The organism is Ottowia sp., from assembly GCF_047975795.1.
GTDB lineage: Bacteria > Pseudomonadota > Gammaproteobacteria > Burkholderiales > Burkholderiaceae_C > Ottowia.
Map to the genome: position 1 here is coordinate 1 of NZ_JBKEEE010000017.1, position 56,703 is coordinate 56,703.

The window sequence follows — 56,703 nt, forward strand, 5'->3', positions numbered from 1 at the left end:
GGCTGACATCGCGGCGCAGCTCTTCGTTGCTGGTGGCCACGGTGCGCAGGGTTTCAGCCGGGGTGTCGTTGTCCGCGCCTGCCGTCTTGGGCAGCTCGGCAGGCGCGGGCACGGCCGCGAGGTCTTCACCGGCCTTGACCGGCCCCGAGCCGGAAAACTGCTTGTAGATCACCGTGCCCACGATCATCAGGCCGACAATGGCTATGAGTGGAATCAGTTTGTTGCTGCTGCTGGCCATGGGCGTGTCCTCTTTCCTGTCCTTGATCAGTAGGCCGAAGCCATGCAGGCATCGAAGGCGCGGTCACAGACCAGATAGACCGCCGTGGTATCGGTGTCCGTTCCCGCCGGGCCGATACGCCCGTGCTGGGCCGTGGCCGACAGCCAGCGGCCCCGGATGTCCTCCAGTGGCAGCTCCAGCGGGAAACGTGAGCGGTTGGTCACGCGCACCGCCGTGACGTACAGATTGGCCGCGCGCCACTGGCCGAGCGGCACCGTCTCCACCGCAATGCCGCGCATCAAACCCGGCACCGCCTGGGTGCTGACTTCCATTTGCTGCACCCCCGGCGTGGCCCAGGCCAGACGCCGGGGCGCGTAGAGCTGGCGCGCGGCGTGCCGCGTCAGCTCCACCATGTCCACCGCTGGCTGCCCAGCGGTGGATGGCTGCGCTGTGCTCGCGCTGCTTGCCGCTGGAGCTGCCGCATTGCCCGCAGCCGGCAGCGCATCGACCGAGAACACCTCCAGCTCGGCGCGCGCCGAGCTGGTGCCCGGCCCGGCCACCAGATCCATGGGAATTTGCTGGCCGGTATCGATCAGCTCGGCGACGATGCGGATGGTGGTAAAGGGCACCAGCGCCGTGGCGTAGATGGTGCGGTCGATGACCTCCAGGCGCGCCACCTGCGCCATGTCGGCCGGCACATGCAAGGCGGCAGGCGCGGGCAGGGTGATCAGGCGCTCGGTGCCCACCGGCAGGGGGACGCTGATGGGCGAGCGCTCGAACACCGCGCGTTCGACCCCGGCACGCACCGCCGCTGCGCCTGGCGGTGGACGGCGGGTGCGCCGGGCCGACTGCGCGGCCTGCGCGGCCTGCGTGGCCACGCCAGCGGCTGCCGCAGGCTCGCCCACTGATGCAGCAGCGCCCGCAGCCGCTGGCGCAGCAAACTCCTGCCCCAGATCGACCGGCGGCGCGGTGCCCGCCGCATTGGGCGCACTCACCGGGTCGGCCTGGATCAGATCCGGCGGCACATGGCGCAGCGTGGCTGGGCTGACGGCGCTGACTTGCTGCGCTGGCGCAGCCGATGCATGCAGCAGCATGCCCAGCGCAGCAGCGCAGCTCCAGAACCTGGCCGGCGGGTGAAAGATGTTCAGCTTGTTCATGAGATGTGGCTGCTATGGGGTAGGTAATGGAAGGCTGCGGATCAGGGCTGGGAGGCCGGGTCTGCTGCGGCAGGCACGCGCTGGAGCGGCACGGCCTCGGGGGCGGCATTCGGATCGACGGCATCACCCGTGGTGCGCGGCAGCGCTGACGGCGTCACCGCGCCAGGCAGCTCGGCCTCGGCCTTGCCTTCGGTCACCGCCTGCACGTCACGCACGTCCAGACGGGCCGGGCGGTGCGCGCCGTAGCAGTCGATGGCCAGACGCCAGGGGTTGCGCTCGCGGTCCACGTCGTAGCGCACGACCCGGATCGGGTAGCGGATGAAAGCGTCTTTGACCGGCTGCCCCCGGAAAGACTCCATCAGTTGCATATCAATGAGCACCGTCCAGGCCGACGGGCCATCGGCTACCACGCGGTTGCTGGCAAAGCCAAAGCCCGGGATCTCGGTCATCTGCCGGGTGCGCATGCGCAGCTCACCGGCGTCGGAGCGGGCCTGCAAATCGCTTTGCAACTGGGCGCGGCAGGTCGGCGTCAGATAAGCCTGGAGGCGATAGATCTGCTGGCCGTAGTCCTTGGAGCCATCGGCCTGCCAGCGGTTGATCTGCTGCCAGATGTAGTAGGCAAAGCTGTAGACATTGGTGTCCGGCACCGGCGACTGACCATCGGTGACGCTGAGCTGGCTGCCTGCCTTGATGTCTGGTGCTAGGTGCAGCTCCAGGTGCTTCGGCAGGCTGTGCGCGTAGAACATGCCCATGGCGCTCAATACGCTGATCACGCCAATGACCTTCAGCAAGTTGGCGTTTTGGGCGCGGGCTGCCGCCAGGGCATCCAGATTCTGCTTGCTGCTCATGGCGTCGAGGAAGGGGAAGATGAAGATGAAGGGAAAGCCTGCGCGGGCCGCTCAGCCCTGGGGTGCAGGGCGCTGACCAGCGACAGATCCAGCGTGCGCCCCAGACCCCAGAACCCGTGGTAAGTCATAAACCGGCTTTTGGCCAGGCCGCGCCCAGCCAGCCACAGGTGGATGGCATGGCTGTAGTAGCCATCGGGCCTGCCGCGCTTGATGCGCGCCAGATACAGCGAGGCGAACCACAGCACGGCACCGGTGCCAAAGATGGCCAGAATCAGCATGAACTGCCAGTAGCCGGTGGCGGCATACACCACCGCGCCGGCCAGCAGGCAAAGCGCCAGCGCCACAGCGCCGATGACCTGCGCTTCGGTCACGGTCATGCCGTGAAGAATGGCCGGCTCGACGTTGACCCGGTCTGTGACCGGCGCGCGCTGCAGCGCGGCCTGAGCCTCGGCGTCGGCCTTGCGGCGCTGGTTGGGCGTCATGGCGGCTTATTCCAGCGTCTTGATGGCAATCGTGGCCATGAGCACCAAAAAGGCGGTCAGCACGGCGGCCATGATCATGTATTCCTTCAGATCGGCCATCTCGGCGCGGCCCATGGAATAGGCGCGCCACTTGCCCAAGGCGCCCATGATCACGTACACGAAACCCATGGCCACCAGCACCAGGGCGACGATGCCGACACCGGCCTTGAACCAGGCCCCCATGCTGCCCAGCCAGTCGCCATCGGTGACCGCCGCGCCGCCGATGCCGGTGCCCGGCGGGGTGACGGTGGGCAAAGCGGCCAGCACCGGGTTGCTGGCCAGCATCACGAAGGGCAGCAAGGCTGCGCGGGCCAGTGCCTCGCGGCCGCGCGCTGCGCCAGCCTTGAGTTGAGCGAGGGTGTTTTTCATGGATGAGAACTCCTGTGTAGAGGTATGGAACAGGTGGCTTGGGAAACAGGGAAGTACGGCATGTTTGTGCTGCATCGGTGCTACATGACTACGAACAGCGTTAGGCCCACGATGATCAAAAGCTGGACCACGGCGTTGATGATTTCTGAGTTGCTGATCTCATCCTTGCTGCGGGCCTCGGCCAGTTGCACCAGAACCCACACTGCGCAGACCAGCACCACAGCGATGGCCATGAGCATGAGGGTCCACTTCATGGTCACAGGATCGATGCCGGATCCGGCCCGGAAGGCTTGGCGCATGGCTTCGTTCATGGTGGGCCTCGGCGGCTTGGGTTCCTTGGGTTCACTGGCGGTAGTCGCCGCGCAGCGGGGGCACGGGACGCGGCTGGCGCGGCGCATCGGCGTGGCGGTCGATGCCCTCGCGCAGCAGCTGCAAATCGCTTTCCAGCCAGTCGTAGCGGAACTTCACGCGCTGGCCCGTGGGTGCCTGAGCGGCGGCATCGGCCACCATCTTTTGCACCCTGGCCAATTCGTTGGACAGGCGCGCCAGGTGCTCGCGCTCCATCTCATCGTCCGTGGCCTGCGCTTGTGCGGCCGTGGCACCTGCGGCCAGCAGCAAGGCCAGCAGCCAGGCCCGGCGTACCCGCCCACCTGCGCAAGATTGAGTGGGGATGGCGAGAGAGGCTTGAGACATGGGAATTGCTCCTTCAGAATCTGTAGGAATAGGGGTCGGAATCAGGGTCGGCAGGTGTGTCACAGGTACTTCTTGAAGCTGGCTACCGTGGTGGACAAGGTGGCGGCCACCAGCACGGTGAACACCAGCACCATGTAGGCCGGGTTGAAGCCCCCGAAGGGCCAGGCCAGGTACAGACCAAACCCGCCGGTCAAGGCCCAGGACGTGTAGCGCTTGGCGTGGTGGTAGACGAACGAGGATTCGCGCCCGCCCTGCCAGCGGCGCAGATCGCGCCGCACCAGGCCATCGACGCAGCCCATGACCAGCGCCAGCAAAAAGGCAGGCAGGGCAAAAAACGCCACCGAAAGGCGCAGCAGCACGTCCTGGCCAACGTACATGCTCATCACGGCCCAGCGGGTGAACAGCTCGCCAGCCGTGCGCGTGGCCTGGCGCAGCCCGCGCTGCATCTGGTTGCTGGATTTGGCAGGTGGGGTGTCTGCTGGCTCAGCGTTGTGGGTGGTGGCATCGCCATCTGGCCCATGAAACCGTTCATAGGCCCGTAAGACACCCAACCGCTCGTAAGGCCAGCGCACCCAGGTCACGATCTGGCGTGCGAATGCGCCCGTGTCGTCGACCAGCAATGAGCGTGGCGCGGCCGCAATGTAAGTCAGATCCTGCGCCACCAGGCGACGGCTGTGGTTTTCGCCTTCGTCTTTCCAGAGGGTGTAGCTGCCCGTGATTTCGATCATCACGCCGATGAACCAGCTGAATGCGGCGACAAAAAACAGACCCAGCGCGACCTCGAAGATCAACTCCACTGGCCCGCGCGTGCGCGCCCGCGACGGTGGTTTTGCTGCCGGCGCATTCATGAGGCGTGTCCCATGACCTGACCGAGCACGGCGCTGTTTTGCAGCGCGTCAACGGGTGCGGCTTCAGAGGCCGCTTGCGCCTCTTCGGTCTGGCTTTGTTCGGCCAGGCCGGTGTCGATCAAACCAGCGCTGGCATCGCCCAGCGGCTGACCACTGAGCCAGCCGCCCACCGGCCCCAGCCAGTCGGTTTCCCTGGCCCACTGCTCGCTGGTGCGGTAACGCTGGCGCATGTCCGAGGCCACCTTCTTGAGGGAATCGGGCACGAAGGCATCGCCGCGCGAGTCGGCCAGTGGAATCCGGATCTTGAAGCGCCGGTTGCCTTCGAGCAGCGCAAAGGCCTGGCCCTGTGGCAGCTCCAGAATGTCCGCGGCCTCGATCATCGGCACCTTGGTCTTGGTCACGATGTCGTCGTTGCGGCTGGTGAAATCCACGCCCGTGCCCTGCGCGGCGGTGTCGGTGACACCGCTCATGGGCGTCAGATGCACCACGTCGACCTGCGGCACCTGCTCGGCCAGCAGGTTGGCGGTGGTGACGCTGCGCACGCGCAGCATCACCAGGTGGTTGAAGTTGTCCAGGATCTGGCCGGCCTTGGCCTTGTCGCCGACCTTGGCCTCGATGTCGAACATGGACTGGGTGTAGGCCGTGATGCGGAAACCAGAGCCACCGAGCTTGTTGACCATGGGCACGAATTCCGGCCCGGCGATCTCGTTGACCTCATCGAAGTGGCAACAGACCTCGGGCAACTGAAGCTTGCCTTGCGGGTCGTGCGGATCCAGGCCGGTCTTGTAGAGCTTGCCGCCGACACTCACCAGGTCGGCCAGCATGGAGTTGCCCACGGCAGACGACACCACCGCGTCGGACAGCGCGTCCAGGCCGACGTAAACGATGCCGCCCTGGCGCATCACCGTCATCCAGTCGAAGATGGGCCGCGTATCGGTGGGATCGAAATAATCCGGGCTGATGAGCTTGCCCACGGCACCGGTGGTGAGCTTTTCCAGGAATGGCCCGAGGCTGGCAATGATCTTCTCGTAGAAGCTGCGCTCATAGCTGAAGGCAGCTGCCAGGCCGGTGAGCACCTTGTCTTCGAGCTTGGTCTCGCGGATCCACAGGAACATGGCCACCAGCTCGGGGTTGCGGTCTTGCAGGCTGCGCGGCACGGGAATACCGCCCTTGACGCCGATCTGCGACTGCAAGCTGGCCACTTTGTCTCTCCAGTCGACAAAGCGGCCCTGCGCGGCCAGACCCTCGAACGTCATGGTGGCGTAGTCCATAAAGAGACCGTCGATGCCGGTCACGTCTTTCAGCAGCGATTCGTAGGTCGGCACGCGGCCCAGCGCCACCTGCGCCTGCGCCACGATGTTCGAAAAGCGCCAGGAGAATTCCTTGAACGCCGCCGAGTTGCCGGAAGACGGCAGCGCATTGGTGGCCCGCGTGGCCACTTCCGTGATGCGGGCGAAGTTGCCGATGCCGTTGTAGCGCGCCGAGATCTCCGGGTAGCCGAGGTGGAACAGGTAGAACTGCTCCAGCCGGCCGACGCGCTTGGCTTCGGCGTACAGGCGCAGCATCAGATCGGCATCGCCCTTGGGGTCGATGACGATAGTGACTTTGCCCGCATGGATGTCCTGCGTAGCCAGCAATTCCAGCAGGCGCGTCTTGCCCACACGCGTGGTGCCCATCACGATCATGTGGCCGTTGCGCGCGCTCTGGCGCAGGCCGATCGGCACTTCGTTCAAGACCCCCACACCGTGCAGCATGGGCGAGCCGCCCAGATCCGGGAACGGATGCAGCGGGTTCCACCAGCCTTCGCGCCGACTCAGCCCGGCCAGCGCACGGGTGAGGGCACCTGGCGCGGGCAGGGCCGCACGCTCTTGCAAGGACAGGCCCAGGCGGCGCATCTGCAGCTCCAGGCCGCCTGGCGTCACGAACGGCTTGGCGTCGACCTGGATGGCATCGCGCTTGCGCTGGGTGTGCTGCTGCGTCCACTCGAAGCCATCGCCCAGGTACAGCCTGTCGGGTGTCACGGGCAGCTTGGATGGCGCGACACGCGTCACGCTGTAATACTTCATGCCGTGCTGGTAGCGCATGATCATGAGCGCCTGGCGCATCCGCAGCCAGCCAAACCAGCCGGCGATGGCAGCGGCCACCCAGCCCAGCAGCGGCGGCATCATCAAGGCCCAGGGGGCCACGATGGCCACCAGGGCCACACCCCAGGCCACCGCCGTGCTGTACAGCTCGATGGGCGGGCGCAGCAGACCTTCGAGGACGGCATGGTTTTTCATGGTATGGCCTTCGCAGGGCTGGGCGCGGACGACGGGACGTCCTGCGTGGCCATGCCGTCCAGGCCGATGAACAGCGGCAGCACGCGCACCCCCTTGGCCAGCAGCTGGGACTCCAGCCAGGCGTCAGGCTCGGGCGCGATGGGCAGTCCATCGGCGGCGCGTTGCATGTGCTTGAAGTCCGCTGGCGAATCCGCGTCCAGTACCAGTGCCGCGACGCCGCGCGCGCAGGGCGGGCAGGTGGATTTCAAGCCAGTTTTGCGACATGGGATCCGCGCCCAGCAGGGCCATGGGCTGGGTCAGCCATTTCGGATCCAGTACACGAACGGGGTGCGCCAAGCGTCCCACGACCAGGCGTGAACGCAGCGGAAAGCGCATGCTCTCGATCACACCCGCCTGATCCGCCCCCGCCACCAGGTGAGCGGTGTAGACGGACATGGGCACAGCAGGGCCTGCATCAATGGTGTCCAGTGAAGGCGGCACCTGCGTGTCTGTTTGCGCGAAAGCCTGCGGCAGCGGCCACCAGAGTGCCGCTGTCAGGGCCATCAGCATGGGCATGGTCTTACGCACGCCGCGCCCCCCCTGTCAGCAAGCCGGGCACGTCCACGCCCAGCCTCGCCAGCCGCTTGAGGGTGGACTCGGCATAGCGCCTGCCCCGGCGGCGTTGCTCGGCTGTGCCGTTGCTGCCGGTGTGGTACAGCGCAATGGCCTGGTGCCAGTCGCGCCGGGCATCAAAGTGCCCGCGCAGAATCTGCGCGCCCACGGCCAGATTGGGATATGGATCGAGCGCCCGCTCGAAACTGAGCAGCTTGTCGTGGTGCCAGTGCCAGTTGACCTGCATGGCTCCGCAGTCGACGTTGGTGATGTGGGCATTAACGTGGCGCTTCAAAGCGGCCAGCGTGTCCTTATAGGAGGCAAAGCGCTGCCCTTGCCCGCGCACGCACAGCGTCCAGGGATAGGGCAGGGCGCGGTTGCCAAACTTGAGCTGTGACTCCTGCAAGGCCACACCGTAGAGCAGCCAGGGCGGAATGCCAAAGCGCTCGCCCGTGCGCACGTAGGCGCGAGGCGGGTTCTCGCGCAGTGGTGGCAGCCTGGCCTGGCCTGCCGTGCCCGATGTGCCGGATGCGCCGGATGCACCCGCCGGGCCGGGCAGATGGCGCAGGCGTGCGCGGGTCTGGACTTCCGGCTCGAAATCCTGCGTGATGCGGGGGGCGATGCGCACCTGCCGCACCTGCGCTGAAGGCAGTGACTGCCCGGCCTGCCTTGGTGCAGTCAGCCTTGGCTCAATGCGCCCGATCTGATCGGCGGGATAGGGCATCCAGGCGCTGAGGGCTGAAACCTGTGCGGCCCGCACGCCCGGCGCGCCCAGGCCCAGCCAGGCGGCGGTAACCGCCAGCAGGCGCCGACGCACCTGATGCTGATCCATGCGCTGATTCATGGCGGTCACGGCCTGCGCCCTCCGGCAGGCTGTGGCGTTGCGCGCGGCAGCGCGCTGGCCGCTGGGTCAGTCACCAGTCCACGCGGCACGCCCAGCGCATCGGCTGCGCCGATGCTGGCATTGACTTTGGGCAAGCCCGTGTAGTTGACCACCGGCTCGCCTGGGTACATGCGGGCCATGGCCTCGATGAATGCGCTGTTCCAGGCCAGCGAGCGCTCGACGTCGGCGTGCAGGGCGCGGGCGAACATCTCAGCGTATTTGCGCCGTTCGGCGTCATTGCGCGCGTGGATGCCCAGCGCCTCGATGGGCGAGAGGTTCTCCACAGAAAACGACTTGCGCGGGCCTTCCATCAACACCTTGGCGCGCACCATTTCCTCGGCGTTCAACCCCCAGATGCTGGCCAGCAGCTGCTCGCGCTGATCCAGCACCGAGTAAGACTGAATGGCGCTGCCTTCCTGAATGCGCGCCTGCTGGGTTTTTGCAACGGCTTGCTGGGCCTGGGCTGCGCTGCCCAGCGCTGCCAGGGCAAGGGCTGCGATGAAGAGCCGCACCGTCATGGACGCCCCCCTTGTTTTTTCATGTCCAGCGTCACCGTGCCGGTGCCGGTGGCGAAAGTCGCCCGTTGCGCAGCCACGTCGACCGATTGCAAGGTGATGCCATTGAAGGTGTCGCCCACGGCCAGCACCCGGCTTCGCTTGTCGCCCGGCGCGTTGGTGCCAACGACGATGGACGGCTGGCCGTCCCAGAGATCGACGGCCAGCAGCTCGGCCTGCAGCTCTGGCTTTGGTGCCGGTGAGGATTTCTTCCGTGGTGGTTTTTTCTGTTGCTGATGGCCGTCGGTGGCCTGGCCCGTCGCGCGGGTGCGTGCGGCAGTTTGAACGGGCGCGGATGCCGTGCCCGCCTGCTGTGAAGCCGGGCTTTCGGCCCGCGCGGCAATTTCGCGCTCCAGCGCCAGTTGCAAGTTGGTGATGCGGCTCTCGGCCAGACTCAGGCGTTGCAGCAGCTCGGCAGTCTCGATGGCCCTGGCGGCCTGGATCTGGGTGGCCGCTGCATCGGCGCGGTCTGTGCTGACAGCAGCGCTGTCATGGTCGGCTGGATCGGCCAGTCTGGATGCCATCGCTGGCTCTGAAGCCGATGAGGCGGGCTGTGGGATCAGCGCGGGGGGCGCAGACGATGCAGACTGATCGGACTGATCGAGCTGATCGGACTGTGCTGCCTTAGTCTCATTCACAGGCGTGGGTGCGGGCAGGGAAGGCGCAGATTCCGCAGGACTGCCTGCCCCTTGCGGGTTCGACAGACCTTCATCCGGCGTGGCCAGCGGCAAATCCTTGCTGATTTCAGGTGCCGATGCAGTGGCCACTGTGACGGGCTTCTTGACCGCAAACAGCGCCCGGTAACCCAGGTAGCCACCGACGGCCATCAGCAACAGAAAAAACCCCAGCACCAGGGCAGAGGCCCCGCCTGATGATGCGGTGCCCTTGAAGTCCGGCCCGTTGCCAGCGTCGTTATCGTCATCGTCATCGGCGTCGTCATCGCTACGTCGTGACAGACCCAGACGGGCCAGAAGTGACCAGCCTTTGCGGCGATGGCCCAGGCCAAACTCGGCTTCAAGTTCCTGGCCTTCAGGTTCACGGGGTGCGCCTGAGCTGGCCTCCAGCCGGGCGCGTTCTTCGTCTTCGATCAGCTCCTGCTCACGATCGCGCACCTGCTGGACGCGCAACTCAGCCTGGCGCAATGTTTCCCGCTCGCGCGCTTGCTGCTCCTGGACGCGGCGCTGCTCATCGGCTGCGGCCTGCTGATCGTTGGTGTCCATCATTGCGGCACTCCATCGCCCGCTTCTGGCATGGCTGAGGGCGGTGGCGCGTCTGTCGTCGCAGCCGGTGGTTCAGCGCCCACCTGCCCGGCCATGCCGGGTGGGCTTGCGGACGTACTCGACGGAGCGCCCGCGCCCTTGCCGCTTTCAGTCAGCGCGGCCATGGAAGGTGCCATGGTGAACCAGAGCAGTCTGCGCACTGGATCTTGTTGCCACACCCAAGTCTCGCCGAGCAAGACCTGTAACACCTCACGCACGCGGTATGGCCCGAGGGAACGCTGGGATTCCGGCAGGGGCAAGTCCAGAAAACGCGCTGCGTCAGCCGACAGGCTGGAGCGCTGCACCAGCCGCCATCCGGTACGCACCAAAGTGTGATCCACCGCATCACCCACGGTGCGCACGGTCTGGCGCGGGTAGGAAATCTGCACGAACACCTCCAGCGGCCTGGAAACCGTCCGCGCAGGCTTGGCCAGCGCTGTGGTGTAGCGGCCCACCTGCATTTGCTGCCCATCGACCACGCGGCCCGCAAAGGAAGAAGTCGGCTCGGCAGCCTGGGCCATGCCGGTGCCAGCAGCCACAAAGGCAGCAGCGCAGATCAGACGAAACAGCAGGTGCATGGTGTCGCTCAATAAAGAAAGCCCGGCCAGCTTGCGCTGGGGCACCATTTCCGGCTGAGAAAGGGAGGATGGAGTACAAGGCAAAGCACAGCCGTCAACGAACACCGTATCCGGGCAAAAACACTTGAAGGTTCAAGCGTCGCCAAAGAATGAGGACAAGTTTTACGAATCGGCCAAACGAGCGCCAGTGATCAGCGTCGTTACGTAACAGACGCTAATCGCTTGACGGAGGCTGAAAATTGTGCTTGGTAAATTTTGCGCTTGATCTTTGCACGCAACATGAAAAGCATCCCATGGGGCAGCTGGTGTGTGTTTTGGAAAGGCTGGGCCAGCCAGGGGCGGCTGACCGACAGGGAAACGGCGTCCTACGGGTTAATGGCCCAATCCAAAGGGCCGCGCGTTCTCCTTACAGTCGTCGCCCGCGCGGGAAACGGCCTACGGGGACGGGCAGAGGGCTTTTTACGGGTGAGTGGCCCAGCAAAGCGGGCGGGGCCGCTTTGCTGGGCGTGGGGTGACGCAACCAGTCCTTAACACCAGCACACCCTGATGCATCTTCAGGCTCATCAGGAAGCTGACGCAGTTTCACTAGCACAAGTAGAGAACTGTTTCAAGCGATTAGCCTCCGTCACGTGACGCACGCCAATCGGCTGACATCAGCCAGGTCGCTGGGCAGTATCGAAAGGGCTGCTGGCTGAAGCGCCGTTTCTTTGAAGCTGGTAGCACTTCTGCACACCAACTTCAGGGGAAATTCCAGTGAATCAACTTAAAACAATTGCATGCACGATGCTGCTGGCCACCGTCTCGCACATCGCCTGGGCCGCACCGGCATCCGTGTCATGCAATGTCAGCCAGCCCAACATCTTCAACACCGGTTTCGATGCTGCCACCTCGGGCGTGCTGGCCGATGGCAGCAACGATGCAGTGTGGGAAGTGGCCACGGTTCCAGGTACGGTTACCTCGGCGCTGGCCAGCCTGCCATTGACGCTCACGTATGCGCCAGCAATCTTGGGATCGAACGCATCGGCCTGGAGCACGTCTTCATCATCCAGTGCACAGTGGATCAGCCTGGAGCATGCCTCGCACCCTGACAGCGGCGACTGGTTTTACCGCTACACCTTCGATCTGGCTGCAGATTCTGACCCAGCCACGGTCAATATCGCCATGAATTACCTCGCCGACAACCAACTGGCGCAGGTTTGGGTCAATGGGGTGGATCAGGCTGTCGCAGGTATTCCCCAATCGGGCGGCTACGACGGTTACAACCATGTGGGATTTCAGGCCGCTGGCATGGGCGCGGCCACACTCAGCACTGGGTTTGCGCATGGCCTGAACGAGGTGGTCTTGCGGGTGCAAAGCGCACCGTTTGCTGAAGGTCTGCTGATCGATTCGGTGCTGACGGTGGCCTGTCTGTCCATGTCTGGCCCTGGTGCATCGAATGCACACCCTGTGCCCGCTGTGGATGGCTTGAGCCTGTGGCTGCTGGGCCTGAGCGTCGGTTTTGCAGGCTGGCTGAGCGCACGCCGCAAGGCATGAACGCTTTGCCCAGGCTGCGCAGTCAACAGGAGCTGGCCATGCCCGCGCCAGAGTGGCCCCACTGGGGGCGTGACCAACTCGATCATGCCCATGCTCTTTACGCCATTGCCGCGCATCTGCGCAGCCTGGGCCTTGAAAGCTGGCTGCCCCGCCTGACGCGCTGGCTGGGCCATTACGACGGCTTCGAGCATTACGTGGAGCCAGAACACGACCCGTGCCTGTGCGTGCGCGATCTGCTGGCCGGGTACGTCATTGGCCGTCCAGCAACTGCCGCATCGATGAACTGGTTGGACAAGCCCGGTATGAGTCTCAAGATGGCCCTGGTGCAGGATATTCTGAAGCTGGACTTCATCTATTACCGCGCTTATTGGGGCCGTGGCCTGGTGCACGATCCGGATGCCCGTGTGTGGAACCCATTGGCGCAGCCCTGGATGAGCTTTGTCGAGTCGGGTGGGGCAGGGCAGGAGCTGTTCTCCTGGCGTGCCGAGTTGGATCCTCAGCCTGCCCTTGAGGAGCACCTGGCGGTGCTGTTGTGAAGTGTTGTGAAATGACAAAGCTGGACTTCACCGCAGAGCTGACTGAGCTGCTGTTCTTTGCGGGCGAGACTGCCATGGCCATACGGATGTACAGCGCCTACACCAACTGCTCGCCTTCGGTCTACCTGCAAATACCGAGCGATCCTGCCAGGGAAGCCACGGATTTGATGTGGCTGTCCGACGCACTGCACCACTTCAGCCGTTTGGGCAGGGATTTGCGCCAAGGCAATATGGCCCGCATTCTGGATACTTGCGATGATCTTCTGAGCATTTTTGCGGCCTATGCCGCCGATGCGGACGGCGTGGGCCGCAAAGCGCCGCCCAGACCGGTCTTTCAACTGTGGCAATCATCGTTCGTGGATCTGGAGCTGGTCATGCGGGCACTGGCCAGCATTCGATTCAAGGTAGTTGCCTTCATGGAGTGAACTTGACAGTGGTTGATACCAATTCACCACGGAGTATCCTTTCACCCCTTATTGAATCCCCTGTGTTTTAGCAGCCCAAGCATGATCCGCCCACGATGGCTCCAATTCCTGCGCCGTGCAGCGGGCTTGCGCGCTGCTCATCCTGCTTTGAGTGTGCCGAACTCCCAGAGTGCGCCCAGCAACGCGAAGCCAGCATTGGCCATAGCGACCCCATCCTCTGTCCCTGTACAGATGGAAGGCACCCAGCGCGGCTGGCTGCGCGTGCTGCCAGCCCAGGATCTGCTGGCCGGCCTGCGCGCCGATGACGCAATCGAAGCGCTGTGGCGACAGTCGCGCTTGGCCGATGCGGTCTGGCAACGCGATTTGCTGAGCGCGCTGCACCGCTACGCCGAATTCGTGCAACTCATGCCAGCCTCGGAATCGCACCACCATGCCCACGCCGGTGGCCTGCTGGCCCATACCCTGGAGATGGCCCTGGCAGCGGTAACCTGGCGCAATGGCCACCTGCTGCCTGCTGGTGCCAGCATCGAGCAAATCGATGATGAACGCGATGTGTGGACGTATGTGGTGTTCCACGCCGCTTTGCTGCACGACATCGCCAAGCCCATGACCGATCTGCGCATCAGCTGGCGCGCCGCCCAGATGCCCGAGGCCCTGCGCTGGACACCGGTGGCGGGCAGCTTGCTGCAACTGACGCGCGGCCGCGCGCAGCCCGAGTACCTGGTCGAATTCACCCCCAAGTCGCAACGCGACTATGGCGCGCACAGCCGTCTGGCTGTCACCTTGCTCAGCCAGATCGCTGCGCCCACGGCGCTGTCGTTCATGGCCCGCACGCCCCAGGCCATGGATGCGTTGGTGCAGTATCTGTACGGTCATGACAAAACCAGCCTGGTGGCGCGCATCGTCAGCCGCGCTGACCAGGCATCGAGCAGCAAGGCCCTCAAGCAGGGCAGTCGTGCCCGGTTTGAAAGCGCCACCAGCGTGCCGCTGATCGAGCTGCTCATGGGCGCGCTCAAGGCCATGCTCAAAAGCGGCACCACCTTGCCGCTGAACCGCAACGGCGCAGCAGGCTGGGTCTACGATGATTCGGTGTGGCTGGTGGCCAAGCGGGCATCCGATGCCGTCAGGGCCTGGCTCAAGCAACACGCCCCGGACGAAGGTATTCCGGGGGACAGCAAGAACGACCGGCTGTTTGACACCTGGCAGGAATATGGTTGCATCCAGCCCAACCCGCAGACCGGGCAAGCCATCTGGTATGTGGTGGTGCACGGCATGGGTTTAGAGGAAGCTGGGGCAGGGCAGGCAGATCAGCCAGGGCAGGGCGCTGGCGCATACTCGAACAGCCTGAGTATGCTGCGCTTTCCGCTGGCCAAGCTGTATGACGATGCCAGCCAATACCCGCCAGCCATGAACGGGCGCATCGAGATCAAGGACAAACGGCCTGCCAAGGACGACAGTCCGGAGGCTGTAACAGATCAGGATGCCCAGGATCAGGCGCACACGGCTGAAGCAGTGGCCAGCAGGCAGGATGCTGAAGACACCCAGGAAGCTGCCGCAGTCTCCAGCGTATCGGCCCAGGCTGCATCCGCACCGGCACCCGCATTCGCATCTGCATCCGACAAGCCCACATCTGCTGCAGGCCAACTCAAAGCGATGCGTGCGCCGGGGTTCAATCAGCCCAAAGCTGCTGCAAAGCCGAGTGCGGGCAATAAACAGGAAGCTGCCGCAGGGCAAGGGCATGTGAAGCCAGCCAAGCCGACCAAGCCCAAAACCGCTGACTCCAGCGAAATTACCATAGGCGGCGGCATCGATGGCTTTGATGCTGAAGACGACTGGCTGGACGATGAAGATGATGCGCGTCTGGTGGCCACGCTCAAGACGCCCGTCAGATCCACAGGCAAGCCCACCGGTAAAGCCACCAGCAAGCCGCCCAAAACTGCGGCAATTTCAAAGCCCGAGGCATCACTTCCGCAACAGCAATCAGCGCACGCCCAGAAGCCGTCCCAGACGCCGCAAACAATCAAGCCAATCGCTGCAAAGCCGATCGGTGCAAAACCCAAGACAGAGACTCTGCACCCGGAGCCAGAACCATTGGTCATGGCCCGCAGCGTGCCTGATCCGGTGGTGCTCATGCCCAGTCTGCCTGAGTTGCCGCAAGATGCCACCAAACGCAAGGCCGAGCCAACTGAACTTGCCTTGGCCTTCATTCAGTGGTTGCAGCAAGGGCTGGCCAGCCGGGAGCTGAAGTACAACGAATCAGGTGCATCGGTGCATTTCACGGGCGAAGGCCTGGCCCTGGTCTCACCCTTGATCTTCAAGCTGTATGCCCGCGAGATTGGCCCCGAGGCCGACGCGGACATGACCGGCCTGCAAGTTCAACGTGAGGTACTCAAGGCTGGCTGGCACATGATGGTCGCCGCCAAAGGTGCGGGCAAAGTCAACATCGTGCGCTATGAGGTGCTGGGCCGTGGCGGCACGGCAGTGGCCAAGTTATCCGCCGTGGTGCTGCTCGATCCTGAGCGATTCGTGCTGCCGGTGCCGCCAGCCAATCCCGTGCTGAAGCTGGCATAGGTTCAATGAGGTCTAGACGTGTCAGAATGTGACAAGAGGCTTAAAAAAGATCGTAGCGTTGACACCGCCTGCAGTTTGTGATTACATTTGCTGGGTGTGCAGTTCGTCGAGGAAAATTTCTGGATATTTGAGGTTGAGACAATTTTGATTGAAGTACAGTAGTCCAAGGAACCAAAGGGGTTCCTTTTAATAGTGATTTTTACTTCATACGATGTATATTATGTTAATAAATATCTTGGTTGTATTCAAATTAAGTGAAGCACATGCTCAGATTTCTGTGCACGCAGATCACAAGCGCAGACCTGCATGCACAGGAGTCACATGTCACATCTGCGCCCGTTTTCTTAGCCTTTTGCCACCAGCTTGACCACGCTGGAAAAGTCAAGTCCGCCTCGGCCAGCTTGTTTGTTCAGTGCGTACAGGTTGCGGGCCAATTCGCCCAACGGGATGGCACTGCCGACGCCCATGGCGGCTTCGACGGCCAAGCCCATATCTTTGAGCATCAGGTCATTGCCAAAGCCGCCGCTGTAGCCGCGCGACGCAGGGGCATTTTCCAGAACGCCGGGCCAGGGGTTGCAGACTTCGGTGGCCCAGCTTCGGCTGGTGCTGACGGCCATCATTTCAGACAGGGTCTTGGCGTCCAGCCCGTGTGCCACGCCCAGGGCAATGGCTTCGCCAGTGACGGCCATGATGACGCCCAGTGCCATGTTGTTGCACAGCTTGGCCACCTGCCCAGCACCTGCTGCGCCCATGTGAAAGATGTTTTTGCCCATGGCTTGCAGCACGGGGCGCGCACGCTCCAGTGCCTCCGCATCGCCTCCGACGATGAAGGTCAAGGTGCCTGCACTGGCCCCCGCCACGCCACCAGAAACGGGGGCGTCAATCATGGCCACGTCTTTGGCTGCGGCTGCTTGCGCCACTTTTTGCGCTGATGCCGGGGCGATGGTGCTGCAATCAATGACCAGCGCGCCTTTTTCAATGGCGTTTAAGACGCCCTCCCCGGCACCGCCCTGCCCCAGGTACAAGGCTTCCACGTGGCGGCTGGCGGGCAGCATGGAGATCACGACTTGCGCGCCACGCACGGCGTCCAGCGCGGATGCAGCCACTTCGGCTCCGGCCTGACGCGCAGCAGCAATGGCGGTTTCGCTCAGGTCGAATGCCTGCACGGCATAGCCAGCGCGCACCAGGTTGGCTGCCATCGGGCCGCCCATGTTGCCCAGGCCGATGAATGCAATGCGGGGAAGTTGGCTCATGGTGATGTCTCCTCTCAAAGGGTGGTTTCAAATCAGGAAAAAAAAGATCAGGCCAGATCGGCCAGCGGGTGCGAACCGTCAAAGCGGGGGCGCAGGTGGTCATCGATCCAGTCCGCAGGCATTTCGGCCAGCGTGGCGGGTTGCCAGCGCGGGGTTTTGTCTTTGTCGATGAGCAGTGCGCGCACGCCTTCGGCAAAATCTTCATGGGCGCAGCAGCCCACGGCGGCCTGGTATTCAAGCCGGAAAGATTCGGCCAGCGATGCCCGCTTGCAGCGCTGCTGCAGCGCCAGCGCCAGCGCGGCGGACGTGGGCGAGCCTTTGGCGAATGCGGCACCGGCCTGGGCCAGCCAGGGGTCTGCATCGCTTTGCAAGACGGCCAGACGCGGGGCCATATCGCTTAACTGGTCGTGGTCGATCACGGCGTTGATGCGATCCAGGTGGGTGCGCAGCGGCGATGCAGGCAGGCTGATGCGGGCATCGCCCGCCAGACGGTGGATGATGTGCGCCAGTTGCGCGTCGTTGGCTGCGCGCGCGCCCTGCCCTTGCCAATGGCTGGCACTGATGCCGTTCAGCAGCAAGGCATGGTCTTCAGGGCGCAGCGCAAAGTCGGCCAAACCGCCAAACAAGGCATCGGCAGCGTTCAGCGGCGCGCCGGTCAAGGCCAAAAAGGCACCCGTGCGGCCCGGCATGCGGGATAAAAACCAGCTTCCGCCCACATCCGGGAACAGGCCGATGCCAATTTCGGGCATGGCCAGCCGGGTCTTGGGCGTGACTACGCGGTGCGACGCCCCGGCCATCAAGCCGATGCCGCCGCCCATGACGATGCCGTGGCCCCACACTAAAAACGGTTTGGGAAAGGTGTGGATGCCGTAATCTAGGCGATATTCGCGCTCAAAAAACTCTTCGGCGTGGGCGGGCACGGCTCCGGGCTGGCTTTGGTGTAACTGGCGGATTTCTTGGGCCAGTTCAACGATGTCGCCACCGGCGCAAAACGCTTTGTCACCCGCCGCGTCCAGCACCACGCCCGCCACCTGCGGGTCTGCCGCCCAGGTGGCCAGTTGCGGTTGCAGCAAATCCACCATGGCCAGCGACAGCGCGTTCAGGCTGGCTGGGGCGTTGAGCGTGGCACGGCCAAACACGTGGCCGCTGGCGGTGGGCAGGGTGTTGAAAAGAACTGGGGCTTGAGACATGCGAATAACGTACCAGCGGGTTTATTGCAAAAAATCGGTCGAATCGTCTTGCAGCAGACGGCGCGAGATGATGACGCGCATCACCTCGTTCGTACCTTCCAGAATCTGGTGCACGCGGGCATCGCGCAGCAGGCGCTCGAGTGGGTATTCGCGGATGTAGCCATAGCCGCCATGCAGTTGCAGCGCGTCGTTGACGATGCCAAAGCCCGCGTCGGTGGCAAAGCGCTTGGCCATGGCACAAAAGGTGCTGGCATCGGGCGCACCGCTGTCGAGCTTGAAGGCGGCCAGCCGCACCATCTGGCGCGCGGCCACCAGGTCGGTCGCCATGTCGGCCAGTTTGAATTGCAGGGCCTGGAAACTGGCCAGCGGTTTGCCGAACTGTTTGCGCTCGTGCATGTAGTTGCGCGCATGGTCCAGCGCGCCTTGCGCCGCACCGACCGAACAGGTGGCGATGTTGATGCGCCCGCCGTCCAGCCCCTTCATGGCAATCCGAAAGCCCTCGCCTTCTTGGCCCAGCAGGTGGCTGGCCGGAATGCGCACGTTGTCAAAGTTGATCTGGCGCGTGGGCTGACTGTTCCAGCCCATTTTTTCTTCTTTCTTGCCATAGTGAATGCCTTCGGCGTTGGCGGGCACGGCAAAGGCAGAGATGCCCCCTGCCCCCGAATCGGCGTCGCCCGTGCGTGCCATCAGCACCAGCACGTCGGTGCTGCCTGCGCCGCTGATGAAAGCTTTGCCACCGTTGATGACGTATTCACCGCCTTCCAGCCGCGCACGGGTTTTGAGCGAAGCGGCATCCGAGCCTGCGCCGGGTTCGGTCAAACAATAGCTGGCCAGTTTTTCGCCCGCGCACAGCACTGGCCCCCATTGATCCCGCACTTCGGGCGTGGCCCAGGTGCCCAGCATCCAGGTGGCCATGTTGTGGATGGTGATGAAGGCCGCAGTAGATGGGTCCACCGCCGCCAGTTGCTCGAACACCAGCGCTGCGTCCAGCCTTGGCAGCGCCAGTCCGCCTGCGGCTTCAGGTGCGTACAGGCCGCAAAAGCCCAGTTCGCCCGCTTTGGCAATCGCTTCGCGAGGAAAGATGGCTTCAGCATCCCATTGGGCGGCGTGCGGGGCCAGTTCGGTTTGCGCAAAATCGTGCGCGGCCTGGGCAAACGCACGCTGCTCTTCGGTCAGTTCAAAGTCCATCCGCTGCTGTCTCCTGAAAATAGCTATAACTTACATAGCTTTCTACGCAATAACCACAAGCGCTAGATGCCAATTTATTTTGCAAAGATACCAACGCCACACAGATGACCCGTTGAAACAATGGGCCAGACTCACTCCACCGTATAACCGTCCATCAACCAGCGGCGCAATTCCTTGTGCCGCCGCAGATCCTGCTCGATCATGCAGGCGTGATGTGGGCTGGCCTGGGATGCGTTCAAGTTGGCTCCGGCTGGTGCTGCCTGATTGCACTGAGCGCGCGCTGTGCGTCGCCATTCGTTTTGGTTGCTGCGCAAGGCAGGCCGTTCGTGCGCCGACAGAATCAGCAAGATGTCGCCATACAAGGTTTCAGTGGCATCGCGCACGGCTTCAAAATCCTGAAGCGAGCAGTTTTCGGTGGTGCAGCCCAGGCTGTTCGCCGGGATGTCTGGCTGGGCATAAACTGCGTTCGTGCCCAAGGCGAACAAGGCTGTCAGCAGGCCCAGGCGGGCTTTAATCGTCGGCAAGAATTTCATGTGTCAGATTGTCCACCACCACCGGACTGCTGAAGTAGGTGACCTGGGGTTCGGTTTGGTACTTTTCGCGCACGAAGGCGCGCCACTCCTCGGTGTACAGCGCCAGGGCATCTTCACGACGTTTCCACAGGTAAATACCGCCAGCGGTCTTGCCGTCTTCGGACAGCACATAGCACTTGCGCACCAGGCCCGGTACCGCCTGGTACCTGGGCGCGGTGCTTAGAAAGATGCCTTTGGCTTCTTCCCGTGTGATGGCCTTGGGCAAGGCAAATGTGGTGATGGTGGTAATCACAAGCCCACTCCTTACGGCGCGAAATGTCCTTACTTCAGGCTGATGGTGGTGTTCAGACCACCAGTGGAATCATCGTCGAACCAGCGCGCCGTGACGGTTTTGGTCTGGGTGTAGAACATCACCACTTGCTTGCCATACGGCCCCAGATCGCCCAGCTTTGAAGCGCGCGAGCCGGTGAACGAGAACAGCGGCACGGGCACCGGAATCGGCACGTTGATGCCAACTTGGCCCACGTCGATATCGTCCTGGAACTTGCGCGCCGCCGCACCCGACTGGGTGAAGATGGCCGTGCCGTTGCCGTTGGGGTTGGTGTTGATGAAGTCGATGGCGCTGTCCAGGCTGTCGGCGGCCACCAGGCACAGCACGGGGCCGAAGATTTCTTGCTCGTAAATGCTCATGCCGGGTTTGACGCCGCTGAAGATGGTGGGGCCGACAAAGTTGCCTTTGTCGTAACCGGCCACTGCGGGATTGCGGCCATCCAGCTCCAGCTTGGCACCGTCGGCCACGCCGCGCTCGATCAGACTTTCAACACGGCTTTTGGCAGCGCACGAGATCAGCGGCCCCACGTCGGTGCCCTGCTCTTTGCCCGCGTTGATTTTCAGCGTCTTGGCTTTGGCCACCAGATCGGGAATCCACTTTTGCGCCTCGCCCACCAGCACGGCGGTGGTCACCGCCATGCAGCGCTGGCCGGCCGCGCCAAAGGCGGCACCGGCCAGGGCGTTGAGGGTTTGTTCTTTGTTGGCATCAGGCAGCACGATGGCGTGGTTTTTGGCACCCATCATGCATTGCACGCGCTTGCCGGCCAGGCTGGCGCGGTTATAGACGTGGGTGCCTACCTTGGTAGAGCCAACGAAACTAACCGCCTTGATGTCCTTGTGGTCGCAAATGGCGTTGACCACGTCTTCGCCGCCGTGCACCACGTTCAACACGCCAGGGGGAATGCCCGCCTCCAGCGCCAGCTCGACCAGGCGCATGGTCACCATCGGGTCTTGCTCACTGGGCTTGAGCACGAAGGTGTTGCCGGTGGCGATGGCCATGGGGAACATCCACAGCGGGATCATGGCTGGAAAATTAAACGGTGTGATGCCTGCACACACACCCAGTGGTTGCAGCAGCGTGTAAGTATCGACGCCAGTGGCCACGTTGTTGGCCAACTCGCCCAGTTGCAGGTTGCCGATGGCGCTGGCGTGCTCCACCACTTCCAGGCCGCGGAACACGTCGCCTTCGGCGTCCGGCAGGGTCTTGCCTTGCTCGGCCGTCAGCAGCGCGGCCAGCTCGGTCATGTGCTCACGAATCAGTTGCTGGTACTTCAAAAAGATGCGCGCACGCGCACCAATGGCGGTTTTACGCCAGGTTTTGAAAGCCTTCTGGGCCGCAGTCACCGCCGCGTCCACCTCTTGCTGGGTGGCCATGGGCACACGCGCCAGCACCTGCTGCGTGGCGGGGTTGATGATGTCGCGCCACTGCGTGGATTTGGACTCGACGAACTGGCCGTCGATCAGCAGTTTGACGGTGGCAACTTGCGAGGTGATGGATGCATCCATGGCTTGTCTCCTATTGAAGCGGGGTTTGATCTGGATTTTGGCTGGAATGGCGCGGCGCACATTGCCGCATCACACGGCATCCTAATTGTGCGAATTTGCCATGACAATACGCATGACTGCAACTTGGTTTTGCATATTTGCACAACAACACGACGAATGGACTGGGACAACCTGCGTTTTTTTCTGGAAGTGGCGCGCACCGGCACGTTGACGGCGGCTGCGCGGCGCCTGGGTGTAGACCACACCACCGTCGCCCGCCGTTTGCGTGCGCTGGAAAAACAAGCCGGTGCCACCTTGTTCATTCGCGAGGCCGATGGCCACCGCCTGACCGAAGCGGGGCGCGCGCTGCTGCCCGGTGTGCAAGCGATGGAGCAGTCAGCCCGCCAACTGGCCCCGGCGCAACCCGACGCAGCAGGCGGCCCCAGCGGGGTGGTGCGCCTGGGGGTCACGGAAGGGTTTGGTACTGTGATGCTGGCCCCCCAGTTGGCACGGCTGACCATGCAGCACCCCAGCTTGACGCTGGACTTGCTCGCCCTGCCCCGCATGGTGCATTTGTCGCGGCGCGAGGCCGACATCGTGATCTCGCTGGAGCGCCCGCAGCGTGACTCGGTGGTGGTCACGCGCCTGACCGACTACGCCTTGCACCTGTATGGCGAACGCGAATACCTGGCGCGCCGCCCTTTGGTGCGCAGCCGTGAAGACTTGCGTCACCACGCCTTCATCAGTTATGTGGACGACTTGCTCTTCACCAGGGAGCTGCAATTTCTGGGTGCGCTGCACCAGCCTGCGCGCCAGCCCGCACATTTTTCGCTGCGCAGCACCAGCATCACCGCACAAGTCGAGGCCGTGCGCGCCGGAGCCGGTCTGGCCGTGTTGCCCGCTTTCCTGGCCGACCATGACCCCACGCTGCGGCGTGTGCTGCCCACCGAGGGACGCTTTATCCGCACCTTCTGGATGAGCATGCCGTCTGAGTTGCGGCATGAAAGCGCCATGCAAGCCGTGTGGACTTTGGTACGCGAAGCGGTAGCGGGTATGCAAGCCCGCTTGCTGCCGCCCTGAAAGTGTGTGGCAGCCTGGTGCCTGGCTTGCCGCTTGCTTCATCTTGCGTCGGGCCTTGCTGGCTGGTCGGCAGACACGCAGCACACGAATGTCAGATCAGTCGGGCGTGCCCATTTGCAGCACAGCACCTTCGCCGGTGGTAATGGGGGCGGCCCCGCCCGATGTCACCGCTGTGCTTGATGGTGGTGGTGGCGTGGATGACGCAGCAGGCTCGGTTGTTGTCGCAGCTGATGACGGCGTGACTTGCTGCGCCACACCCGGCGTGGTTTGGGTGGCCTGGATAGTGGCCTGAACAGGGGAAGCCGCTGCCCGCTCAACTGGCGTAGAGGGCTGGATTGAGGCAGGCCTGGCTGTTGTCCCGACGGACTGGCGCACCGGCGCGCGGCGCTTGGCTTCGGTCAGCAGCGCCACCGCATCAGGGCGCTCAGCGCTGGCCGCAAAGTCCAGCGCGTCCATGCCAAGCTGGTTGCGTGCCAGCGGGTCGGCCCCAGCGCGCAGCAGCAGTTGCACGCCTTGCGGCGAGCCGTAGCGCGCGGCCATCATCAGCGGCGTGGTGTCGTTGGGCGAGCGCGCCTCCAGGCTGGCGCGACGATCCAGCAGCAGGCCGATGATGTCGGCGTTGCCGCCGGTGGCGGCGTAATGCAGCGGCGTCCAGCCCGGCTTGTTGACGCTGGCACCTTTGGCCAGCAAGGCGCGCACCATGTCCACTTGCCCTTTCAGCGCAGCCATCATGAGGGCGTTTTCGTCGCTGGCGGTGCGCGCTTCCAAATCCAGCCGGTTAGACGCCAAAATGGCTTGCGCAGCCCTCAGCGCCTCTTCTTGCAAGGCCAGCACCAGGCCGGGCGTGCCGTGCTCGTTGCGGGCATTGGGGTCCAGCCCATCGCGCAACAACCCGTTGATGCGCACAGCGTTGTCCTGCTTGATGGCGCGCACGTAATCCACCGCCAGATCGTCCGCCCAGGCGGCGGCGCTGGCCAGCGCCAGCAGGCAGCCCAAAGCTGCGGATTTCAAAACATTCATGAATGGGCAACCTGCTTGAACAGGCCAGTGAAGTTGTGGGAGGTCAGCTCGGCCACGTGCTCCACCGATACACCGCGCAGCTCGGCAATGCGCGCGGCCACGTAAGGCACATAAGCGGGCGAGTTGGTCTTGCCGCGGTAAGGCACGGGAGCCAGGTAGGGGCTGTCGGTTTCGATCAGCAAACGGTCGTCAGGCACCATGCGCGCTACGGCGTGCACGTCCGCCGCGTTCTTGAAAGTGACGATGCCGGACAAAGACACGTAAAACCCCATTTCCAGCGCGGCGCGCGCCACCTCGGGCGTTTCGGTAAAGCAGTGAAACACGCCGCCTGCGCTGCCGGGTGAGCCGTCTTCGCCTTCTTCGCGCAAGATGGCCAGGGTATCGGCCGACGCGGCGCGGGTGTGGATCACCAGCGGCAAGCCCGCCTGGCGCGCAGCGCGGATGTGGGTGCGAAAGCGTGCGCGCTGCCAGTCCATGTCGGCAATGCTGCGCCCGCCTTTGCGCTCGGCCATCTGGTAGTAATCAAGCCCGGTTTCGCCCACCGCCACCACCTTGGGCAGGCGGCTGGCATGCACCAGCTCATCCACGCTGGGTTCGTGCACGTTTTCGCTGTCGGGGTGCACGCCCACGCTGGCCCACAAATGGTCATGGCTGGCCGCCAGGGCCTGCACGCCGGGAAACTCTTCCATCGTGGTGCTGATGCACAGCGCGCGGGTCACGCGCGCTGCGGCCATGGCCGCGCGTACGGCGGGCCAGTCGGCGGCCAGTTCGGGGAAAGTGAGATGGCAGTGGGAGTCGGTAAACATGCGGCAGGCAGCGCAGCAAATCGAAAAATGTTCAAGCGCACCCGATAAAACGCACCCAGTCAAGCGCACCCGATCAGGCGATACGATCAAGTGCACAAGGGCATCAGATGGTTTGCGTGGGGCGCTCTGATTTGAGCGCCGAACCCAGGATTTCTTCAATCCGCAGGCGCAGTTGCTTGGACTTGTCGTCTTTGGGAAAACTGATGCCAATGCCTTGCGTGCGGTTGCCGGACGAGCGCGCGGGCGTGATCCAGGCCACTTTACCCGCCACTGGGTAGCGCTGCGCATCGTCCGGCAACGTGATCAGCACGTACACGTCGTCACCCAACTGGTAGTCGCGGTCAGACGGAATGAAGATGCCGCCTTCGGCAAACATCGGAATGTAGGCTGCGTACAGCGCGGCGCGCTCCTTGATGGCCAGTTGAATCACCGACGGGCGTGGCGTGCTGGCGGGTTTGCTGGGGCTGGTGGACATGGTGGTTTTGAAAGACTGGCGTGTGCCAAACAGACACTCAAGCCTTGGAGTTTAGGGCCTGCCGGGCGCTGCTGACCAGGAATTCTGTCGCCAAACCGGCGTTTAAGGGATGTTCGGCGGTGCGCGCAGCCTGTGTGAGCTGTGCCCACCACCGCGCCAACGCCATAGGCGACAAGGGCCGCTGGGGCAAATCTGCGGCGGCGAAGTAGCGCGGCGCACCGCCCACTTCCAGGGCCATCAGGTCGTGACACAGCTTTTGCAGGCGCGCCACGGCCTCGGGCAGCGGCACGCCTTGCAAGGCTGCCGCATCGCCGGCGTGGAGTGCGCGCGGCAATTTCGCCCAGCTTTGGGCGCTGCCCTTGTGCGCGGCCAGCGCCAGCGCTTCGGCCGGGCGGGCACCGGCCGCGTGCAGCAAGGCCGGTGCTTCATCTGCGGGAACGCCCTGATCGGCCAACCAGGCCAGCGATTGGATCTCGTCTGGCCAGACCATGGTGTGGCTGAGACACCGGCTGCGGATGGTGGGCAGCAGCAGATGGGCGGCATCCGTGGCCAGCACAAAGCGCACGTCGCCCGGCGGCTCTTCCAGCGTTTTGAGCAGCGCGTTGGCCGTGACGGGATTCATGCGCTCGGCCGGGTACACCAGCACGGCTTTGCCGCGCCCGCGGCCACTGGTGCGCTGGGCAAATTCGATGGCATCGCGCATGGCGTCGACACGGATGTCCTTGCTGGGCTTGCGTTTTTTGTCGTCGATGTCGGCCTGAGCTTTGTCGGGCAGCGGCCAGCCGCGCGCCAGCAGCTCGGTTTCGGGCATCAGTACCGCCAGATCGGTGTGGGTATGCACGTCGATGGCGTGGCAGCTGGGGCACTGGCCGCAAGCGCCGAATAATGCCCCCACGCTCCCCGCTGCGCGTGGTGCGCTGCCCCCCAAGGGGGCTGTTTCGCCTTGGGACGGCCCGGCGGCGAAACCGGCGGCCCCTACGCTTTCTGCTGCGCGTGGTTCTGTTTCGTTTGCCGCTTTCGCAAGCGCGCCCGGTGGCAGCCCGATCGGACTGTCGCACAGCCATGCCCTGACCAAACTCAATGCCAGCTCGAACTGGCCCAACCCGGAAGGGCCTTGTAGCAGCCAGGCGTGGCCACGCTGGGCCAGCAGCGCTTGCAGTTGCGCGCTGATCCAGGGCGCAACGGGGGCGCGCGATGTGGCAGCAGTCATAGCCACCCCCTGGCCTGCACAGCAGCGCGCACCTGCGCTTGCACAGCCTCCTTGGGCTGATCGGCGTTGATGCGGGCAAAGCGCGCGGGTGCCTCGGCCAGGCGGCGTGCATAGCCAGCGCGCACGGCCTCGAAAAATGCCGCCGGCTGCGCCTCGAACTTGTCGGCTACGCGGGTACCGGCCAGGCGTTGGGCGGCCACTTCAGGGGGCAGGTCGAACCACAAGGTCAAGTCAGGTTGCAGCACAGCCGCAGGGCTTGCATTTTGATGTAAAGAATCAGCCTCAAACGCAATTCCATCAAGCGCAACAAGCTCCATTTTCGATAGCAAATTCCAATCCAGCCCGCGCCCACCGCCCTGGTAAGCAAAGGTGGCGTCGGTAAAACGATCGCACAGCACGACGTGGCCTTGCGCCAGTGCCGGGCCAATGACTTGGCGCGCATGGTCGCGCCGGGCGGCAAACATCAACAGCGCTTCGGTCAACCCGTCCATGGGCTGGTGCAACGCCAGCGTGCGGATCTGCTCGGCCAGCGGTGTGCCGCCGGGTTCGCGCGTCAACACCACGGTGCGGCCAGCAGTGCGCAAGGCATCGGCCAGCGCCTCGATGTGGGTAGATTTGCCCGCGCCGTCAATGCCTTCAAAGCTCACGAACAGTCCCTGCCTCATGCCGTATCTTCCATCGGGAATGAAGCCAAATGGCCGCAGAGCAGGCCAACCCAACAACCGGTGTGGGCGGGCTGCGCCCGGCCACTGGCGGTGCCCCCTGTCAGGGGGGCGCAACAGCGCACAGCGCGTGGAGCCTGGAGGTAGCTCATCTTCCTCGCTGGTAGCGGTTCACCGCTCGGTTGTGTTCGCTCAGCGACTCGCTGAACTGGCTGCTGCCATCGCCGCGCGCCACAAAGTACAGCGCCTTGCTGCCCGAAGGCTGCACAGCGGCCATCAGTGCGGCTTTACCGGGCATGGCGATGGGTGTGGGCGGCAAGCCGGTGCGGGTGTAGGTGTTGTAGGGAGTGTCGGTGTTCAAGTGGCTGCGCTTCAGGTTGCCGTCAAACTGCTGGCCCAGGCCGTAAATCACCGTCGGGTCGGTTTGCAGGCGCATGCCAATGCGCAGGCGATTGACGAACACGGCGGCCACGTCAGCGCGGTCTTGGGTTTGTCCGGTTTCTTTTTCGACGATGCTGGCCAGTGTCAGCGCTTCGTCGTCGGTTTTGAGTGGCAAATTGGGCATGCGCGCGTCCCAGGCGGCTGCCAGGCGCTTGTCCATCAATTGCAGCGACTGGCGCAGCACGGCCAGATCACCTGAGTTTTTGGCGTAATGGTAGGTGTCGGGGAAAAAGCGTCCTTCGGGGTTAATGCCGGGGCGGCCCAAAGCCTGCATGATGTCGGCATCGCTCATCGTGGCGGTGTCGCTTTTCAGGTGCTGGGCCTTGGCCAGCGCGGCGCGCACCTGCTTGAAAGTCCAGCCTTCGACCAGCGTCACCGCCAGCATGATGCGGTCGCCCCGCACCAGCTTGCCCAACAAATCGGCCGGCTTCATGCCGCGTGTGACTTCGTATTCGCCGGGTTTGATGGTCTGCCCACGCGCGGCCAGCCGAAAGTACAGCGCCAGCAGCACAGGCGGCGTTTGCACGCCACCTGCCACGGCCTGAGCCGCTGCCGTGCGCAGCGAAGAACCGCCAGGCACGCTGATTTCCACCTTGGCTGCGGCCAGTTTCAGCGGCTGCGTGCTCCACCACCAGCCCGCCGCGCCTAAGGCCAGCAACGCAATCAACAAGACAGCAAATAAACGGCGCACAACCCTGACCATATCCAGACAAAGAGTCGGCCATGATAATTCAGCCCATGAACGCGCCTGTGACTGATTTCATCCCCTCACCCGAGCATGCCGCCGCGCTGAATGGCGTCACTGCCTTGCCCCAGCTGGGCGTCATCAGCGCCAGCGGCGAGCAGGCGGCGCAGTTTCTGCAAGGCCAGTTGACGCAAGACGTGATACTGATGCCGCCCGGCCCGGCCCGATTGGCGGGTTTTTGCAGCCCCAAGGGTCGGCTGCTGGCCAGCTTTGTGGTGTGCAAGCGCAGCCCCAACGATTTCTGGCTGGTGTGCTCGCAAGACCTGCTGGCCCGCACGCTCAAGCGTCTGTCGATGTTCATGCTGCGTGCCAAGCTCACGCTGCGCGATGCCAGCAGTGACTTAACCGTGTACGGCGTGCTTGGAGATACTATTGAAACCATAGCTTCTGGTGCATATTCCATCAGCACCAACAGCCAAAATAACCCTGGTTTTTTGGCCCCTTTGCCGTCCGCCGACGGCATCGCCCGCGCGTTGTGGGTAGCTGCCGCAGACCATCCACCGCCCGCAGGCCCCGCGGTCACGCCCGCGCTGTGGGACTTTGCCGCTGTGCGCAGCGGTGTGGCCAGCGTCAGTGCCCCCGTGGTTGAAGCTTTTGTGCCCCAAATGCTCAATTACGAAAGCGTGGACGGCATCAGCTTCAAAAAAGGCTGCTACCCCGGCCAGGAAGTGGTGGCGCGCAGCCAGTTTCGCGGGGCCATCAAGCGGCGCGCCTTTGTGGGCCAGGTCAGCGGCCCGGCCCAGGCCGGGCAAGAGGTGTTTTCAGCCGCCGCACCTGGGCAGCCCGTGGGCCTGATCGCCCAGGCCGCCGCTGTGCCTGATTTTTTGCCCGGCGGCGGCACGGCGGTGATTGCCGCGCTGCAACTGGCGGTGGCTCAAGCCACTGATTTGCACGTTGGCACCCACGATGGCCCGGCGTTGGGAGCGTTGCGCATGCCTTATCCGCTGGCTGAAGACATCTGAACGTGCAAAAATTTGAACGTGCAAAAACCTGTGGGGCAGTGCCGCCCGTCACTGCCCCGCATCAATCTCCAGCACGGTTTACAAAAACCGGTCCAACAACTTGCGGCTGTGCTTGTCCATGGCCATCACATCCTCGATCAGATATTGCACACCGTGGGCATCGTTGACGATCAACAGGCCCGGCCCCAGGCGGCGAATGTCTTCCTCGCCTTTGAGCACGAAGCTGGTGGGGCCACGGTCAGTGTCCACGTCCCAAGTGCTGGGAGTGACAAAGCTGCTGACGGCCTTGACACGCTGCAAGCGGGGCATGAACTCGCGCTGCTCCAGCGCCTCGCCCAGCAAAGCGCGGTGCGGCGCGTCCAGCGCGCCGAGCAGCGGCACCCAGGCCCGTTCGTGGCTATCGGCATCGACCAAGCTGATGCCTTCGTCGGGGGCAGAGATGGGAAACGCGCGCACGGCAAGCACGCCGACGTGCGCCTGCCCTTGGGCATCGGTAAGCACCAGGCGGCCAAAGGGATCGCGGTGCAATTTGAATGGGTTGGATTCGCTCATGCGGGCGGCTCCTTCTGGCCGCTGGATGACGCGGCCGGTGCCAGTTCAGCTTCGTCCACTACCAGCATGCGGTCGCGCTCGGCCTTTTCCTGCCGCGCCTGCGCTTCGTAAAGACGCCAGTAGGCTCCGCGCTGGGCAATCAGGGTTTCGTGCGTGCCCTCTTCCACCTTCACGCCTTTGTCCAGCACCACCAGCCGGTCGGCCTTGCGCAAGGTGGACAGGCGGTGCGCAATGGCAATGGTGGTGCGCCCACGCACCAGGTTGTCCAGGGCTTTTTGGATTTCGCGCTCGGTCTCGGTGTCGACCGAGGCGGTGGCCTCGTCCAGGATCAGGATACGTGGGTCGATCAGCAGCGCGCGGGCGATGCTGATGCGCTGACGCTCGCCGCCCGACAGGCCCTGGCCGCGCTCGCCCACCAGCGAGTCGTAGCCTTGGGGCAGGCGCAGGATGAACTCGTGCGCATGGGCCGCACGGGCGGCGGCGACGATTTCTGCGCGCGTGGCCTGCGGTTTGCCATAGGCGATGTTCTCGGCGATGGTGCCGAAGAACAGAAACGGCTCTTGCAGCACCAGGCCGACGTGTTGACGATAGTCGGCCACGCGCACCTGGCGCAGATCGACGCCATCGACCAAGATGGCCCCTTCGGTCACGTCGTAAAAGCGGCAGATCAGGTTGACCAAAGTGCTTTTGCCCGAGCCGCTGTGGCCCACCAGGCCAATCATCTCGCCCGGTGCAATGCTCAGGTCCAGGCCCCGGATGACCGAGCGGTTGCCGTAGCGCAAGGCAGCGCCCTGCACTTCAATGCGGCCTTGTACCTGCGGCATGGACCGTGGATTTTTGGGCTCAGGCACGCTGGAGGTGTGATCCAGAATCTCGAAAATGCGTTTGGTGGCCGAAGCGGCCTTTTGCGTGACTGAGACGATGCGGCTCATCGAGTCCAGCCGGGTGTAAAAGCGCCCGATGTAGGCCAAAAACGCCGTCAACACCCCCACGGTGATCTGCCCGCGGCTGACCAGCCAAATACCGGCCGCCCACACCACCAGCAGGCCAATTTCGGTCAGCAGCGTGACGGTGGGCGAAAACAGCGACCACAGCCGGTTGAGCCGGTCATTGGCCAGCAGGTTGTGGTGGTTGGCCTCTTTGAAACGCCTGGCCTCGCGCTCTTCCTGTGCGAAAGCCTTCACCACCCGGATGCCGGGGATGGTGTCGGCCAGCACGTTGGTCACTTCCGACCAGATGCGGTCCATCTTTTCAAAACCCGTGCGCAGGCGGTCGCGCACCACATGAATCAGCCAGCCAATCACCGGCAACGGCAGCAGCGTGACCAGCGCCAGCGTGGGGTTGATGGAAAACAGAATCGCCGCCGTCATCACGATCATCAGCACGTCGGTGGCAAAGTCCAGCAGGTGCAGCGACAAGAACAGGTTGATGCGGTCGGTTTCGGAGCCGATGCGGGCCATCAGATCGCCCGTGCGGCGACCACTGAAGTATTCAAGTGAAAGCTTGAGCAAATGTTCGTAAGTGCTAGTGCGCAAATCCGAGCCAATGCGCTCGGACACCAAAGACAAAATGTAGGTCTTGGCCCAGCCTAAGGCCCAGGCCAGCACCGCCGAGCCGAGCAAGCCCGCGAGCAGCCCGCTCACCAGTTGCCAGTCAATCTGCTGGCCGTTCTGAAACGGGATCAGCACCTCGTCCATCAGCGGCATGGTCAGGTAAGGCGGTACCAGCGTGGCAGCGGTGGCCGCCAGCATCAGCAAAAAACCAGCCAGCAGATGCCAGCGGTGCGGGTGGGCAAAGCGCCACAGGCGCAGCAGTGTCCAGGTGGAAGGTGGCTTTTCTTCCACCACGGATTCATCGGATGCGGCCGCTTCATCTGTCTGAACAGACTGCGCTGCGACTGGCGCGCCTTGGGCCTGCACGTTTTGAATCCGCTCAAATCGCTCCAGCAGTTTCAGTGCCGCCGGGTTGCGCCCCAGCGTATAGCGCCAGACGGCCAGTTGTCCATCCGCATCGCGCAATTGCAACGTGCCCACGCCCGCATGGTCGTGGTGGGTCAAGGCCAAACTCGGCTGTAAATTCCAGGCACGCCAACGGGTTTCATCTGGATACCGGGTGAGCAGACGCTGGTTTGTAATAAGCACCCATCCCTGCGAAAAATGCAAACGATGGTTCAAGTCAACTTCCAGCGCGCTCAACACGTTTTCTGTGGGTTGCAGCGGCGCTCCCTGATAATTCCCGACCGACTCGGCTGCGCCAAAGTCAGAAGATGCAGGGGGGGGCGTAGACGACATGAATACTTGTATCAGGATAGGCCAGCAAGTTACGCCAACGGCCTTTGGACAGCAACGATCACAACAAAAGCGAGCGCACTTTCATGAAGCGAATCGAACCCAACGAGCGCGGCTCGGTCAGTGGTGGCGGATTGTATCCATCACCTGTCTGTACGGTATCTGAAACTGTTACAGCGTGCGCCGCCGCACCTGAACATGATTTCGCGGACATCGTGATCCGCCGCATGGCGTATCTGCGCGGCCCCAATGTCTGGACTTACCGCTCGATCGTCGAAGCCGTGGTGGACATCGGTGCGCTGGAAGATCACCCGTCCAACACCCTGCCCGGCTTTTATGACCGCCTGACCGCCTGGCTGCCCGGTTTGATCGAGCACCGTTGCAGCGTGGGCCGCCGTGGCGGCTTTCTGATGCGGCTGCGCGACGGCACCTGGCCCGGCCACATCCTGGAGCATGTGGCGCTGGAGCTGCAAACCCAGGCGGGCATGAAAACCGGTTTTGGCAAGGCCCGCATGACGGGCGAGCACGGCGTCTACAAGGTCGTGATTCGCAGCCACAACGAAGCAGTGGGCAAGCTGGCTATCGAATCGGCTCGCAATTTGGTCATGGCGGCCATCAACAATCGCCCTTACGACGTGGCCACCACCATTGCCCGGCTGACCGAATTGGTGGACCGCCAGTGCCTGGGGCCAAGCACCGCTTGCATTGTGGATGCGGCCACCGCACGCGGCATCCCTTCGATCCGCCTGAACGATGGCAATCTGGTGCAATTGGGCCACGGCGCGGCCCAACGCCGCATCTGGACGGCCGAGACTGACCGTACCAGCGCTATCGGTGAAGGCATCTCGCGCGACAAAGACCTGACCAAGCAATTGCTGTCTGCTGCGGGTGTTCCGGTGCCCGAGGGCCGCACGGTGGACACCGCCGAAGCTGCCTGGGAAGCCGCTGAAGACATCGGCCTGCCAGTAGTGGTCAAGCCTTCTGACGGCAACCATGGGCGCGGCGTATCGCTCAACCTGAGCACACGCAAAGAGGTCGTCAACGCCTTCATGGCGGCCGAAAAAGAAGGTTCGGAAGTCATTGTCGAAAGTTTCATTCCCGGGCAAGAGTACCGTCTGCTGGTCGTCGGCGCTCAGGTGGTAGCAGCCACGCGCGGCGAGATCACACGCGTGAGCGGCGACGGCAAATCCAGCATTGCCGAGCTGATCGCTGCCCAGGTCAATACCGACCCACGCCGGGGCGAAGAAGAGCACCTTCCGCTTGACGTGGTGCGCCTGGACGATCCGGTGCTGCTGCTGCTGCTGGATCGTCAGGGCCTGACGCCTGCCAGCGTGCTGCCGCGCGCCCAAAATGCCGAAGTGCAGCGCACTGGCAACATGGCCCACGACGTCACCGCTTTGGTGCACCCTGATATCGCCGAGCAAATGGCGCTGGCCGCCCGCGTGGTGGGACTGGACATCGCTGGAATTGATCTGGTGGTTGATGACATCTCCCAGCCACTGGCCCCGCAAGGCGGTGCCATTGTAGAAGTCAATGCTGGGCCTAGTCTGCTGATGCACCTGAAACCAGCCGTGGGCCGTGCCCAGCCGGTGGGCGAAGCCATCACGCACCACCTGTTTCCCGACAACGCCAACGGTCGGATCCCCATTGTGGGGATCGTTGGTCAAAGCCAAAAATCGCTCGCATCGCACCTGGTGGCGGCCATGCTGCAACTGAACGGCCAGCAAACTGCGCTGGCTTGCCAAAGCGGCCTGTACCTTGGATCCCGCCAGTTGGGCAAGGGCAGCGCCCTGGGCTACGAGCCGGGCGAGCGCATGCTGGTCAACCGCACCGTGCAGGCGGCTGTGTTTGAAACCTCACCGCGTCATATTCTGAGCGAGGGTCTGCCTTATGACCGCTGTCAGGTCGGCGTGGTGATGGGCATGCCTGACCCCGAAGGACTGGACGACCTGTACATCACCGAAGCCGATCAAATGCCCAATATCGTGCGTACCCAGGTCGATCTGGTCTTGCCTGAAGGCGCGGCCGTTTTAAACGCCGACGACAGCGCCGTGCTGGAACTGGCAGGTTATTCAGACGGCGAGGTGCTGCTGTACAGCCTAAACGCAGGCCACACCGCACTGGCCGCACATTGCGCCCGCAAAGGGCGCGCCGTCTGTTTGCAGGGCGACGCCATCGTCCTGAAGCAAAAGCGAACTGAAACCTTACTGATTAATCTTCCAGCCATGACATGGCTCAGCTCGTACGACAAAACGCAACCAGATGTGCACTCTTTTGTGTGCTCTGACGTTTTGGCTGCCGTGGCGGCCGCTTGGGCACTGGAAATCCCGGTTGACTTAATTCGTGCGGCTTTGTTGCGATTTGAGACGCAGTCAGTCGCCCAGGCTGTCCACTGAAGCGCATCCTCACCCGTTGCTAGCTTCAGTTCTGTACTGTTAGGACTTTCATGGAAGTTTCCCGCATCCGCGCCCTGCGCGGCCCCAATCTGTGGAGCCGCTACACGGCCATCGAGGCCGTCGTCACCTGCCACAGCGCCGAGCGCGATTTGCGCCTCACCCCCATTTTTGAACAACGCCTGCGCGCGCTGTTTCCTGCCGTTGGCGCTTTGCATGCCAACAAGCCGAGCCCCCCCATTTCCATGGCCCATGCGCTGGAACTGAGTGCCCTGGCCTTGCAGGCCCAAATTGGCTGTCCGGTGACATTCAGCCGCACCACGCCCACTGAAATCGAAGGCACTTTTCAGGTCGCTGTGCAGTACACCGAAGAAGCCGTGGGGCGGCTGGCATTTGAAAAAGCACAAGACCTGTGCCGGGCTGCTGCCGATGATGGCCATTTCGATCTGGCGGCGGCCTTGGCCGAATTGCGCGAACTGGACGAAGACGAACGTTTGGGGCCTTCCACCGGCGCGATTGTCGAAGCGGCAGTGGCGCGCGGTATCCCGTTCAAGCGCCTGACCTCGGGCAGTCTGGTGCAACTGGGCTGGGGCAGCCAGCAGCGCCGCATCCAGGCCGCTGAAGTGGATGGCACCAGCGCCATTGCTGAAGCCATTGCGCAAGACAAAGACCTGACCAAAAAACTGCTCCATGCAGCCGGTGTGCCGGTGCCGCTGGGCCGCCCCGTTGGCACGCTGGAAGAAGCCTGGGCCGTGGCGCAGGACATTGGTTTTCCGATGGTCGTCAAGCCACAAGACGGCAACCAGGGCAAGGGCGTCACGGTCGGCATCACCGAACGTGGCCACTTTGACATTGCCTTTGCCGCCGCAGCCCCATACGGCACCGTAATGGTCGAGCGCTATCTGCCCGGCCACGACTTTCGCCTGTTGGTGGTGGGCAGCCAACTGGTGGCGGCGGCGCGACGCGATCCGCCGCTGGTCATCGGCGACGGCCAGCACACCGTGCGCGAACTGGTGGCCGAGGTCAATCAAGACCCACGCCGTGGCGAAGGCCACGGCACTTCGTTGACCAAAATTCGCATCGACACCATTGCCGAGGCACGCTTGGCGGCCCAGAACCTGACGCCCGATTCGGTACCCGCCCAAGGCCAGCGCGTGGTGCTGCGCAACAACGCCAACCTGTCCACCGGCGGCACCGCTACCGATGTCACCGACAGCGTGCACCCAGACGTGGCCGCCCGCGCCATCGAAGCCGCACAAACGGTAGGCATGGACATCTGCGGCGTCGATGTGGTGTGCGAGACCGTCATGCGCCCGCTGGAAGAGCAAAACGGCGGCATTGTCGAAGTCAACGCCGCCCCGGGCCTGCGCATGCATATCAGCCCCTCGTTCGGCAAGGGGCGCGATGTGGGCAAGGCCGTGATCGACCACATGTACCCCGATGGTGGTAATGGCCGCATTCCGGTGATTGCCGTCACCGGCACCAACGGCAAGACCACCACCGTGCGACTGGCTGCGCACCTGCTCAAGGCCAACGGCTTGCGTGTGGGCATGACCAACACTGACGGCGTGTATGTCGGTGGCCGCCAGATTGACTCTGGCGACTGCTCCGGCCCACGCAGCGCACGCAACGTGCTGGTGCACCCCGACGTGGACGCCGCCGTGCTAGAAACCGCACGCGGCGGCCTGCTGCGCGAGGGCCTGGCGTTTGACCTCTGCGACGTGGCCGTGGTCACCAACATGGGCGCGGGCGACCACCTGGGTCTGAACTACATCACTACGCTGGAAGACCTGAGCGTGCTCAAGCGCGTCATCGTGCTGAACGTCGCGCCCACCGGCACCGCCGTGCTCAACGCCGCCGACCCCGCCGTGGCTGCCATGGCTCCACACTGCCCTGGCAAGGTGATCTTTTTCGCGCAGGATGGCCGTCACCCAGTCATCGCCACCCACATGGCCCAGGGCCAGCGTGTGGTGTTTGTCGAGCGGGGCGACATCGTTTGCACCGAAGGCACATTCACCAAACGCCTGCCGCTGGCGCGCATACCCATCACACGCAAGGGGCAAATTGGCTTTCAGGTCGAAAACGCCATGGCCTCAGTGGCCGCCGCCTGGGCGGTGGGCGTGTCCTGGCAGGTGATTCAAAAAGGACTGACCAGCTTTATCAGTGATTTGCATGGCGTGCCTGGCCGTTTCAACGTGTTTGACTATCGCGGGGCCACCATCATTGCCGACTACGGTCACAACCCGGATGCTATTGCCGCTCTGGTTGCAGGGGTGGACAACATGCAGGCACGTCAGCGTTCGGTGGTCATCAGCGGCGCGGGCGATCGCCGTGACGAAGACATTCGGGGCCAGACCCAACTGCTGGGTGCGGCCTTTGATGAGGTGATCCTGTACCAGGACGCCTGCCAGCGTGGCCGTGCCGACGGCGAAGTTTTGGCCTTGCTGCGCCAGGGGCTGCAAGGCGCTGCCCGCACCCGACGCATGGACGAAGTGCATGGCGAGCTTTTGGCCATCGACCGCGCCATGAATCGCCTCAAGCCCGGCGATCTGTGTCTGATCCTGATCGATCAGGTGGATCAAGCGCTGGCCCACATTCGCGCCAAGGTCGATGCGGCAGCGGCCGCATCACCCACGGCACGCGCCAAGCGTCAAGCCAGCCCAAGGCGTCAACCAGCCGCCACACGGCCCAGGCGCGTCAAAGCAGCGGACACCGTCGTTGCCTTGGGTTTTCGGGTTTGAAATTTTTGACCTTTGAAATGCACACCACACGCCTGGGCACTTGCGCCACGGACCAGGCATGTGGGATGTCTGGGCGTTCAAATTGTTGATCCTGCAAACCACCGGTTTGTTCGTCGCCACGGCGCTGGCAGAAATCGTGGGCTGTTTTCTGCCGTATCTGTGGTTGCGCCAAGGCGGGTCGGCGTGGTTGCTGATTCCAGCGGCAGCCAGTTTGGCGCTTTTCGTCTGGCTGCTCACCTTGCACCCCGCCGCCAGTGGCCGGGTATATGCCGCTTATGGTGGCGTGTATGTGGCCACAGCGCTGGTCTGGTTGCGGGTGGTCGATGGCGTCAGGCTGTCCGCACTGGACTGGGTGGGCGCAGCAGCGCCTGACTGCCACCGATCTATAAACTCAAAGCCGCCCTCGCCTGCTGGTATTCGCGCTGGAGACGGGCCACCAGATCGGCTGTGGGCACCACTTCAGTGATGGCAGCAATACCCTGGCCGCAGCCCCAGATGTCTTTCCACGCTTTGGCTGAATTGCTGCCCTCGCCCGTACTAAAGTTCATTTTGCTGGGGTCGCTTTGCGGCAGGTTATCCGGGTCCATGCCGACGTTGCGAATACTGCCTTTGAGGTAATTGCCGTGTACGCCAGTGTAGAAGTTGGAATAGACGATATCGTCTGAATTGCTGTCAACGATCATCTGTTTGTAGCCGTCCACCGCACGCGCCTCGTCGGTGGCAATGAACGGCGAGCCAATATAAGCAAAATCCGCGCCACAAGCCTGTGCGGCCAGAATGGCACCGCCAGAAGCGATCGCCCCTGACAGGGCGATCGGGCCATCAAACCATTGACGAATCTCCTGCACCATGGCAAACGGGCTTTTCATGCTGGCGTGCCCGCCCGCGCCAGCGGCCACCGGAATCAATCCGTCGGCACCTTTGTCGATGGCCTTGTGCGCGAATACGTTGCTGATAACGTCGTGCAACACCACACCGCCCCAGCCGTGCACGGCCTGGTTCACATCTTCGCGCGCACCCAAACTGGTGATCACGATAGGCATCTTGTATTTGGCGCACATTTGCATGTCGTGCTCCAGCCGGTCGTTGCTTTTGTGCACGATCTGGTTGATGGCAAAGGGAGCGGCAGGGCTGTCTGGGTGCGCCTTGTCCCAGGCCGCCAGCGCCTCGGTAATTTCGGCCAGCCATTCATCCAACTGTTCGGCCGGACGGGCATTGAGCGCAGGCATCGACCCCACCACGCCCGCACAGCACTGGGCAATCACCAGCTTGGGGGTGCTGATGATGAACAGTGGCGAGCCGATGACGGGAAAACGCAGGCGCTGCAAAACAGGGGGCAGACGGGACATTGATCACCTTTCATCAAAAGATCAGAAAAAACACTCGGCCAATCATATCGAGTCGTGTTTCCACCAGGGCTACCACAGCCCCCACCGCTTGACGCGGGCGATGTAACGCGCATAGTCTTGGCCAAAGCGCTGACGCAAGATGCGTTCCTCAGGCTTGATTTGCAGTTGGTTGAGCAGCATCACCGACAACGGCAGCACGGCCAGGGCAGCGGCGTGGCCCAGCCACACGGCCCAGCCGCAAAGCACCAACAACATGCCCAGGTACATGGGATTGCGGGTGAACTGGTAAATGCCCGTCGTCACCAGAGCGCTGGCTTTTTGCGGAGCCAACGGGTTGACGGTGGTGCGCGCACGGCCAAAAGCGCGCACACCGGCCAGGGCCACCGCGCTGCCCATGGCGGCCAGACCGATAGCCGAAATCCAGCCCCAAGGCCAGGCAGCGCGCGCCCACAATTGCCCGGTGGGCCATGTCTGGGCCAGGCACCACATCAGGGCGGCGCATCCGGCGTCGATCACCGGGGGCGGGATTTTGTGCTCAAACCAGCGTGCCATGCTTTTAATTTGATAGCTGGTTGCGCTTGATGGACAGGCGTTGAAAGCCTGTTTGGTCTCAAAACACCCAGTCCTTGACCCTTGCCTTGCCACCCTTTATTTGCGCATCAACACCTTCAAGGCGCTTTGCAAGCGGCGTGCAGCCGCGTCGTTGTGGCCGCTGGCCAGCACCTGGGCGGCGTCATCGGTCCAAGTCTCGCGCGGGCCGGGTTCGTTGCGGCGGGTGAGCAATTGCAGTTGCAGTGCGCGGCGGGCATCGATCTGTTCGGCCGGCGTGGGCACTTCGGCAGCCATTTCCAGCCGCAACAGGGCTTGACTCGCATCGCCTTGCGGGGCCGACTGAAGCGCCTGCGCCCAGGCGCTGCGCACGCTGCCGGTGACGGCGCGGCCCAGCTCTTGCGCGCTGGGTACTTGCTCGGACTGACGTTCGGCCCAGGCACCCAGCAACTGGGTCAGGGTTTCGCCGTGTGCTTGCGCAGCCAGTTTTTTCAGCGCGGCCTGTGCGTGTTCGACCGCGTCACGCTGGGCGCGGAATGCGGTGTCGCCCATGCGTGGCCCACGTGGGGCGCGATCGTCGCGGCTGGCACGACCACCAAAGCGTTCACCAAAGCGATCACTTGAACGAGCACCCCGCTCACCCGCGCGGCCACCAGGGCCTGCGCTACCACGGCGGTCGCCGCCACGGCCACCACGGCCTGCGGGAGCGGGTTGGTCTTTCTTCTGGCCGGGGCGGTCGTCACCACGCACCGCCACGACGCGCTTGGGTGCGGCAGGGGCCGGTGCAGGGGTAGATCCAGGGGTAGGTGCGCAGGCCGATTCAGGCGCGGACGCGGCTTCGCCGTCTGACGCTGTATCCGATGGCGGCGCATCCGCATCTGATGGCGCAGAAGTATTCGTGGCCGCGTCTACCGCAGGCGGTGTGGTGCTTGGCGCGGTGTTTTGCGTGTCGTTGGCCGTCGCCTGAGTGCCCTCGCCTGCGGCAGATGCTGCAAGTTCAGCACTGGGCTGCGCTTTTGAATCGGCAGCCACGGTCGCTTTTTCAGACTGCGCCGTAGTTGCTTGAGGTGCAGGTGTGTCGCCGTGCGTGGCCGCTTCAAGCGCGGCAATGGCAGCGCGGATTTGCTGGGCGTCGCCGCTGGCGTTGGCCGCCTCCAGCGCTTTGGCGGCGTCAAGCACGGCCTTGTCGTGCGCGCTCATGGCCGCGCGCTGGGCTTGGCGCTGCGCGCCTTTGCGGTTGAAAGCGTCGTCCAGCGGTTTGCGGAAGGCGTCCCACAATTTTTGTTCGTGCTTGCGATCCAGCGGCACGGCCTGGGCCTCGGCCTGCCAGCGGCTTTGCAGGTCTTTGACGGCGTCAATGCGCAACTGTGGCGCAGCGCCCATGCTTTCGGCCTCGGCAATCAGGGCTTGGCGGCGGGCCGTGCTTTGTTTTTGTACGGCTTCCAGCGGCTGGACAGCAGTGTGGATGGCTTCTTTCCAGCGCGGTTGCAGCTCGGCGTATTGTTTTTCAGACAGATGGCCCGCATTGCGCCAGCGGTCAGAAAAGCGGTGAATCTGACGGTTGAAGTCTTTCCAGTTGACATCATCACCTGGGCCAGCGTTGGCGCTGGCCCAGACAGTGACTTCTTCGATCAGCGCCAGACGCTGGGCCTTGTGCTCGGCCGCTTCGGCGCGCACGGTGGTGAGCCATTCATCGACGAATTTATGGGCGGCGTTGATGGCGCGGTCAAAGCGCTTCCACAGTGCATGGTTGGGTGCGCCGCCCTGGTCGGCGGTTTTCCATTCTTCGCGCAGCTTGCGGATGGCATCTTGCAACTTGCGCCCGCCCATGGCGGGGGCCATTTCGTAGCCAGGCTCCAGCGCAGGAGCCGCCGTTTCGGGGTTTTGTTCTTGCGACTCACTTTGGCTGCTGGTGCTTGCACTTTCTTCGTTGGCAGCTATTGTTTCGGCAGCAGCATCGGCACGATCGACCTCAAGGCTGACAACGGATTCGCTGGGGGGTGTGCTTTCACCTGCCAGCGCTTCAGAGGCCGGTGCAGCAGGTGTATTGGTGGCCGCCGCGGGTTCTGTGGTGGATTCTTCTGTGGTGGTTTCTGTTACCGGGGCAGGCGCAGGAGCCACCGCTTGTTCTGCGGCAGGTGTGGATGCAACGGAAGTGGTTTGGGCGGCCTCGTCTTTCGCGGACGTGTCCTTGGCTGGCACGTCCTCAGAAGGCGTGCCTTTGATCTTGCGCTTGACCAGCAGCGCCTCGGCGCGGGCCAGCAGTTGCTCGCGCACCTTGTCGGCGCTCCAGCGCTGCCAGCCTTCCAGCTCGCCTGCGGAGACCAGCGCGGCGTGCACACGCGCTTCCAGCGCGTCGTCAATCAGGCGGCCATGCTTTTTGAGCGACTGGCGCAGCGCGTTGGTGGCGCTGTGCATGTTTTTGGTGTGGCCTGCGGCCACGGCCTGCTCCAGCAGCATGGTGCCGGTTTCGACGGCTTTTTGCGCCGCTGCGCGCTGTTCTGGATCGATCTTCGGTTTGGCCGGTTTTTCGGGCGCAGCCACCGGCACCTCGCCCCGGGCCAGGCGCAATTCGTCGGCCCACACCGGCACCGGCGGCAGCGGCGCGGCGCTGTCAGCGCGGGCGGTCAATGCCTGCGCCAGTGCGGCGCTGAAGGCGTCCCACACGGCAGCAAGCTGGCTTTGGGCGGCTTCGAGCTGGGGCGGGTAGCGCATGTCCACGCTCAGCCATTGCTCATCGGCCAGCAACTGGTTGGCTTGGCTGCGCCAGTGGGCCACGTCGGTGTCCAGGCCGCTTTGCTGGCCTTCGGCATCGGCCAGGGGTTTGGTGGACAGCAGTTCGATGCGCTGGGCCAGCAAGGCGGCGGCTTCGCGCTGCACCATCACGCGCTGCTGCAAGTCTTCGACTTTCTTCACGCGCTCGACCAGTTCGGTGCGCAGGCCGCTCAGCGGCTCGCGCGACAGCGGTGCGCCGGCTTTGGCCGCGTCGCGCTGCCAGGCCATGGCGTCGGCAATGTTCAGGCGTGCGGCAGCCAGCAGGGCCTGGGCTTTGTCGGCCCAGTCTTGCGCTACGGCGTCTTGCTGGCTGGTGCGTTTGACCTCGTCCAGCTTTTCGCGCAGCGCTTTGGCCGCGCCTTTGTCTTTGTGTGACAGCTCTTTGTAGACCTCTTGCATTTGCTCCAGGCCGGGATCGGTGGCCAGCCAGTCGCGCACGCGCTGGGCGCGCTCGCCCGAGGTGGCGGCGGAAAAAGCGCCGCCGGTCAGAGCGTCGAGCGGGTGGGCCTCGGGTGCCTTGGCCGGGGTGTCGTCCTGGGCTTGATCTGATGCGTCTTTGGAATCACGGGAAAACGGAAACATGGTGCTCTGGGGCTACTGGAAAATGTTCAAAACAACCGGCACGCCTGGACGGCGTGCCTGCTCAAGCTGGGTATTTTCGCCGGGATTTGCGCTACCCGGCCAGACTATATTGCCAGACCGTGCTGTTTCAGCGTGCAGACAAGGCGAGGTTGGCGCGCGGCGTCCAGCCTGCGGCGGCCTTGTCCGAGGGGCCGGTAGCGGCTGATTCTGAAGCTCTGGCGGGCGACTCCGAAGCGCTGGCGGGTGTTGCCGCAGCGGCCGCTGCACTGGCCGCGCCTGCCGCCGGAGCCAGTGCCTGCGCGCCTGTGCGGGGCGCGCCGATAAACAGTTGCGCCACCGGCACCTGTTGGCTGGACAGATAGTCTTTCACGGCGGCGGCGCGCTGCACGGCCAGTTGGCGAGGCGCTTCGCTCTCGATGTCGATGTGTGCCAGCAGCAGCGCCTCCATGTCGGCCACGGGAATGTCGCGCAGCATGCGCACGGCGTTGCGGGGCTTGCCCGGGATGTCGGCACGGCGGTACACGCGCTTGAGCAGCGTGGCGTATTCCTCGTCAGACAGTTTGGGCGCGTCCAAACTGGTTTTGTTGCTGCCCGCTGCTTGCGCGCCGGAAGCGGCTGAAGCAGGAGTGGATGCAGCGGGAGCAGCGGAAGTAGCCACCGTCGATGCTGAAGCAGGTGCCGACGCCGCCTGTGTGGGCGGCGCTGCGCTGCCACCACTGGCGTCGCGCCGCTCGGCCAGCACCATGGCGCGCAGGCGCTCGCGCCGAATGCCGTCTTGCTCGGCCTCTAAATTGGCGGTGCCGACCACGGTCATCTTCAGTTGCGGGCGCTGCTTGAGCGCATAGGCAATCTTGTCGAGCTGGCCGCGTGTTTTGTCGTCCAGCCGCGCCGTGCCGGGGGCAAAGGCCACCATCGACATGTCTTCACCCGAAGCGCCGCCCAGCGAACGCGCCAGCAGCGTGAACGGTGCCGTGATGGCCTTGCCGATGACGTTGAAAATGGCCTTGACGATGATCGGCCCGAGCGAGAACTGCGGATCGTTGAGCGAGCCGCTAATGGGCAAATCGAGATCGATCACGCCATTGCTGTCAGCCAGCAGTGCAGTGGCCAGCTTGACAGGCATGCTGGCGGGCGCGTTGGGCACCGGCTCACCAAATTCCAGTTGATGCAGCACGAGTTTGTTGGTGGCGGTGAGCTGGCCGCTGGGTTGCACTACGTAGTTCACGTCCACGCTGAGCTTGCCGCGCTCGATACCGTGGCCCGCGTATTTGATGGTGTAGGGCGTGAGCGGTGGCAAATCCAGATCGCTGACTTGCGCGCGAATGTCCAGCGCCAGCGGCTTGGCCAGCGGGTTGAGTTGGCCTTTGATGTCCAGCCCGGCCGTACCCTGGGCGCGGCCTGTGAGCTGCAATTCGGCCATTTGCGGCCCACCTGCGGGCACCACCGAGCTGAAGGCGCTGAGTGAGCCGTTCAACTCGGTCAAATCGGCCGAATAATTGGGGCGGATAAAGCGGTCTGAGAAATAAATGTGCCCGCCATCCAGTTTGACCGGGCCGATGCGGATGATGGGGGCATTGGGATCAGGCTGTGCAGGCGTGGCGGCAGCAGGCTGCGCCGCCGATGCGGCAGCAGCCGCAGAAGCCGCTTCGGCGGGCATGCCGGCCTCAGCGGCGGCCTTGTTTTCGCCCGGCTTAACCACGTCCTGCAAGCTCAGGCGGCCATCGGCCTGGATGATGAGGCGAGCGTAAAAATCAGACCATTGCACCGACGCCACGTCGATTTGCAGCGGCTTTTGTGGTTCCATTTGCACATCCAGGCCGCTCAGGTGCAATTGCTTGAAGCTCAGCAGTTCATCGCCCAAACCACTGGAGCGGCTCTGGATGGCCGCTGCCGCTGGGGCCAGCGCGGCGCGTGAAGTGGCGTTGGATGCGGCGCGCGCGGTGGGCGCTGAGGCGTCTTTGGCCGTGACTGCCGATGGGCTGCTGCCGGATGATGTGTTGGCGCTGGTGTTGGTGCCAGCGGCGGGGCTGCGGCCATGGGCGCGCCAGTCTTGCAGCGCCACATCGCCCTTGACTCGCAGGCGCGGGCCTTGCGCGGTCTGGCTGTAGTTCACATCACCTTTGAAGCTGCTGTCCGCACGCAAAATGTCGACGTTGACCAGCCCGTCGGCATACGGCTGCAACACATGCAGCGGCAGGCGCTGGGTCGTCACCTGCCCTTGCACGGCCAACGGCGTCAGCGCCAGGTGACCGCGCCAGTCGAGTTGGCCAGGCTCTGTCTCGCCCACGCCCAGACGCGCTGACACGTTCAGCGGCATGGGCTTTTTGCTGTTCAGATCGATCTGCTGGGCGTGCACATGCAACTGCGTCAGATCCAATCGCACCGGCGGGCCATCGCGGACGCCCCTGTCGCGCCAGCGCACATCGCCATCGTCCAGCGTCAGCGCGTGGATGATCCAAGTCCAGGGATTGGACGCTTTGGCGCTGGATGAGGCTGAAGGCGGTGGTGGCTCGGCGCTGCTGTTGACCGGTGTGCCCAGCCAGTCCTGGAACATCCAGCGCTGATCGGTGTCGCGCGCCACGCGGGTGCGGGGCGATTGCACGCCCAGTTGGCCCACCGTGACCGCGCGGGCCGCCACGTCCAGTTGCACGTCCTTCAATTCGATTTGCGCCACGCTGGCCAGCGCGGATGAACTGGCCCGGCTACGGCGGCCCTGCCGCTGGGCCGCTGCCTTTTCGGCCGCTGTGGTCACTTCGGTATCGGCCAGCAGCAACTGGCTGAACGCCAGCCGCTCGGCCGTCAGTTTCAGCGCAGGGGCTTGGTCAGCCGCCTGGGGCGGTGTCCATTCGCCGTTGATCTGGGCGTCCAGATCGCCCGTCAAGCGCGGCAGCAGGTACGCTGCCCAATACGGCGCGGCCAGCGCCAGCGGCACGCTGCGGATGTGCGTCCGCCATTGCGCGCCCTGCGCGTTCACCTGGCCATCAAAGGCCAGCGCTGGCCCGCCGCCCCCAGGCAAGGATAAAGAGACGGTGGCGATGGCTGACTCTGATGCAGGTGCCGATGCCGATGCTACAGGCGGCTGCGCCGCAGCAGACGCCGATGCGCTGCCGCTGGCCTTGTTCGCCTTGCTGGCGCGGCGTGAGGTTTTGGCCGAAGTTTTGCTGCGCGCCTTGGCCGCACGTGGAGCAGCGTCGGAGACGATGGCCGGTGTCAGGCCATCAGCATCTGCCAGCACCAGCGTGCCATCAAAACGGATGGGGGCGGAGGCGTCGGCGGGCAATGGCCAGGCCAGATCGGCGACGTTCAGAGTGACAGGATTCAGGCGTACGGCGACGGCCGGTGTATGGCCCTGGGCGGTGGTTTCATCCGTGAAGTCAACCGCACCGCCTTGCACCGTCACCTTGTCCACCAGCACTTTCCAGGGGCTGGGTGCAGCATGGTCGGGCGTTGACTCTGCTGCTGATGCAGCAGCGGATGTGGATGCGAGTTCAGAAGCAGGTTCAGCAACAGGTTCAAGAGCGGCCTCTGGGGCAGCACCAGAAGCGATCGTCAAAGGAGCGGACGCCTGTGCCATCGGGGCACTGGCCGAGGATTGCGCCGCCTTGGCCTCGGGCGTTTTTGACGCCGCTGGTTGTGCCGCCGACGCCGCAGAAGTTTCAGAATCAAATTGGCCTTTAACGCCCGCTCCCGCGGCGTTATCAGCTATTGATTTTGAATCGTTTTGCGCTGAATTTTTTTGAGGTTTAGCCGACGCTTTCGTGGTTTTTTGCAGGTTGAGCCGCCCATCCCGCTCGCGCCGCAGTGCCAGTTGCGGGCCTTGCAAGGCCACCGATGTCAGGTGAATTTGGCGCTCCAGCGGGCGCACGTCGCCCAGCGTGATATTCAGCGCCTCAAACGCCAGGGCATCAGCGCCTGTCGCGTCGGTGGCCTTCAGGCCGGTGACGGCCAGCGTGCCGTCCACGCGCAGCGCGGGCTGTGGCGTTTGTTCAAAGCCCAGTTGCACGTCGGCATCCACCGTGGCGGCCTGCAATTGCAGCGGCAGACCGGCCGGGATGTAACCCAGGTAGGGCTTCAAATCAAGCTGGCTGAGTTTGAAGGCAGCGTTTACCCGGCGTGAATCGTCAAACGGCAGGGCTTGCGCTTGCGAATCAAACGCGCTGTCGTTGACCACGAAGGCCAGCTTGGGCTGCACATGCACGCTGCGCTGGGCTGGCAGGTTGCTGATGAAAGGCAGCGCCAGGTGCACGTCGCGCACCTCGTGCTGACGGCCCACGGCGCGGTCATCGAAGCTGATGCGGCCACCCGTCAGGCTGATGTTGTACAGCGCAAAGCGTTGCGGTTTGTCGCTGTCTTGAGCAGGTGGCTGCGGGCGCGCGGCCAGCCTGGCGCGGATGTCGTCCACGTCGTACCGGCCCTCGCCCAGATGGGCCAGGTGCACCTCAGGCGCGTCGATTTGCAGGGCATCGATGACCGGTGCCAGGCGAAAGATGGATTGCAACGCGGCATCGACGTAGACACGCTGAATTTTCAGCAAGTCAGGCGAGAGGGATGAAGCGCCCGGCGCACCGGCCGGGCCTGACGTCGCAGGTGCGGATGCAGGTGCGGATGCAGGTGTAGGTGCAGTCTCAGCCACAGGCGCACCCGCGATGCGCAAGTCTGACACCGTCAGCTCCAGCGTCCAGGGCTTGAAGTCCACCTTGCCAATATGCACGGGTCGGCCCAACAGCGCGCTGGCCTGCTTTTCGCCCTGCCATTTGAGCAGTGGCGGCACGCCCAGCCAGGTCAGCACCCACAGGCCCAGCAGGCTGGCCGCAGCGATCAGCAGACGGCGACCCCAGCGGCGCATCGGCGAGCGGCCTTTAGGCCCTGACGGCGGCGGTACAGGGGGTGAAAGAGGTGCGGCTGCCGAATCGGCTGGGGCCACAGAAGGCGAGTCGGAGATAGAAGCAGAACCTGACATAGTCGGCCCCTATTGTCGCTGCGCCGTGTACCTGTTTGGTAAACGGCCCGTGCAGCAACGCAACAGGGCGTGAACGGAGTCCGTGGCGAGGTGTCTGCCCCCACAAGAAAGCCCGGCGGGTGGGCCTGAAGCCTGCTCCGCCGGGCTTAGAGGCAGCGTGGCAAAAGCGCCCTGATCTGCCTGGGGTGCCGAAGCGGAGAGATTGCGGTCTCCGGCTACGGCGGAAGGCAAAAGATTGCCTTCAAATATGGAGTCTGAGAAAGCCAGCCGCCGTATCAACGACAGCCTGCCAACCTCTGCGACCCCCATGTCCGGGTAACCCGAACAAGTCCAGTGTAGGGATTTCGCCTCACCTGGGCCAGTGGCGAATTTCAATCCTGCGGCGTCTGTGCATTGCCTGGATCAATCAGACTCAATGCACCGCCATGCCAGCACCAGTGCGGCCAAACCCGCCTTGTACGGTCACGCGAGTGGCTGCTTGCAAGTCTTTTCTTATATCGAAATTAGAATTTCAACTCCAGTTTTCAGTGTTGACCCAGCATGAAGGCCACCTCTAGAATTTGCTTATCCCGACTCGATCAGTAGGAAAATTTGCTTCACTATCTGTCTGCATCTTTTGCGTTGCACCGAGAAATAAGTCCGCATCAAGACATCAATCCGATCAATACGGATCACGCGCCTGACGTCATGGGCGCTGACACAGCGGCTGGCAACGCGATTTACCCACGATGGCAGCACCCCTTACCGTCTTTTTGCGCCGTGCATCAAGACCCGCGTGCTGTTTAAGGAGCGTTATGACAACGTCCTATCCCCTCGCCGCCGCAGGACGCGGCCTGAAGACTTTTGCCAGCGACGTGGCCGAAGGTTTTTTTGACATCACCCACAACAGCATGGCCCTGCTGGGCGTGTCTGTGGTGCTGGCCGCTAGCGTGCTGGTGGTCAAGCCCGATCTGCGTCAGCAGGGCGAAGAGCGCCTGACCGCCTGGCTGACTGAGCGCAAGGTCGCTGCCTTGGGCATTACCCCTGAGCCTGGTGCCATTGACCGCGCCACCGCCGTCAACCCCAACGACCTGCCGCACGAGCAGGCCCGGGTGGCGCAATGGATCAGCAAGAAATACAAGGTAGCCCCTGAGCCGGTGGCCGCCCTGGTGGCCGAAGCCTACGAAGTGGGCAGCGCCAACAAGCTCGATCCCACCTTGATTCTGGCCGTGATGGCGATCGAGTCCAGCTTCAACCCCTTTGCCCAAAGCACGGTGGGCGCACAAGGTTTGATGCAGGTGATGACCGACATCCATTCGGACAAGTACGAACTGTTTGGCGGCGAATACGCCGCTTTTGACCCCAAGACCAACCTGCGGGTGGGCGTGAAGGTGTTGAGCGAGTACGTCACCCGCACTGGCTCCATTGAAACCGGCCTGAAATGGTATGTCGGTGCGGCCAACCTGCCCAGCGACGGCGGTTACGCCAACAAGGTGCTGGCCGAGCATGCGCGCCTTTACAAAGTGGCCAAGAGCAAGCCCCTGCCCGTCAATCAGCCCGGGCTGCGCGCAGCAGGCTCGCCGCAAGTGCCTGCTTCTGCGGATCAAACCGTCAAAATGGCTGCGCTGATGTAACCAATCACCAGAGCTTCAGCAACCAAAACGCCCGGCCTCGTCAGAAGCCGGGCGTTTCGTTTTTTAGAGCGTGTTCAACGTCTCAGCGTGAGGGGTGTGGGATGCGGATCGGGATGGCTGCAAGGCGCAAACCGCAGCGATACCTGGCGGTATCGCGAGGATTTGCAACGCAGCAGACCGCCCGAGGCCGCGCCCACACACCCGCACAGAGACTTTGAACACGCTCTGAGGCGCTGCTGTAGGGGGCTTTACTGCGCAGCCGCCTTCATGATGACCTGCATCACGTTCATGCTGGTGCCCGACGACAGGCCGTCGTCACAGGCAATATAGGTGCCGGTGGTGCAGGCGCTGGCCTGCGAGGCCAGAAATTGGTACGCCCCCACAATCTCCTGCGGCGTGCGCAAGCGGCCAATGGGTGACAGGGTTTTGGCCAGCAAATACTCATGGTCGTCGGGCGTCATCATCTCGGTGGCAAACGGGCCGGGCAGGATGCAGTTGACCCGAAAGCGCCCACCCAGCTCGGTCGCGGCCGAACGCGCCAGCATCACGCAAGCGGCCTTGGCCGGGCTGTAAGCGCCATACGTGGGTGCTGTTGTGATGCCTGCAGCTGAAGAGGTAATGATGATCGACGCACCTTCGTTCAGGTACGGAATACTGTGGTGCACGCCTGCATAAACTGCATCGAAATTGACGGAAAACAGCTCGCGCATTTCCTGCGGGGAAAGTCCTTCGATGGTTTTAGGTAGCGGGCCGACACCGGCATTGAGTACCAGCACGTCCAGCTTGCCCAGCAGTTCGTGGGCGGCCTCGATCATGCGCTTGGTCGCATCCAGGTTGGCCATGTCCGCCTGCACGAATTTGGCTCCCATGTCGGCGGCAATTTCAGCGCCGTTTTTGCGGCGGCCAGAAATGACCACTTTGGCCCCCTGCTTGACAAAATGCGCGGCCACCGCCTGGCCAATGCCTGCCGTGCCGCCGGTAATCAGCGCTGTTTTTCCTGCAATCGAAAATAAATCGCTCATCGAAAGTGCTCCTCTTAAGGTGAATTCAAAGCACCGCCCACTTGGCGCATGTGGCGGTGATTCACTGTAGCACCCGCTTTGAGATCAATCTCCGCTGATTTTTCGTTCTGCCAGCATCAATATGTAAGGGCGTGTCGTCATGCCATGCCCTCTCACATTCACGATGCCGCTGACGCCAGCACCTTGTTGAAGGTGGCGCTGGGGCGCATCACCTGCGCCAGCTTGGCCGGATCGGGCTGGTAGTAGCCACCAATGTCCACCGGCTTGCCCTGCACGTCGTTCAGTTCCTTGACGATGGCCTGCTCGTTGTCGGCCAGCGCCTTGGCCAGCGGCTTAAACTTGGTGGCCAGTCCGGCGTCTTCGGTTTGCTGGGCCAGCGCTTGCGCCCAGTACAGCGCCAGATAGAACTGGCTGCCACGGTTGTCCAACTGGCCTGCCTTGGGCGTGGGGCCTTTGTTGTTGTCGAGCAGTTGGCCGGTGGCCGCATCCAGCGTTTTGGCCAGCAGCTTGGCCTGGGCATTGTCGTTTTTCAGGCCCAGATCTTCCAGACTGACGGCCAAGGCCAGAAATTCGCCCAGCGAATCCCAGCGCAGGTGGTTTTCCTGCACCAGTTGCTGTACATGCTTGGGGGCCGAGCCGCCGGCACCGGTTTCGTACATGCCGCCGCCGGCCATGAGCGGCACGATGGACAGCATCTTGGCGCTGGTGCCCAGTTCCATGATGGGGAACAAATCGGTCAGATAGTCGCGCAGGATGTTGCCGGTGGCGCTGATGGTGTCTTGCCCGCGGATGACGCGCTCCAGCGTGTAGCGCATGGCGCGCACCTGGCTCATGATTTCGATGTGCAGGCCGTTGGTGTCGTGTTCGTGCAGGTACATCTTGACCTTGGTGATCAGTTGCGCCTCGTGTGGGCGGTAGGGGTCAAGCCAGAACACCACCGGCGTATTGGAGTTGCGCGCGCGCGTGACGGCCAGCTTGACCCAGTCGCGCACGGCAGCGTCCTTGACCTGGCACATGCGCCAGATGTCGCCCGCCTCCACGTTCTGGCTCATCAGTACCTCACCGGTGTTGAGGTCGGTGATATTGGCCACGCCGTCCTCGGCGATTTCAAACGTCTTGTCGTGCGAGCCGTATTCCTCCGCCTGCTGCGCCATCAGGCCGACGTTCGGCACGGTGCCCATGGTTTTGGGATCGAACGCGCCGTGCCATTTGCAGAAGTTGATCATCTCCTGGTAGATGCGGGCAAAGGTGCTCTCGGGCATCACGGCCTTGACCTCCTTCAGGCGACCGTCAGCCCCCCACATCTTGCCGCCGTTGCGGATCATGGCGGGCATGGAGGCGTCGACGATAACGTCGTTGGGCGAATGGAAGTTGGTGATGCCCTTGGCCGAATCGACCATCGCCAGCTCGGGCCGGTGCTCGTGGCAGGCGTGCAAATCGCGCTTGATTTCGTCTTGCTTGCTCTCGGGCAATGTGGCAATTTTGTTGTACAGATCGACCATGCCATTGTTGACATTCACGCCCAACTCGTCCAACAGCTTGGCGTGCTTTTCAAACGCGTCGCGGTAAAAAATCTTGACACAGTGGCCGAACACGATGGGGTGTGACACCTTCATCATCGTGGCCTTGACGTGCAGCGAGAACATCACGCCAGTCTTGTGCGCGTCTTCGATTTCCTGCTCGTAAAAGGCCAGCAGCGCCTTTTTGCTCATGAACATCGAGTCGATCACCTCGCGCTCTTGCAAACTGACCTTGGGCTTGAGCACGATGGTCTTGCCGCTTTGGGTGACCAGCTCCATCTTGACGTCGCGCGCCTTGTCCAGCGTCATCGACTTTTCGCCGTGGTAGAAGTCGCCCGAATGCATGTGCGACACATGGCTGCGCGAAGCCTGGCTCCACTCGCCCATGCTGTGCGGGTTCTTGCGTGCGTACTCTTTGACGGCGCGCGGTGCGCGACGATCCGAGTTGCCTTCGCGCAGCACCGGATTCACCGCGCTACCAATGCACTTGCCGTAGCGCGCCTTCGTTTCTTTTTCTTTGTCGTTCTGCGGGTTGTCGGGGTAGTCGGGCAGCTTATAGCCCTTGTCTTGCAGCTCTTTGATGGCGGCCTTCAGTTGTGCCACCGAAGCGCTGATGTTGGGCAGCTTGATGATGTTGGCGTCGGGCTTGAGCGTCAACTGGCCCAGCTCGGCCAGGGTGTCGGGCACACGCTGCGCTTCGGTCAGGCAATCGGCAAAATTGCCAAGAATACGCGCCGCCACTGAGATGTCGCTGGTGGTCACATTCACCCCAGCAGGTGCAGCAAATGCCTGCACGATGGGCAAAAATGAACTGGTGGCCAGCAGCGGGGCCTCGTCGGTCAGGGTGTAAACAATGGTCGGTTGCTTTTGGCTCATTCAGGTCTCTCCGGATCGCTTGGGGTAACAAAACAAAGCGCGTCAAACTGCGCGCGCAGCTTACATCATGACAGAGGCCGCTGACGCGACGCTCACACCCTGGACCACTTTGACAAACAGACGTTTTGATCTGGATCATTTTGGCGCTTGGTGCAACGCCATAAAGCGTAGAAAGCTATCAATACAATAGTAATTAATGGCGGTTTTCTGCTCCTGTCGCGTTCAACAAATGATCCACAAAAACGCGCACCCGCGCTGACACATGCCGCCGCGTGGGATACAGCGCATAAAAAGGCTGCGTGCTGCCACCCACAAAGGCCGAAGGCGTCAGGGATCAACGCCGGATGGCCACGACTCGGCACGAGGCGCAGCTCGCGAACCCAACGGCGGAACGCCGAGATGCACAATGCATCCATTTGGGGTGAAACTTGCAATAAGGACTGGAGGGGGCTATGTCGATACTGCAAGAAATACTGGTTTGGACTCAGGGGTTGCCCGCATGGCAAAGGGACGTGTACATCTGGACGGGCATGAATGCCGACACAAAACTGATGATTAAGCTACATGGTGGGCAAGCGCGATGCAGAGTACGCTGAAGCCTTCATAGACGATCTGACTTCCCGGCTGGCAAACCGGGTCCAACTGACCACGGACGGCCACAAACCCTATGACTACGCCGTCCTGAACAAGCTCTATGGCGAAGCTCTGCGCGAAGATCGCCACCGCTACAGCCTGGCGGAGTACAAGAGCTTCACCAAGGGCGTGGTGTCCGGCAACCCCGACCACAAGCACATCAGCACCAGCTACGTTGAACGCCAGAACCTGACCATGCGCATGGGGATGCGCCGGTTCACGCGCCTGACCAACGGGTTCAGCAAGAAGGTGGGAAACCTGGAACATCCGGTGTCGCTGCACTGCATGCATTACAACTTCTACCGTATTCACAAGTCACTGCGTGTGACGCCAGCTATGGACGCAGACGTGACGGATCATGTTTGGAGTATTGAAGAACTGGTGAAACTGGTCCCTGAGCTGACCGCCAAGAAGCGCGGGCCGTACAAGAAAAAACAGGCTGAACCGTTTGTCGGGCAGCAAATTTCAAACTGAGACACTACCAGGCACCGGTTTGGCTGGCCATGCATCTTGCCCACTGGTAGAATGCTAGGTTTTGCTGACAACATCCACAAACCCTTAAAGGAAACTCTCTCATGGCTGCTGGAAAGCCCAAGAAAAAGAACCCGCGCTTGGCGTCGGGCCGTAAACGCGCCCGCCAGGACGTGAAACTCAACGCCGCGAACACTTCGCTGCGCTCCAAATACCGCACAGCGGTCAAAAATGTCGAAAAAGCCGTGCTGGCTGGCGACAAAGACAAAGCCAAGAGCACTTTCGCGCTCATGCAATCGGTGGTGGACACCATCGCCGACAAAGGAATCTTCCACAAGAACAAAGCCGCCCGTGACAAAAGCCGCCTGTCGGCCAAAGTCAAGGCGCTGGTGCAACAGGCCGCCTGAGGGCCTGCATAAAAACTTCAGGCACACCCCGCCCGAAAAAGAGGCTTTTAACTCTCTCTTTTTCGCCGTTTGATTCGGGTGCGCTGTCAGCAAAAAACAAAACCGCCCGAGGGCGGTTTTTTTCATGCCTTCGCACATCAAGCGAACAGGCCACATTCAGTACCAGAAAATCAATCTGGTCGCGTCACCACCATAGGCCGTTTTTCCGCCATCTGTGCTTCTGCGTTGTCAGGCAGCATGCAGGCTTCAATGACCTGCAATTCGTTGTCGGTGGCGAAACTCATCACGAAATCCCAGGCCATGGGTTCGTGTTCGCGCAAATCGGTGTGCACCACCACGCATTTGGCACCGTCCAGCGTGGTGGGCACGCACCACGGTGAATACGCAATGTGGCTGCCGCGTGCGACCGCGCCACCTGGGCGAAACTGCGCCATCACCCCGGCCAGGCGTTCGGCCCAGTCGCTGGGGCGAAACGTGCGGCCATCGCGTGTGATGCCACGGATAAAGACCTGGTGACTGGACGGGATGGACGCCATGAATCGTGGTTTTGAAGGATTGCTACAGAAGGCACGGCAAAGTGTCTGTGCAAGTTTAAAATTATATCTTATATAAGACTTACGACCGATATTGTGGGCACCATCATGCACACATCCATGCGGGGCGAAATTGGCCAGCATGGTCGCCCTGCACCCCCTAGAATGCGTACTCAGCGGGCCACGTTGGCCCGTTTGTTTTTTTACATCTGCCTAACAAGGAGTCTTGCCGTGAATGTCCCAGCCCAGACCGCTTGCCCGCACATCATGAACACCTATGCCCGCCTACCGGTGGCGATGGTGCGTGGCCAGGGTTGCCGCGTGTGGGACGCGAACGGCAAAAGCTACCTGGACGGCCTGGGTGGCATTGCCGTCAACACGCTGGGCCATGCGCACCCCAAGCTGGTTCCGGCGTTGCAAGAGCAGATCGCCACGCTGATCCACTGCTCCAACTATTACCATGTGCCTGACGCTGAAAAGCTGGCGCAGAAGCTGGCCGAGTTGTCGGGCATGAGCAACGTTTTTTTCTGCAACAGCGGGCTGGAAGCGAATGAAGCCGCTTTGAAGCTGGCGCGCAAATACGGGCACGACAAAGGCATCACCCATCCACAAATCGTGGTGTACGAAAAAGCCTTTCATGGCCGCAGCATTGCCACCCTCAGCGCTACCGGCAACGCCAAGGTGCAAAAAGGTTTTGAACCGCTGGTGGAAGGCTTTATCCGCGTGCCGCTGAACGACATTGGCGCGCTGAAAAAAGCCACCGAAGGCAATCCCAATGTGGCCGCGGTGTTCTTTGAAACCATTCAAGGCGAAGGCGGTATCAACCCCGCACGCGCCGACTATTTGCAGCAAGTGCGTGCCCTGTGCGATGAAAAGGACTGGCTGCTGATGATCGACGAAGTGCAATGCGGCATGGGCCGCACCGGCAAGTGGTTTGCCCACCAGTGGGCAGGCATCGTGCCCGACGTGATGCCGCTGGCCAAGGGTCTGGGGTCAGGCATTCCGATCGGTGCGGTGGTCGCTGGCCCCAAAGCAGCCCAGATATTCCAGCCCGGCAACCACGGCACCACTTTTGGCGGCAACCCGCTGGCCATGCGCGCAGGGGTCGAAACTTTGCGCATCATGCAAGAAGATGGCCTGCTGGACAACGCTGCCAAGGTGGGCAAGCATCTGAAAAATCAACTGGAAAACCGTCTGGCAGGCAACCCCGGCGTGAAGGAAGTGCGGGGCCAGGGCTTGATGATCGGCATCGAGTTGACCAAGCCTTGCGGTGTGCTGATCCAGCGCGCGCTGGATGCAGGCTTGCTGATCAGCGTGACGGCAGATAGCGTGGTGCGTTTAGTGCCACCGCTGATCCTGACCGAGGCCGAAGCCGATGAAATCGTCACCCTGCTGGTGCCGCTGATCGAAGCGTTTTTGAAGGAGTGAGGCCATGAGCGCCCCCATCAAGCATTACCTGCAATTCGCCGATTTCACCGCTGACGAATACGCTTATCTGTTCGCGCGCGCCGCGCTCATCAAGCGCAAATTCAAAGCCTACGAAAAGCACCACACGCTGAGCGACCGCACGTTGGCCATGATTTTCGAGAAAGCCAGCACCCGCACCCGTGTCAGCTTTGAAGCCGGCATGTACCAACTGGGCGGCAGCGTGGTGCATCTGACCAGCGAAGGAAGCCAGCTAGGCCGCAGCGAACCCATTGAAGACACCGCCCGCGTCATCAGCCGCATGACCGACGTGGTGATGATCCGCACCTTTGAGCAGGCCCGCATCGAGCGCTTTGCCGAGTTTTCGCGCGTGCCCGTCATCAACGGCCTGACCAACGAATACCACCCGTGCCAGATTCTGGCCGATTTGTTCACCTACATCGAGCATCGCGGCTCCATCCAGGGAAAAACTGTGGCCTGGATTGGCGATGGCAACAACATGGCCAACACCTGGGCGCAGGCCGCTGCCCTGCTCGGCTTTGAGTTGCGCGTATCCACACCACGCGGCTACGAGGTCGACTCACAACTGGCCGCATTGGACAGCGGCGCGCCCGCCAGCAAAGGCTGGCAGAACTTTGCCAACCCGCTGGACGCCTGTACTGGCGCTGATTTGGTGACCACCGACGTGTGGACCAGCATGGGCTACGAGGCCGAAAACGAAGCGCGCAAAAAAGCCTTTGCCGATTGGTGTGTGGACGCCGACATGATGGCC

49 protein-coding genes and 1 pseudogene (1 of these 50 only partly in view) are annotated in these 56,703 nt (G+C 63.0%); 14 read left to right on the forward strand and 36 right to left on the reverse strand.

Annotated features, from left to right (window positions below; translation table 11 throughout):
• The 15 genes and pseudogenes from ACK5NW_RS02085 to ACK5NW_RS02155 all read right to left on the reverse strand — a co-directional run.
• Window positions 1–238: pseudogene (locus ACK5NW_RS02085) on the reverse strand (hypothetical protein); the annotation flags it as partial.
• Window positions 239–264: 26 nt separating this feature from the next.
• Entirely contained in the window at window positions 265–1,374 is a 1,110-nt protein-coding gene (locus ACK5NW_RS02090; RefSeq protein ID WP_416924595.1) for a TIGR03749 family integrating conjugative element protein, read from the reverse strand.
• 41 nt (window positions 1,375–1,415) lie between these two features.
• The gene (locus ACK5NW_RS02095; protein ID WP_416924596.1) at window positions 1,416–2,222 is read right to left on the reverse strand and encodes a PFL_4703 family integrating conjugative element protein; all 807 of its coding nucleotides are present in this window, start codon (window positions 2,220–2,222) and stop codon (window positions 1,416–1,418) included.
• Window positions 2,219–2,704, reverse strand: coding sequence for a TIGR03750 family conjugal transfer protein (locus ACK5NW_RS02100; RefSeq protein WP_416924597.1), 486 nt, complete (start codon window positions 2,702–2,704; stop codon window positions 2,219–2,221). Before ACK5NW_RS02100 ends, ACK5NW_RS02095 begins: the two co-directional genes overlap by 4 nt.
• Window positions 2,705–2,710: 6 nt before the next feature.
• Window positions 2,711–3,112, reverse strand: a complete 402-nt coding sequence (locus tag ACK5NW_RS02105; protein WP_416924598.1) for a DUF2976 domain-containing protein — start codon at window positions 3,110–3,112, stop codon at window positions 2,711–2,713.
• An 80-nt stretch (window positions 3,113–3,192) separates the two neighbouring features.
• A complete protein-coding gene (locus ACK5NW_RS02110) occupies window positions 3,193–3,423 on the reverse strand; it encodes a DUF3262 family protein (protein WP_416924599.1) in 231 nt (76 codons plus the stop codon).
• A gap of 31 nt (window positions 3,424–3,454) precedes the next feature.
• A complete protein-coding gene (locus tag ACK5NW_RS02115; RefSeq protein ID WP_416924600.1) occupies window positions 3,455–3,805 on the reverse strand; it encodes an RAQPRD family integrative conjugative element protein in 351 nt (116 codons plus the stop codon).
• 59 nt (window positions 3,806–3,864) lie between these two features.
• Entirely contained in the window at window positions 3,865–4,653 is a 789-nt protein-coding gene (locus tag ACK5NW_RS02120) for a TIGR03747 family integrating conjugative element membrane protein (protein ID WP_416924601.1), read from the reverse strand.
• Window positions 4,650–6,932 (reverse strand): type IV conjugative transfer system coupling protein TraD, encoded by a 2,283-nt coding sequence (traD, locus tag ACK5NW_RS02125; protein WP_416924602.1) that lies wholly within the window; start codon window positions 6,930–6,932, stop codon window positions 4,650–4,652. The genes ACK5NW_RS02120 and traD overlap by 4 nt, the downstream gene beginning before the upstream one ends.
• A complete protein-coding gene (locus ACK5NW_RS02130) occupies window positions 6,929–7,099 on the reverse strand; it encodes a hypothetical protein (protein WP_416924603.1) in 171 nt (56 codons plus the stop codon). Before ACK5NW_RS02130 ends, traD begins: the two co-directional genes overlap by 4 nt.
• Entirely contained in the window at window positions 7,056–7,412 is a 357-nt protein-coding gene (locus ACK5NW_RS02135; protein WP_416924725.1) for a DUF2859 domain-containing protein, read from the reverse strand. The genes ACK5NW_RS02130 and ACK5NW_RS02135 overlap by 44 nt, the downstream gene beginning before the upstream one ends.
• 79 nt (window positions 7,413–7,491) lie before the next feature.
• On the reverse strand, window positions 7,492–8,367 hold the full coding sequence (locus ACK5NW_RS02140) for a transglycosylase SLT domain-containing protein (RefSeq protein ID WP_416924727.1): 876 nt from the start codon (window positions 8,365–8,367) through the stop codon (window positions 7,492–7,494).
• Between the two features lie 5 nt (window positions 8,368–8,372).
• Window positions 8,373–8,924, reverse strand: a complete 552-nt coding sequence (locus ACK5NW_RS02145; RefSeq protein WP_416924604.1) for a hypothetical protein — start codon at window positions 8,922–8,924, stop codon at window positions 8,373–8,375.
• A complete protein-coding gene (locus ACK5NW_RS02150; RefSeq protein ID WP_416924605.1) occupies window positions 8,921–10,183 on the reverse strand; it encodes a hypothetical protein in 1,263 nt (420 codons plus the stop codon). Before ACK5NW_RS02150 ends, ACK5NW_RS02145 begins: the two co-directional genes overlap by 4 nt.
• Complete coding sequence (locus ACK5NW_RS02155) at window positions 10,180–10,797, reverse strand: hypothetical protein (protein ID WP_416924606.1); 618 nt, start codon at window positions 10,795–10,797, stop codon at window positions 10,180–10,182. The genes ACK5NW_RS02150 and ACK5NW_RS02155 overlap by 4 nt, the downstream gene beginning before the upstream one ends.
• Window positions 10,798–11,580: 783 nt before the next feature.
• Between ACK5NW_RS02155 and ACK5NW_RS02160 the strand changes: the two genes are divergently transcribed.
• From ACK5NW_RS02160 to mobH, 4 genes are all read left to right on the forward strand, one after another.
• The gene (locus ACK5NW_RS02160) at window positions 11,581–12,330 is read left to right on the forward strand and encodes a hypothetical protein (RefSeq protein WP_416924607.1); all 750 of its coding nucleotides are present in this window, start codon (window positions 11,581–11,583) and stop codon (window positions 12,328–12,330) included.
• A complete protein-coding gene (locus ACK5NW_RS02165; RefSeq protein WP_416924608.1) occupies window positions 12,327–12,866 on the forward strand; it encodes a hypothetical protein in 540 nt (179 codons plus the stop codon). The genes ACK5NW_RS02160 and ACK5NW_RS02165 overlap by 4 nt, the downstream gene beginning before the upstream one ends.
• A gap of 11 nt (window positions 12,867–12,877) precedes the next feature.
• Window positions 12,878–13,291: a hypothetical protein gene (locus ACK5NW_RS02170; RefSeq protein WP_416924609.1), complete on the forward strand. Its 414-nt coding sequence runs from the start codon at window positions 12,878–12,880 to the stop codon at window positions 13,289–13,291.
• Between the two features lie 231 nt (window positions 13,292–13,522).
• Window positions 13,523–15,862, forward strand: coding sequence for a MobH family relaxase (mobH, locus tag ACK5NW_RS02175; protein ID WP_416924610.1), 2,340 nt, complete (start codon window positions 13,523–13,525; stop codon window positions 15,860–15,862).
• A gap of 344 nt (window positions 15,863–16,206) precedes the next feature.
• Here mobH and mmsB read toward each other — a convergent pair whose 3' ends face one another.
• The 6 genes from mmsB to ACK5NW_RS02205 all read right to left on the reverse strand — a co-directional run bounded on the left by mmsB (window position 16,207) and on the right by ACK5NW_RS02205 (window position 21,862).
• Complete coding sequence (mmsB, locus tag ACK5NW_RS02180; RefSeq protein WP_416924611.1) at window positions 16,207–17,115, reverse strand: 3-hydroxyisobutyrate dehydrogenase; 909 nt, start codon at window positions 17,113–17,115, stop codon at window positions 16,207–16,209.
• Window positions 17,116–17,162: 47 nt separating this feature from the next.
• Window positions 17,163–18,305, reverse strand: a complete 1,143-nt coding sequence (locus tag ACK5NW_RS02185) for an enoyl-CoA hydratase/isomerase family protein (RefSeq protein WP_416924612.1) — start codon at window positions 18,303–18,305, stop codon at window positions 17,163–17,165.
• Window positions 18,306–18,326: 21 nt separating this feature from the next.
• Window positions 18,327–19,493, reverse strand: a complete 1,167-nt coding sequence (locus ACK5NW_RS02190) for an acyl-CoA dehydrogenase family protein (RefSeq protein ID WP_416924613.1) — start codon at window positions 19,491–19,493, stop codon at window positions 18,327–18,329.
• A 131-nt stretch (window positions 19,494–19,624) separates the two neighbouring features.
• Window positions 19,625–20,026: a lysozyme inhibitor LprI family protein gene (locus tag ACK5NW_RS02195; protein ID WP_416924614.1), complete on the reverse strand. Its 402-nt coding sequence runs from the start codon at window positions 20,024–20,026 to the stop codon at window positions 19,625–19,627.
• A complete protein-coding gene (locus ACK5NW_RS02200) occupies window positions 20,004–20,318 on the reverse strand; it encodes a YdhR family protein (RefSeq protein ID WP_416924615.1) in 315 nt (104 codons plus the stop codon). The genes ACK5NW_RS02195 and ACK5NW_RS02200 overlap by 23 nt, the downstream gene beginning before the upstream one ends.
• 29 nt (window positions 20,319–20,347) lie before the next feature.
• A complete protein-coding gene (locus ACK5NW_RS02205; protein WP_416924616.1) occupies window positions 20,348–21,862 on the reverse strand; it encodes a CoA-acylating methylmalonate-semialdehyde dehydrogenase in 1,515 nt (504 codons plus the stop codon).
• 156 nt (window positions 21,863–22,018) lie between these two features.
• Here ACK5NW_RS02205 and ACK5NW_RS02210 point away from each other — a divergent pair, with 156 nt between their 5' ends.
• Window positions 22,019–22,921, forward strand: coding sequence for a LysR family transcriptional regulator (locus ACK5NW_RS02210; protein WP_416924617.1), 903 nt, complete (start codon window positions 22,019–22,021; stop codon window positions 22,919–22,921).
• A 96-nt stretch (window positions 22,922–23,017) separates the two neighbouring features.
• Here the strand turns inward: ACK5NW_RS02210 and ACK5NW_RS02215 are convergent, their stop codons facing one another.
• From ACK5NW_RS02215 to mltG, 6 genes are all read right to left on the reverse strand, one after another.
• Window positions 23,018–23,941, reverse strand: a complete 924-nt coding sequence (locus ACK5NW_RS02215) for an ankyrin repeat domain-containing protein (RefSeq protein ID WP_416924618.1) — start codon at window positions 23,939–23,941, stop codon at window positions 23,018–23,020.
• Window positions 23,938–24,747: a TatD family hydrolase gene (locus ACK5NW_RS02220; RefSeq protein WP_416924619.1), complete on the reverse strand. Its 810-nt coding sequence runs from the start codon at window positions 24,745–24,747 to the stop codon at window positions 23,938–23,940. The genes ACK5NW_RS02215 and ACK5NW_RS02220 overlap by 4 nt, the downstream gene beginning before the upstream one ends.
• Window positions 24,748–24,850: 103 nt before the next feature.
• A complete protein-coding gene (locus ACK5NW_RS02225; RefSeq protein WP_416924620.1) occupies window positions 24,851–25,222 on the reverse strand; it encodes a PilZ domain-containing protein in 372 nt (123 codons plus the stop codon).
• A 37-nt stretch (window positions 25,223–25,259) separates the two neighbouring features.
• Complete coding sequence (locus ACK5NW_RS02230) at window positions 25,260–26,432, reverse strand: DNA polymerase III subunit delta' (RefSeq protein ID WP_416924621.1); 1,173 nt, start codon at window positions 26,430–26,432, stop codon at window positions 25,260–25,262.
• Window positions 26,429–27,097 (reverse strand): dTMP kinase, encoded by a 669-nt coding sequence (gene tmk / locus ACK5NW_RS02235; protein WP_416924622.1) that lies wholly within the window; start codon window positions 27,095–27,097, stop codon window positions 26,429–26,431. The genes ACK5NW_RS02230 and tmk overlap by 4 nt, the downstream gene beginning before the upstream one ends.
• Before the next feature lie 145 nt (window positions 27,098–27,242).
• A complete protein-coding gene (gene mltG, locus ACK5NW_RS02240; RefSeq protein WP_416924623.1) occupies window positions 27,243–28,238 on the reverse strand; it encodes an endolytic transglycosylase MltG in 996 nt (331 codons plus the stop codon).
• 35 nt (window positions 28,239–28,273) lie between these two features.
• Here mltG and ACK5NW_RS02245 point away from each other — a divergent pair, with 35 nt between their 5' ends.
• On the forward strand, window positions 28,274–29,242 hold the full coding sequence (locus ACK5NW_RS02245) for a YgfZ/GcvT domain-containing protein (RefSeq protein WP_416924624.1): 969 nt from the start codon (window positions 28,274–28,276) through the stop codon (window positions 29,240–29,242).
• A 78-nt stretch (window positions 29,243–29,320) separates the two neighbouring features.
• Here ACK5NW_RS02245 and ACK5NW_RS02250 read toward each other — a convergent pair whose 3' ends face one another.
• Window positions 29,321–29,794 carry a DUF1854 domain-containing protein gene (locus tag ACK5NW_RS02250; protein ID WP_416924625.1) on the reverse strand — a complete coding sequence of 158 codons (474 nt, stop codon included), beginning with the start codon at window positions 29,792–29,794 and terminating at the stop codon, window positions 29,321–29,323.
• A complete protein-coding gene (locus tag ACK5NW_RS02255; RefSeq protein WP_416924626.1) occupies window positions 29,791–32,085 on the reverse strand; it encodes an ABC transporter ATP-binding protein in 2,295 nt (764 codons plus the stop codon). Before ACK5NW_RS02255 ends, ACK5NW_RS02250 begins: the two co-directional genes overlap by 4 nt.
• Before the next feature lie 83 nt (window positions 32,086–32,168).
• Here ACK5NW_RS02255 and cphA (ACK5NW_RS02260) point away from each other — a divergent pair, with 83 nt between their 5' ends.
• The 3 genes from cphA (ACK5NW_RS02260) to ACK5NW_RS02270 all read left to right on the forward strand — a co-directional run bounded on the left by cphA (ACK5NW_RS02260) (window position 32,169) and on the right by ACK5NW_RS02270 (window position 37,682).
• Window positions 32,169–34,478: a cyanophycin synthetase gene (gene cphA / locus ACK5NW_RS02260; RefSeq protein WP_416924627.1), complete on the forward strand. Its 2,310-nt coding sequence runs from the start codon at window positions 32,169–32,171 to the stop codon at window positions 34,476–34,478.
• A gap of 50 nt (window positions 34,479–34,528) precedes the next feature.
• Complete coding sequence (cphA, locus tag ACK5NW_RS02265; RefSeq protein WP_416924629.1) at window positions 34,529–37,216, forward strand: cyanophycin synthetase; 2,688 nt, start codon at window positions 34,529–34,531, stop codon at window positions 37,214–37,216.
• Between the two features lie 82 nt (window positions 37,217–37,298).
• A complete protein-coding gene (locus tag ACK5NW_RS02270; RefSeq protein WP_416924729.1) occupies window positions 37,299–37,682 on the forward strand; it encodes a YnfA family protein in 384 nt (127 codons plus the stop codon).
• Here the strand turns inward: ACK5NW_RS02270 and ACK5NW_RS02275 are convergent.
• The 4 genes from ACK5NW_RS02275 to ACK5NW_RS02290 all read right to left on the reverse strand — a co-directional run bounded on the left by ACK5NW_RS02275 (window position 37,600) and on the right by ACK5NW_RS02290 (window position 47,431).
• Window positions 37,600–38,565: an NAD(P)H-dependent flavin oxidoreductase gene (locus ACK5NW_RS02275; RefSeq protein ID WP_416924631.1), complete on the reverse strand. Its 966-nt coding sequence runs from the start codon at window positions 38,563–38,565 to the stop codon at window positions 37,600–37,602. The two genes, ACK5NW_RS02270 and ACK5NW_RS02275, sit on opposite strands and share 83 nt — an antisense overlap.
• Before the next feature lie 69 nt (window positions 38,566–38,634).
• On the reverse strand, window positions 38,635–39,117 hold the full coding sequence (locus ACK5NW_RS02280; protein ID WP_416924633.1) for a methyltransferase family protein: 483 nt from the start codon (window positions 39,115–39,117) through the stop codon (window positions 38,635–38,637).
• A gap of 96 nt (window positions 39,118–39,213) precedes the next feature.
• Window positions 39,214–42,471, reverse strand: coding sequence for a DUF349 domain-containing protein (locus ACK5NW_RS02285; protein ID WP_416924635.1), 3,258 nt, complete (start codon window positions 42,469–42,471; stop codon window positions 39,214–39,216).
• Between the two features lie 127 nt (window positions 42,472–42,598).
• Window positions 42,599–47,431, reverse strand: coding sequence for a DUF748 domain-containing protein (locus ACK5NW_RS02290; RefSeq protein WP_416924637.1), 4,833 nt, complete (start codon window positions 47,429–47,431; stop codon window positions 42,599–42,601).
• A 794-nt stretch (window positions 47,432–48,225) separates the two neighbouring features.
• Here ACK5NW_RS02290 and ACK5NW_RS02295 point away from each other — a divergent pair.
• A complete protein-coding gene (locus ACK5NW_RS02295; protein WP_416924639.1) occupies window positions 48,226–49,044 on the forward strand; it encodes a transglycosylase SLT domain-containing protein in 819 nt (272 codons plus the stop codon).
• A 248-nt stretch (window positions 49,045–49,292) separates the two neighbouring features.
• Here the strand turns inward: ACK5NW_RS02295 and ACK5NW_RS02300 are convergent, their stop codons facing one another.
• Window positions 49,293–50,066 (reverse strand): SDR family NAD(P)-dependent oxidoreductase, encoded by a 774-nt coding sequence (locus ACK5NW_RS02300; protein WP_416924641.1) that lies wholly within the window; start codon window positions 50,064–50,066, stop codon window positions 49,293–49,295.
• Between the two features lie 158 nt (window positions 50,067–50,224).
• Window positions 50,225–52,462 (reverse strand): NADP-dependent isocitrate dehydrogenase, encoded by a 2,238-nt coding sequence (locus tag ACK5NW_RS02305; RefSeq protein ID WP_416924643.1) that lies wholly within the window; start codon window positions 52,460–52,462, stop codon window positions 50,225–50,227.
• 564 nt (window positions 52,463–53,026) lie between these two features.
• Between ACK5NW_RS02305 and ACK5NW_RS02310 the strand changes: the two genes are divergently transcribed.
• Both ACK5NW_RS02310 and rpsT read left to right on the forward strand, forming a co-directional pair.
• Window positions 53,027–53,569 (forward strand): hypothetical protein, encoded by a 543-nt coding sequence (locus ACK5NW_RS02310; RefSeq protein ID WP_416924645.1) that lies wholly within the window; start codon window positions 53,027–53,029, stop codon window positions 53,567–53,569.
• 101 nt (window positions 53,570–53,670) lie between these two features.
• Window positions 53,671–53,973 carry a 30S ribosomal protein S20 gene (gene rpsT, locus ACK5NW_RS02315; RefSeq protein WP_416924647.1) on the forward strand — a complete coding sequence of 101 codons (303 nt, stop codon included), beginning with the start codon at window positions 53,671–53,673 and terminating at the stop codon, window positions 53,971–53,973.
• Window positions 53,974–54,143: 170 nt separating this feature from the next.
• Here the strand turns inward: rpsT and ACK5NW_RS02320 are convergent, their stop codons facing one another.
• Window positions 54,144–54,509, reverse strand: a complete 366-nt coding sequence (locus tag ACK5NW_RS02320) for a DUF3579 domain-containing protein (RefSeq protein ID WP_416924649.1) — start codon at window positions 54,507–54,509, stop codon at window positions 54,144–54,146.
• A gap of 264 nt (window positions 54,510–54,773) precedes the next feature.
• Between ACK5NW_RS02320 and ACK5NW_RS02325 the strand changes: the two genes are divergently transcribed.
• Together ACK5NW_RS02325 and argF are read left to right on the forward strand one after the other, a co-directional pair.
• Window positions 54,774–55,934 (forward strand): acetylornithine transaminase, encoded by a 1,161-nt coding sequence (locus tag ACK5NW_RS02325; protein WP_416924731.1) that lies wholly within the window; start codon window positions 54,774–54,776, stop codon window positions 55,932–55,934.
• Between the two features lie 4 nt (window positions 55,935–55,938).
• Window positions 55,939–56,703 carry the 5' portion of an ornithine carbamoyltransferase gene (argF, locus tag ACK5NW_RS02330; protein ID WP_416924651.1) on the forward strand. 171 nt of this gene lie beyond the right edge of the window, so 765 of the gene's 936 nt are visible here — the first part of the coding sequence; it begins with the start codon at window positions 55,939–55,941; its stop codon lies off the right edge, out of view.

Coding starts and splice junctions, on each gene's coding strand:
- ACK5NW_RS02090 (WP_416924595.1), bottom strand. CDS start 1,374: ATGAACAAGCTGAACATCTTTCACCCGCCGGCCAGGTTCTGGAGCTGC.
- ACK5NW_RS02095 (WP_416924596.1), bottom strand. CDS start 2,222: ATGAGCAGCAAGCAGAATCTGGATGCCCTGGCGGCAGCCCGCGCCCAA.
- ACK5NW_RS02100 (WP_416924597.1), bottom strand. CDS start 2,704: ATGACGCCCAACCAGCGCCGCAAGGCCGACGCCGAGGCTCAGGCCGCG.
- ACK5NW_RS02105 (WP_416924598.1), bottom strand. CDS start 3,112: ATGAAAAACACCCTCGCTCAACTCAAGGCTGGCGCAGCGCGCGGCCGC.
- ACK5NW_RS02110 (WP_416924599.1), bottom strand. CDS start 3,423: ATGAACGAAGCCATGCGCCAAGCCTTCCGGGCCGGATCCGGCATCGAT.
- ACK5NW_RS02115 (WP_416924600.1), bottom strand. CDS start 3,805: ATGTCTCAAGCCTCTCTCGCCATCCCCACTCAATCTTGCGCAGGTGGG.
- ACK5NW_RS02120 (WP_416924601.1), bottom strand. CDS start 4,653: ATGAATGCGCCGGCAGCAAAACCACCGTCGCGGGCGCGCACGCGCGGG.
- traD (WP_416924602.1), bottom strand. CDS start 6,932: ATGAAAAACCATGCCGTCCTCGAAGGTCTGCTGCGCCCGCCCATCGAG.
- ACK5NW_RS02130 (WP_416924603.1), bottom strand. CDS start 7,099: ATGCAACGCGCCGCCGATGGACTGCCCATCGCGCCCGAGCCTGACGCC.
- ACK5NW_RS02140 (WP_416924727.1), bottom strand. CDS start 8,367: ATGAATCAGCGCATGGATCAGCATCAGGTGCGTCGGCGCCTGCTGGCG.
- ACK5NW_RS02145 (WP_416924604.1), bottom strand. CDS start 8,924: ATGACGGTGCGGCTCTTCATCGCAGCCCTTGCCCTGGCAGCGCTGGGC.
- ACK5NW_RS02150 (WP_416924605.1), bottom strand. CDS start 10,183: ATGATGGACACCAACGATCAGCAGGCCGCAGCCGATGAGCAGCGCCGC.
- ACK5NW_RS02155 (WP_416924606.1), bottom strand. CDS start 10,797: ATGCACCTGCTGTTTCGTCTGATCTGCGCTGCTGCCTTTGTGGCTGCT.
- ACK5NW_RS02160 (WP_416924607.1), top strand. CDS start 11,581: ATGCTGCTGGCCACCGTCTCGCACATCGCCTGGGCCGCACCGGCATCC.
- ACK5NW_RS02165 (WP_416924608.1), top strand. CDS start 12,327: ATGAACGCTTTGCCCAGGCTGCGCAGTCAACAGGAGCTGGCCATGCCC.
- ACK5NW_RS02170 (WP_416924609.1), top strand. CDS start 12,878: ATGACAAAGCTGGACTTCACCGCAGAGCTGACTGAGCTGCTGTTCTTT.
- mobH (WP_416924610.1), top strand. CDS start 13,523: ATGGAAGGCACCCAGCGCGGCTGGCTGCGCGTGCTGCCAGCCCAGGAT.
- mmsB (WP_416924611.1), bottom strand. CDS start 17,115: ATGAGCCAACTTCCCCGCATTGCATTCATCGGCCTGGGCAACATGGGC.
- ACK5NW_RS02185 (WP_416924612.1), bottom strand. CDS start 18,305: ATGTCTCAAGCCCCAGTTCTTTTCAACACCCTGCCCACCGCCAGCGGC.
- ACK5NW_RS02190 (WP_416924613.1), bottom strand. CDS start 19,493: ATGGACTTTGAACTGACCGAAGAGCAGCGTGCGTTTGCCCAGGCCGCG.
- ACK5NW_RS02195 (WP_416924614.1), bottom strand. CDS start 20,026: ATGAAATTCTTGCCGACGATTAAAGCCCGCCTGGGCCTGCTGACAGCC.
- ACK5NW_RS02205 (WP_416924616.1), bottom strand. CDS start 21,862: ATGGATGCATCCATCACCTCGCAAGTTGCCACCGTCAAACTGCTGATC.
- ACK5NW_RS02210 (WP_416924617.1), top strand. CDS start 22,019: ATGGACTGGGACAACCTGCGTTTTTTTCTGGAAGTGGCGCGCACCGGC.
- ACK5NW_RS02215 (WP_416924618.1), bottom strand. CDS start 23,941: ATGAATGTTTTGAAATCCGCAGCTTTGGGCTGCCTGCTGGCGCTGGCC.
- ACK5NW_RS02220 (WP_416924619.1), bottom strand. CDS start 24,747: ATGTTTACCGACTCCCACTGCCATCTCACTTTCCCCGAACTGGCCGCC.
- ACK5NW_RS02225 (WP_416924620.1), bottom strand. CDS start 25,222: ATGTCCACCAGCCCCAGCAAACCCGCCAGCACGCCACGCCCGTCGGTG.
- ACK5NW_RS02230 (WP_416924621.1), bottom strand. CDS start 26,432: ATGACTGCTGCCACATCGCGCGCCCCCGTTGCGCCCTGGATCAGCGCG.
- tmk (WP_416924622.1), bottom strand. CDS start 27,097: ATGAGGCAGGGACTGTTCGTGAGCTTTGAAGGCATTGACGGCGCGGGC.
- mltG (WP_416924623.1), bottom strand. CDS start 28,238: ATGGTCAGGGTTGTGCGCCGTTTATTTGCTGTCTTGTTGATTGCGTTG.
- ACK5NW_RS02245 (WP_416924624.1), top strand. CDS start 28,274: ATGAACGCGCCTGTGACTGATTTCATCCCCTCACCCGAGCATGCCGCC.
- ACK5NW_RS02250 (WP_416924625.1), bottom strand. CDS start 29,794: ATGAGCGAATCCAACCCATTCAAATTGCACCGCGATCCCTTTGGCCGC.
- ACK5NW_RS02255 (WP_416924626.1), bottom strand. CDS start 32,085: ATGTCGTCTACGCCCCCCCCTGCATCTTCTGACTTTGGCGCAGCCGAG.
- cphA (WP_416924627.1), top strand. CDS start 32,169: ATGAAGCGAATCGAACCCAACGAGCGCGGCTCGGTCAGTGGTGGCGGA.
- cphA (WP_416924629.1), top strand. CDS start 34,529: ATGGAAGTTTCCCGCATCCGCGCCCTGCGCGGCCCCAATCTGTGGAGC.
- ACK5NW_RS02275 (WP_416924631.1), bottom strand. CDS start 38,565: ATGTCCCGTCTGCCCCCTGTTTTGCAGCGCCTGCGTTTTCCCGTCATC.
- ACK5NW_RS02280 (WP_416924633.1), bottom strand. CDS start 39,117: ATGGCACGCTGGTTTGAGCACAAAATCCCGCCCCCGGTGATCGACGCC.
- ACK5NW_RS02285 (WP_416924635.1), bottom strand. CDS start 42,471: ATGTTTCCGTTTTCCCGTGATTCCAAAGACGCATCAGATCAAGCCCAG.
- ACK5NW_RS02290 (WP_416924637.1), bottom strand. CDS start 47,431: ATGTCAGGTTCTGCTTCTATCTCCGACTCGCCTTCTGTGGCCCCAGCC.
- ACK5NW_RS02295 (WP_416924639.1), top strand. CDS start 48,226: ATGACAACGTCCTATCCCCTCGCCGCCGCAGGACGCGGCCTGAAGACT.
- ACK5NW_RS02300 (WP_416924641.1), bottom strand. CDS start 50,066: ATGAGCGATTTATTTTCGATTGCAGGAAAAACAGCGCTGATTACCGGC.
- ACK5NW_RS02305 (WP_416924643.1), bottom strand. CDS start 52,462: ATGAGCCAAAAGCAACCGACCATTGTTTACACCCTGACCGACGAGGCC.
- ACK5NW_RS02310 (WP_416924645.1), top strand. CDS start 53,027: ATGGTGGGCAAGCGCGATGCAGAGTACGCTGAAGCCTTCATAGACGAT.
- rpsT (WP_416924647.1), top strand. CDS start 53,671: ATGGCTGCTGGAAAGCCCAAGAAAAAGAACCCGCGCTTGGCGTCGGGC.
- ACK5NW_RS02320 (WP_416924649.1), bottom strand. CDS start 54,509: ATGGCGTCCATCCCGTCCAGTCACCAGGTCTTTATCCGTGGCATCACA.
- ACK5NW_RS02325 (WP_416924731.1), top strand. CDS start 54,774: ATGAACACCTATGCCCGCCTACCGGTGGCGATGGTGCGTGGCCAGGGT.